Here is a 57,671-nt window from a genome sequence, read left to right on the forward strand (position 1 = left end):
ACTTGAATTTGATCGGCAAAATTACCCGAGTATACCAAGTTGAAGCCAAAGACTGAGCCGCTGGCGTCATCTGTATTAGGACGAGCCAACATCATAAATGGATTCTGCTGGTGACTGGAAGTCCCCCGCAGGCTACTGATGCTTTGAACGCCTGAACGCAGATGAGTTCTAATCATGTGTCGTTCCCGTGACCAAGCCCCAGAGAATTGAATGAAATCATAATCAGCATCCGGCAAATCCAGTTGAGCACTGGCGGCGGAATTCAAGGTTAATTTTTCATTGCCCTGGTTCTGGAACTCGGCACTGCGGATAATCACATCTTGATGTGGAAAAATCGTGTAGTTCAGATGAAGCACTAAACCCAACAATTTATCTCTGAGTGAGATGGTCAACGTCTGGGCATCATCATTATCATCATCGAACGTTGAAGGCAGTCCAGCTAGTCGCCGCTTGCCGTCAACCAATTCGTAACTTTCATACTTAAATTCAGTAATCCGGCTGCCGTTCGCTTGGGTTACTTGATAAGCAGGATAGCGGAAATCACCTTTCCCCAGGCTGGCATATTCCTGCTTAATGGTCTGCAGCTGAAAATCGTTTTGCTGAAGGCTTAATGCAACAGATGCGTTATGCCATTCTCTGGTCGTCAGGTTATCATATGACGACTTGGAATGAACTCGTTTGCCGTAATACACCTGGCCAAGTTCACCGTTTTCCATCACTTGAAAGATGTAGCTGGTATGGTCCGTCTGTAAATGAAACAGAAGATTTTGATCTTCAATTCTAATTGCCACGTTTATCAATCCCTTTTCAGTTTTTGTTAAGCGTTATTTCTGATCAGTATCATCTGATTTTTCTTCAGGCTTGGACAATGTCAGCAAGTCATCTCCATGGTTAACGTCGCCTGATTCAGTGACATACTTGAAGTCTTTAATATCTTTGTAGTTGTTAATAACCACCATGACAGTATCATCATGACCGGCCTTCTTGATAGCTGGATCCCAGAATTCGATCAATTGTTGACCTTGGGTAACGTGCTGCCCTTTATCAACGTATTGAACAAATCCAGTACCACGCATTTCAACAGTCCCAATTCCAATGTGAATCAACGTTAAAATACCGCTGTCTGAACGAAGACCAATTGCATGACGGGTTGGGAAGGTTGCTTCAACAGTTCCGTCAAATGGGGCATAAACCTTACCATCTGATGGCTTGATGGCAAATCCTTTACCCATAGTTCCTGAAGCAAAGTTCTTGTCAGAAACATCTGATAAAGCAATCATCGTTCCGCTGATAGGAGCAGTGTAGGTGGTATCTTTGGCAACATCTTTAACAATGTCAGCCATTGATTCTTCACCATTGGTTTCCAAATGCTCGTTCCAAGTCTTTTCAAGCTCATCAACGATCTTGGCATGTTCCTTTTCATCCAAGGTAACCTTCTTGAAGAAAATGAAGGTTCCACTCAAGATGAGTAATGCAGGAACACCAAACATGAATAATTTGAAAATCATTTGGCCATGCGGGGTAATGTCTCCAGCAGTTGCGCCGGCAGTCATTCCTGCAAGCACAGCAGCGATACCAACAACCCAGTTGGAAAGCGCCCCACCTAATTTATCAAGCAGTGGCCGAACAGCTAAGGTTAGTGATTCGTCACGGTGACCAAACTTCAACTGGCCGTATTCAACTGAATCACTCAAGATCATCAAAACAACTAAGAAGATCAGTGGTTGTGGAATATAGAAGAGAATTGCGGCAAGCAATACAAGTGGCAATGAGGTCCCTGCAAATGTGAACAGGATCAGTGAGATTGCCATGATCCCAACAGATAGGAAGAAAACGTTTCGACGACTGTATTTTTGAGCCAATGGTGGGAATAAAAGAACTGAAATGATTCCGATGACCATGTTCAATGAAGCCAATACGGAGAACTCGCCTGGCTTACCCATAATGTAAGTGAAGTAGTACAGTTCAAGTGAGTTAGTGATCGCAATTCCTGAAGTGTACAGACCATAAGTTAATGATAACCACATCAACTGGTCGTTTCTGCCCAACACCTTGAACACATCACGCATCCGGGTCTTCTCAGTGTTTTTCCGAAGTAATGAATCATTTTCTTTGGTTCCCATGGCAACCACCACAGCTGATAACCAGGAAATCAACCCAATGATGGCACCAAATGCAAACCAGCCACGCATGTCACCTTGGCCATGATTAGCATTGACTGAGAAGAAGACAACCAATGGCATCACGATAACACCAACAATGTTGGCACCAATGTTAGATCCAACCCGGGCAAAGGTAGCCGTCTTTTCACGTTCTGCCGAATCAAACGAAATGGCTGGGATCATTGACCAGAAACCAACATCCTTAAATGAATAGAAGATATCCATGGTGATATACAAAACACCAAAGATTAAGAGGTAAAGCAATGGGTTGGATTGGTTCAAACCACCCATGTTAGTGAATAAAATAGCTAACGTAATTGAACCGATAGTACCACCAGCAAGGATCCAAGGCTTAAAATGACCCCACTTGGTTTCAGTATTATCAATTGTGTTTCCAATAAATGGATCAATCGCTAATTCGACAAACCGTAAAAGCGAAATAATCGTAGTGATATAAAAGATCATCTTATCATTTTGTCCACCAGCACTCTTATCGAACAAATGCGAGGTGACAAACATAATAAAGTATGTGGATAATGTCGCATAGAACATGTCATGACCGAACGCACCAAAGGAGTACGACAGTCGTGAAGTAATTCTGCGACCAGTAGTAACACTGCTATTACTTGCCATAAATGTAAGCCTCCAAAAATTAATTTTAAAAAATAATTGCTATCTGTAATGTAAACGTTTACAGTTAAATTGTCAATTAGTTTTAATAAAACATCGTAGATATTTATTAAAACTTTTAATTGAGTTTAACGAGATTTAAATCGAATCAATTGAGGGGTGATAATGCATGGCTACAATTAAAGATATTTCCAAATTAGCACAAGTCTCTCCGGGAACGGTGTCGCGGGCATTGAGCCCAGATAAAAGTGAGTACGTTGCCAAGGAAACTCGTGATAAGGTCCGGCGAGTAGCTGACAAGCTCGGATACAAATACTCGCTGTTACCCAAGCCAGACAAGAATCAGTTGAATTTTGCGCTCATGACCACCTTAACCCTTGAGGAAGAAACTCGAGATGAGTACTGGCGTTTTCTCCGCCGAGGGGTTTATGAAGCGGCTGAATCCCAGAACATTAATATCAAACGCGTCATCAGAATGGATGGGGGCATTGAACCTAAAGATTTCTTGGACTATGACGCAATTTTAATTGTTGGCACCATTTCCAAAAAAGCCATCCACGAAATCATGAAATTCAATCAAAACGTGGTGGTGGTTGATGGTGGCAGCTATGATGATGACATTGTGGATGTCGTGGACACTAATCTGGTGGAAAACACTTATAAAGCCTTAACAAAGATGAATCAAAAATGTCACAAGATCGGCTTCATCGGCGGATCAAGACACGAAACCAATTTAGATGGCAGTATTGGTAACAACATTGAAGATGCCCGTACTTTAGGCTACCAGCAGTGGTGTACCATCAATCGTCACCAGCCAATTATGAAATTAACCAATTGGACTACTAAAGCGTCGATGGAAGCAACTGACGACCTATTGAATCAATATGGTAATCAGCTTGATGGTCTATTGGTTGCTTCTGATCCGCTTGCAATTGGGGTCATGAAGGGATTGGCCAAGCACAATGTCATCCCTGGAAAAGATCTGCAATTAGTCAGCTTTGATGATTTGGAGTTCGCATCGTATCTAACGCCTTCTCTGACCAGTATCTGGTTGCCAAAAGTAGAACTTGGTTACGCGGCAGTATTGCATGCCGAAACGTTGGTCAAATTCCCTCGGACTTGGCATGTGAGAACGATTCTCCCAGGAAAATTCCATTATCGAGAATCATTCAATCTGGATTGACTATTTCTTATCAATTCCCAATTTTTGTTGTTGAGGTACAATAATTCGTTTCCAAATACTCTTCAATATGATGTAACCAAAGATAACACCAACCAAGGCGCTCAAGAAGAAGCTGGGGATAAACAGATAAATCGCCCCTGTTGTTCCCATCATCCAGCTGGCAATTGGGTAAGCCACAATCGCACCAATGATCCCAGTTCCAATCAACTCACCGAATGCGGCGATAATCAGTTGGTTGGTTTTCTGAAATAACCACCCAACACAGAATGCCCCAATCATGCTCCCTGGAAAAGCTAGGACCGTTCCGGTGCCCAACAAATTCCGAATTAATGAAGTGATAAATGCTTGGGTAACTGCCCACCACGGGCCAACCAAGACACCGGAAACCAAATTAATCAAATGCTGCATTGGTGCAACTTTGGCGACACCAACCGTAAATTCAAACATACTGCCGCCAACCACGCCAATTGCGGATAGGATCGCAGTTAATACCATCTTATAAGTCATATTTCTCTGCATAAAAAGCCTCCTTTCGTCTGATAACAAAAGGAGGCTTTTCGCTTCGCTTAACACTTTCCTACGCTGGCGCTAACCAGATCAGGTTCTAAGGGTCCGTCAAAGTTCCGTCTCAGCCAAATGGCTCCCCTAATGTTATCTCGTATTTAATTCAAGCACTTCATTAAGTATAACCGAAAACAATTTGCTTGTCGGGAATTTGGCATGTCAACTTTGCTGTCGCTGCTGAACTGCTGTATGAACGGCTTCAATGACCGGCTGAACCGGCATCCGCTGACCTGTCCATTCCAAAAATGAACCGGCAGCTTGATTAACCAGCATCCCAATCCCGTTGTATGTATGACTGCCTTGTTGTTTGGCGGCACGGATGAATGGTGTCTCAAGTGGAAAGTAAATGGCGTCGGTGACAATGTGCTGGGGAGTCAGGTGAGAAATGACAGCTTTGCTGACTGGTGTCGATTGATCACCTGCCATGCCAACATTCGTGGAATTTGCGACAATTTGACTTTCATCAAAAGCTTGAGCAATCATCGACTCATCTTCATAAGGCAAGACTTCAACTACATCCGACCAACTCTCCAACTGCTCCTTGCGAGACTCAAAAATGTCATTGGTCCGCTTAAATACATAGACTTTCTGGGCACCGGCATCAACTGCAGCTGAAATGATTGCCCGACCCGCACCACCAGAACCCAGTACTGTCACAACCTTCTCATCAATAGTGATATCATCTTGCTTCAACGAATCTACCCAACCCTGACCATCTGTGCTGTCCCCAACCAGTCGGCCATCACGATTAATCACCGTATTAACGGCTTGCAAGCGCTCGGCTCGCGGCGTAATTTCATCAAGTAGTGGAATGACGTCGGTTTTCAAAGGCATCGACAAATTAAACCCGCCGATGTTCATGGCACGCATGGCTGCTAAACTGTCTGGAAGCCCATCAGATGTGACATCAAACGCCAAATAAACACCATTGATGCCGGTAACTTTAAAGCTGGTGTTGTGAATCAGCGGTGACAAGCTGTGTGCAGCCGGATGTGCCAGTAAACCGAATAATTTTGTATGTCCATCAATCATCTAAACCCCTCCACAACTACATTTTGATGAATAAATTCTTATTAATTGTCTCGACAACTTCTAATGGCGTCAGGTCATCTGTGGCAACTCGAAAATCACTGACCTGTTCATATCTTAAGTCACGTTGTCCTTTTAAATCAACCAGACCATCCAGTCCAAGTTGTTTGGCTAGAGGTCGATCCGTGTCGTTTTGAAGTCGGGAAATGATTGTTTCTGGCATGACATCCAATAGAACAACCGGCACGTCACTGGCCTTCAGCATTTCAAAGTTGGCCGCCTGAATTGGTGTGCCGCCACCAGTTCCCAAAATGCCATCATCGTCAAGAGCCGCTTCAAGCGCGTCATGCTCCATGTTTCTAAAGGCCAGCTCCCCATCATCCGCAAATATCTGCTTAATTGATTTCCCGGCTCGCTCAACGATCATGTCATCCAAGTCGTGATAAGGCATGTTCAATTTTTGAGCTAACAAGTGGCCAACGGTAGTTTTGCCGCTGCCCATAAATCCAACCAATATTGCTTTCATAGGCTTTCTCCTTAATCATCCAGCGACTGTCTGGTTTTCTGTGCTTTGGCAAAGGTCGCGTAGATCGCTGCTTCGTCTTGGCTTTTAATTGCTTGTTCCAGTTGACTGAGTTGCTGTTGGAACGCTGCCAGCTCCCTACTAACCACTTCAGAATTGCTCATCATGATTGCCGTCCACATCTGAGGATTCGATGCAGCAATCCTGGTGGTGCTCTTGAAGCCACCGGCTGCGGCTTTTAACCCGACCGGATCATCTGCCAAACCCTCAGCGATACTATTTACCAAGGCTGCAGCCACAGCATGTGGCACGTGGCTTAGTTCGCTAACCAGTTTGTCATGGGTTTGCGCCGATGTAGTTATCCAATCAACATTTGCCGATTTTAATAGTTTCTGAAAATCGCGAAGTTGCCGTTCAGTTTGTGAACCAGTTACCAGAAAATATTTGGCATTCTTGAATAGGTTCACTGTCCCGTTTTGACTCCCAGTCAAATGCGATCCAGCCATCGGGTGACCACCCATGAAGGCAACCCCCTTTTGAGTTAATCGCGTGGCTGCAGTCATAATGGCTTGCTTGGTGCTACCGACATCCGTCACCAGGACACCATCCTTTAGAGACAACCGGCTTAACTCACCAATTTGATCCAGAATCACTGAAACTGGGCCAGCCAAGATGATCACATCGGCGCTTTTCGCCCCATCTGTGAAAGCGACCCGCGAGTCGATCATCTGATGTTCCAGTAAAAAGTCGGCATTGTCATCATCTGGATCACTACCAAGAATTGTAACGGCAGCATCCCCATCCTTAATAATTCGGGCAATTGAACTGCCAATTAATCCAAGTCCGCTAATTAGAACTGTCGTCATCCGCACTCACCTCGATATCAACGTGGCCAAATCATCAAAGAATTCCGGATAGGAGATGTTAATACTATCAGCACCGGCTAAAGTCATTGGCTGTTTCACGAGAAGAGCGGCAACCGCCATGACCATGCCAATTCGATGATCCCCATGGCTATCCAGTTGAGAATCTTCAAGGTGCCAAGTTTGGCGCCCGTCAATGATAAAACCATCGTCCAGTTCTTCAATGGCAATTCCTAATTTATGGAATTCTTCGACGATTGCTGAAATCCGATCGGTTTCTTTCACCCGGAGTTCGCCGGCACCGGTAATTTTACTGATACCGTTTGCTTTGGCCGCTAATAAAGCAACCAACGGTAATTCGTCAATCACTGCTGGAATCTCGTCGGCACCAATTTCAATTGGCTGCAAGTCAGCAGATTCAATTGTCAAATCAGCAGTCGGTTCACCACTACTATCTTCATTAGAGAGACTAATCTTGCCACCCATTCGTTTCAGAATGGAGTATAAACCGGTCCTGGTATCATTCATCCCCACATTCCGTAAAGTTACCTTAGAGTTGGGAACCAAGCTGGCGGCGACCATAAAGAAGGCGGCTGAAGACATATCACCGGGCACATTCAATGTGATCCCGTGCATCTGTGGTTCTGGATGAACGGTGATGGTCACGTCGTCTGCTTCAGTCTCAATGTCCGCCCCAAACGCCCGCAGCATTTTTTCTGTATGGTTTCTGGTTGGCTGTTTTTCAACCAGGATTGAATCGCCCTCAGCTTGCAGTGCTGCTAAGATGAGCGCACTTTTGACTTGCGCACTGGCAACTTTTAAGTGATAGTCCACGCCATGCAGTTTTTCACCGTTGATGATTGCTGGCAGATGGCCATCAGTCACTTCAATATTGGCACCCATTTCTGCCAATGGTTCACTGACACGTTTCATTGGCCGTTGTGATAATGAAGCATCCCCCGTTAATTCGGTTGGGAAGTCCTGCCCAGCTAACAATCCCATGATCAGCCGAGTGGTGGTGCCGGAGTTACCCATATCGAGTGGTTGTTCCGGTTGCTGTAAACCGTGCAGCCCAACACCTTGAATGGTCACCACATCGCCGTCTCTGGTGATTGGAACCCCTAGCTGTTGAAATGCCTTCAGTGTGGATAAACAATCTTCGGCGGTCAAGAAGTGATGCAGGACAGTGGTCCCTTCACTAATGGCGCCGAACATAATTCCACGATGAGAAATGCTCTTGTCACCGGGAACGGCTAATGTGCCTTGGAGCCCAGTTTGGAGATTTCCTTGGAGCTGTTTAATTGATTTGGTTTCGCCTTTTTCCATAGGAACCTCCTAGAATTTTTTCAGTTCGTCACGATATTGGGCGAGCTGTTCTTGCAACCTTTGTAAATTATCACCGTCAAATTTGTCAGTTAATGCCTTGGCTAATTCAATGGCAACGACACTTTCAATCACAATTGATGCGGGCACAATCGCCGTGGTATCAGAACGCTCGACGTTGGCTTTTTTAACTTCTTTGGTCTGAATATCAACACTTTGAAGTGGCTTGTACAGGGTTGGAATCGGCTTCATAGCTGCTTTGACGATAATTGGCATCCCGTTAGTCATGCCGCCTTCAAAACCACCCAGATGATCCGTATTTCGGAAGAAGCCGTCTTGTTGGTTCCAGTCAATCTCATCCATCACTTGACTGCCAAAACTCGCGGCAGCCTTGAAGCCATCACCAATTTCAACACCCTTCATGGCGTTAACCCCCATGACTGCTGCGGCAAGCTTACCATCTAACTTGGTATCCCAGCTGATGTAACTGCCGAGACCGGCAGGAACGTTGGTCGCAACTACACGAATAATGCCACCCAAAGTATCACCGTCACGCTTGGTCTGGTCGATCAAATCGTGAATCGAATCTACTTTAGATTGGTCGATGATTCTAAGATCATTTTGTTCAATCTCATTTTCAATCTTGGTAACGTCCAATTCAGGATTTTCATCAGTAGAAATCTGGCCGATTTGTTCGACATACCCAACAATTTGAATGCCTAACTGCTCCAAGAATTGCTTGCAGACAGCGCCAATAGCAACTCGAATGGCTGTTTCTCGAGCAGACGAACGCTCCAAGACATTTCTCAAATCCTCGTGACGATACTTCATGCCACCCACCAAATCGGCATGGCCTGGACGTGGGCGTTCAACTTTTCTCAATGTGTTTTCAGGGGTTTCTGGGCTCACCGGATCCATGATCTCGTTCCAGTGGGCATGGTCCCGATTTTGAACGACCATCGCAATTGGTGAACCAAGGGTAATCCCATGACGAACACCGCCGGTAATGGTTACTTCATCGTGTTCAATTTTTTGGCGGTTACCGCGGCCGTATCCTCCCTGACGTTTCTTGAGTTGGGCATTGATGGCATCGACATCCAAATGCAACCCGGAAGGGATTCCTTCAATAATCCCTGTTAATTGTGGGCCATGAGATTCTCCAGCAGTTAAGTAATTCATCATTTGTTCTCCTTTTGCATTAATTCGTGTTGGTAGTCACGTGAGTTTTTTAAAATTTCTCGGAAAATGTTTTGTAGATACTGACGGGTCTCCACATCTGAATCGAGCTGTCCGACTGAGTCGAGAACTTGCTGCTCCCGATCGGCATCCAACACCGGCATTTGAGAATCTGCCTTGATCTGGCCAATCCGCGCGGAAGTTTTAAACCGTTCTTGCAGTAAATCAACCATTGAGTGATCGATATCGTTAATTGATTCTCGTGCAGCTTGAATTTCACGTTGACTATCGGTTGAATCCTGAATATTATTTGTCATTATCAACACCCCTTATTTCCATGAAAAAAACCAGCTAGATATGGTATCCAGCTGGTTTACTAAATTCGTAAAGAATGGTAACTCACCCAGCCAGACTATTACGTCTAGTGGGCTCAACAAAACATTGACTCTGCACCACTTGGACGCGAACGCTCAAATTTGCGTCCGCCCCGAAGCGGACACTACTTAAAGTAGGCATAGTCAAAATAATAGGCTGAAGTTTCAGTTATTTGCTTTGTCATGGTTATCAATTCCTCTCGTAAAAGTTGTATTAATTAAAACATATTAGAAATTATTCGTCAACCCTAATAATTTACTCATAGGATTTTAATTACTATTACTAGATTGCTGCGCTGACTTTACTTGGGGCTTCCTGATGCTCACTAACCTTGGCAGCTGCCTGTTCGTGAACTCTGGTTCCATTTTGATAAACATCTTTATCGTGTTGAATCACACTAATATCATTAATTGGATTTTCTTCCATTGAAATGAAATCGGCATAGTTACCTGCAACAATTTGCCCATATTCATTATCAACATGCATCGCTCTGGCACAATTAATAGTGGCTGAATCAATTGCCTGGGCAGGGGTCATTCCGGCCTTCTCAACGTATAATTCCATTTCGTAGGCACTCTCATTTCTAAATCCGTTGTAAGGTGTCCCGGCGTCAGTGCCCATCGCGATTGGAATCCCTGACTGGACTGCCTTGGTAATGCTGGCAAAATGCTTCTTAATATTGACGATCACTTTTTCTCTTGCCCAATCAGGTACGGTATCCTTGCCATATTTATAAATGGCATACATTGCGTTCATGGTTGGTACGACCACTGTACCGTGTTCCTTCATCATCGCGATGGTCTCATCATCGATATCAAAGGCGTGTTCCACCGTATCAAACCCGGCTTCAACGGCTTCTTTCACCCCGGCATTTCCCTGAGCATGAGCGGCCGCCGTTTTACCTTTATGATGGGCTTCAGTAACAGCAGTTCTGGCCTCTTCTGGTGTAAATTGTATATCATCAGGTGTTTCACCATTCTTGAGGACGCCGCCGGTGACCATCATCTTGATATTATCAACACCGTTCTTCATTGCTTGACGGACACCTTTTCTGACTTCATCGACCCCATCAACTTCGTAGCCGCCACCTGATCCATGACCACCAGTGATTGAAAATGCTTTGCCGGAAGTCATCACTTTGGGGCCTCTAATCCAGCCCTTCTCCTGCATTTTCTTAACTTCAATATCAATGTCGAAGGCAGCACCCACGTTTCGAATATAGGTAACGCCGTGGTCAATCGCATCTGCCATGTTTCTCACGGCAAACATCGTATTAAATTCACGTGAATCTGAGTGGCGTTGCTCCTTGCCATCATTCCACCAATAGGTCGGAATACTCGTAATATGCGTATGTGCGTTCATAATTCCCGGCATTACATATCTACCATGCATATCGGTTACTTCATCGACGACTTGGTTGGTGGAACTGCCGTTGCCAACTTCGACAATCTTACCGGTATCCGTGTCAACCACCATATGCTGGTTGGCTACAAAGTTTTGTTTCTCATGGTTGTAAATTGCGACATTCGTATAATTGATTTTTGTCATAATAAATCTTCCTTTCGATGTAAAATGCTTGGTTGCGGACTAACTGGGATGGAACATCATTTGGATTTGTTAACTGGTATGCCATGGCAACCACCTCCTTAAGTGTGGTTCGGTTCGGTTTGGTTTTCTTCTGTTACTTTGTCGAAACGTGTTCCGACGCAACTGACACTGCGATCTAAGATTCTCGGCTTCAAATCTAAAGTCGGGATTTCAACCCGAGAAGCCTTAGCTCTCCGAGTCAAAACGTTGCTCGTCACACTCTGCTATTTCCAATACGCATACTGCAGCTTCCCAGACTGACCGGACATTGCATCCCACTTCAGACCGCCAACTTTACTGCTGATCAAATGGGCCTGTGAGGCTTGGTAGGTTGGTGCAACCGCTGCGATTGACATCAATCGCTTATCTGCCTGCTTTTCAAATTCCCAACGCTGGTTGGCATCGTACTTGGTGGTGTCGTCAACCTTATTCATCAACTCATCATATTGGGCGTCCTTAAATTTGGAGAAATTGATCGTATTATTACTGCGCATGCCATCCAAGAAGTTTTGGGCATCCGGGTAATCCGGGCCCCATCCAACGGTACAAATATCAAAGTCCGTTGAGAAATCCCGAGTGACGTGGGTCGCATGAGGCACAGATTCAATGTTGATAGTCAGACCCTTCAAATTGTTGGAAACAGCGCCTTGAACATATTCTGCCAATTTCTTTTCGGTATCGGTATCATCGACCAGGAAATCAAGCGAGATCTTATCTTTACCAATCTCCTTTTGTGCCTTTGTCCAATAGGCTTTAGCTTTAGCGGTATCAGTTGGCGCCTGATCACCCATTTCAGAAGTGAAGTCTTCGCCAGTCTTAGGATCTTTAGCGTAGTTCTTTGGCACGATGTTATTTGCGCCAATTGAGCCATCCTGCAACACGTCTTTTGCGAGTTGATCCTGATCAATCACCATGCTGATAGCTTTTCTCAAATTCTCATTAGATGTGACCTTCTTCTTATCATTGAAGTAAATGTAATTGTTCCGGCCGGTTTCAGTAACGACCAAATTCTTGTTGTTCTTATTCTGCTTGACGTACTGGCCAGTCAGGCTGGTCAGATCGATCTGTCCGCCATTGAACATGTTTTGGGCGGTATTGTTATCTTTGACAACCGTCACGTCAATTTCAGGAATTTTGACATTTTCAGCATCCCAATAATTCTTGTTCTTTTCATATTTCCACGAATCGTTGGTACCGTTCCAACCTGTGATGACGTATGCCCCATTGGCAACGGTCTTATCTGAACTTGAACCATATTGACTGCCATATTTCTTAATCGCTGACGTTTGAATTGGATAGAAATTGGTAAATTCATAATTCATGAACGGTACCGGTTTGGTTAATTTAATTGTGAATGTCCGATCGTTCACTGCATGAATCCCGAGTTTGCTGGGATCTGCTTTGCCATCATTAACAGCAGCAAAATTTTCGATATATTGAATGGACGTTGTCTGCTGTGATTTGGTCTTGGGATCAGCTTGGCGATCAATTGAATTGACAAAATCTTCAGACTTGATTGCTGAACCATCTTGCCATTTGGCATCTTTTTTAATGTTAAACGTGTACTTAGTCCCGTTCTCGGTTGGTTTCACCACTTGGTCCACCACGCCCGCAGCAATTTTGTTATCAGCATCCCGGCGATAAATTCCTTCACTGACTTGATCGATGACCGCGCCACCATTAGTTTCAATCGATTTGGTTGGATCAATGGTTAATGGCTCACCTGGAATCGTTATTTTTAAGGCCTTCTCAGCGCTCCCCACGCCTCCGCCAACTGCTGTCGACGCACAGCCGCTTAATAAGACAGCCATAAATCCAATAACGACACTAATCATGGCTGTAAATCTGATATCCTTAAACATAGCAATTCCTCCAATAATTTTGTATTGATATCGATGAGGATACAGCCGTGTTGTGTCCATGAAACACAAAAAGCGCCCAATCAGAAGTTAAACTTCTAAAAGGACGCTTTAGCGCGGTACCACCTTCATTGTGGAATAAATTCCACCTCTCGCGTACAACCGGTCGACTCGGTATACGTTGGCGCTGTATTGGGCGCACCCTAGTGACTCTTTGCGAATCACCGTGCTCAAAATTGACTTTAAGTAATTAAGAAATTACGCCTTCACAGATCACGACGCTCTCTTTGAATTTCTTAATACCGACTTTTCAATTTCTCTAAGCACTTTCTCATCGATATCTAATGTCATGTACAATAACGAATCCTGGAAAGATTGTCAACACCACTTTGCAAAATTCGAGCCATTCTCGAGATTCATCTTCAAGTGACATCCCCATGTCATCAAGGATCCACAGCCTTTGAAAAATTTCAAAATAAGTTTGATTGACTTACTTCATTTGCAATGTGAAAATGACATTGAGATAAAATTTGAAAGTAATTTGGGGTGATCATCATGATCAACAAACATGTCTTTTTAACGTTAAGTGTCGCAGCAGTATCACTATTCACATTCAGTATTAGCAATCATTCATCACAAGCCCATGCCGCTGCCACTTTAACCTATGGCAAAATTACCAACAACAGTCTTCATCGACTGGGCACGATTCGCCAGTTGACACGGGCACAATTGGCCGAAGATCACAAACTGACCGGCAAACAGGTCCAAAATTTGGTATACCTGCCCTTGCCTAAACGACTGACCGCACACAACTTTACCTTGAGCAAAACTGACCTAACGATTCACCTGGTCAAGAACTCATACGGGGTGAAGAACGTCGCAATTCCTCTCAGTAAGCTCAGCGGTATTATTTTGAACCGATACATGCCGTCAAAGTACGATTTTGTCAAACCAAAGACACCCAAAAAGGTGGTTAGTTTGACTTTTGACGATGGTCCTGATCCGACGTTGACTCCGAAATTACTCAAGATTTTGAAACATTACAATGTTCATGCCACGTTCTTTGAAGTCGGCAGCAGTGTCATTCGTTATCCAAGCACCAGCCGTTTGGTTCTCAAATACGGCAACCAAATCGGCAACCACTCCTGGAATCATCCTGATTTGACAACCCTCTCTAGCGCAAAGGCAACTCACCAGATTGCATTGACTGACGCGGCTATATACAAGGCAACCGGAACCATTCCATCATACGTTCGGCCGCCATACGGAGCGGTTAACAGTCGGGTTGGTAACTTGTTTGATCGTCCGATCGTTCGTTGGAATGTTGACTCCCGGGACTGGGCATATCTGAACACGCCAAAGACGGTTCACCATGTTCTGGCAACTACTCATCCCGGATCAATTATTTTAATGCACGACATTCATCCAACCTCCGTTGCGGCAGTGCCACAGATTATCCGATCACTTAAGAAACGTGGCTACACATTTGTCACCCTACCGACTTTGATGCAAAAGCCACTCTTAGCCAACTTACAGTATTTCGGTAGAGGCGATTTTCGCGGATTTTAGACAATTCGAAGAGGCTGGGACAAGAGTGCAAACTTTTGCCGCAGCCTCATTCTTTAATAACTCCATTATTACTTAGCAAAAACGTGCTCAAATCGGCTGATCCCGGCCATTTAAGGGGATAAACCAACCATTCCAGAACCGGGAATAATTGATTTATTCCCTTAAATTCTGGGATCAAAACGCCTTTTTTCGCACTCTCTTTTGACGTTGCAGTCATCAGGCACGATTGGTAGAATTGGGACAAGAAATTCACCAGAGTGAAGGAAGGCTTTACAGGATGACTGGAAAAGTGACAGTTCGACAGACAACGTTTCAACCAGGAACAACCAAGATTGCAGTGCCAATAACCGGTCGGACCTCTGAAGAGATCATTATCCAAGCAAAAAACGCAATCGCGCACCATCCCGATGTGATTGAATGGCGGATTGATTACTATCAGGACGTCTTAAATACTGACGCGTATCAAACGACTTATAATCAGCTACGTGAAATTCTGGCCGATACTGTCCTCTTAACAACTTTTAGAACAACTGGTGAAGGCGGCGAGGCCGCACTTAGTGAAGCAGGCTACACGTCCCTATATGAGCGACTAATCGAGAATCAACTGACAGACATGCTGGACGTCGAACTCCACTTCAGCGACGCTGCTATCAGCAAGCTCATCTCCAGAGCCCATCAGTATGACCTCAAAGTTGTCTTGAGTGCCCACAATTTTCAGGCAACCCCAACGGAAGTGGAAATTGCTCATTTGCTGAACCGGATGGAGAATCAAAATGCAGACATCGCAAAAGTTGCGGCCATGCCCACCAAGTTCAAGGATGTCCTTACCATAATGCGGGCAACGGCAACTGAATCCGAAAAGATGACAATTCCAATCATTGCCATTTCCATGGGTGACCTTGGAAAAATCTCACGGATTACCGCGCCGTTGTTTGGGTCAGTCATGAGTTTTGCAACCGTTGGTGGTGCCTCAGCACCTGGGCAAATTGGAATTGACGACTTACGAAAAGAAATGAAAACCTTCGAAACAAAATAAAAGGAAACCACAAACGTGTGGTTTCCTTTTTTGTCGAGAATTAGTTATCTTTGGATTGTCCCTGACCAACTGGCGTAACACCCACGTGAAGCATTGACATCACGGAGTGTCCCGCGTGAACAAAGACATTTCCGGTACCGATTGCCAAAGCAGTTACGATTACCAGTACCGTGCCAACCAATCCAATCATAACGTCAAAATTCATGACGGATTGAATGCTGGTTTGCGATAAGATTCCAGTCAGAATTGGAATGGTAAAGGTCGCAATACTCCCGAAAGTGAAGTAAGTTCCGGTAATGACGCCCTTGTGAGTCGGGAACATTTTCAATAAGACGTTCAATGCGATTTGCATCACCCCACCCGCAGCGGTAAATCCAAAGACGAAGCAGGCAATCGAAGTCATAATGACGGTCGAAGCATGGGTAACCGTTAGGATGGCGATCAATGAAATTGTGTTGGTGACAACTAATAATTTGGTTTCTGTAAAGTTTAATTTTAATAGAATGAACATGACAATCACACCGCTAATCGAACCGATACTGTACAGTGACAGCAAGCCATGAGATACCAGGGAGCTGTATCCGAGATCATTGGTCGCAAACATACTAATCCACTGGGTGAAGAGAATCATAATGGCCATAGTAGTGTATCCGTACAAGGCAAGGGCAATTGTGGCAATGACTCTGCGAACTTTGGAGAGCGATTGATGGGCCTCACTGAAGGCCTCATCGGTATGATTCCGGTCGGGAAAATGAGCACCTCGGAGAACGAACAGGTTCACAATCAATACAAGTAAAGCGCCGATAAATGACCAGCCAAACCAGAGTGAACGGGCTTCGAGGGTGGCAATGAACAGTGGTAAAATAAATTCTCCCAAACTCATGAATGCTTTGATGAAGACGTTGGATGCGCTGGAATTGCCGCCCATTTCAACGAATGTGGGGTAAGTCCCCGAATCCAAAGCAGAATTGGCAACCCCGGCAATAATCGCAAATAGGTAGGCGACGGCAATGTTATGGGTAAATGGAATGCCGATGAAGAAGACCATGTAGCTCAAAGTGCCAGTCAGTACTAGTTTACGCCGACCAAATCGGTCGGATAAGTAGCCGAACAAGAAGTAGGCGATTAATTTCCCAATCCCGATTCCAGAAATCACGTAAGAAACCGTTGCGATCGGCACATGCCAGAAGCCACCAAGCGCCTGCATATTCTGAGTTAAAAATCAGTCCAATGCCATGAACCAGGTAGTTCAGGTATAAGGCCATTGATAGTCTGCGTTTATTTGATTTTGTCATCATAATCACTCTCCCAAGTATGTAAGTAAATAAAAAGCCAGCCGGATATTAGAATCCAGCTGGCTGCTTTCTTAAATACTCGCTTAAGAAATTATACCCATCCGGCTAGACTCTAGCGTCTAGCTGGCAACAACAAAGTTACGACTTTGACCAGGTTAGACGCGAACGCGTTGTGCGCCCGCATCTCACGAGCGCTACTTAAACCATGCATAGCCGTAATAATAGGCATTCAATTGTTGAAGTTGAGTATTCATAGATATAATCCCTTTCCTGAAATGTTGAATTCATTAAACCATATTAGAATTCATTCGTCAACTCTAATCTAATTTTAATCTTCAGATTCGGATCAAAAAAACAGCCAGAACCAAAGTCCTGACTGCTTGGTCGAAATCTATTTAACTGGTAACACAATATCTGATGGTTTAACTTCCTTACCGAAGTATGGTTTCAACTGAGTGTTGTAATCCTTGACGAAGAAGCTTTGCTTGGTTAACTTATCAATTTCTTTGTTAGTCCAGTTAAGAAGTGACTTGTTGCCCTTCTTAACAGCTGGCGCAATATAAGACTTAGGTCCAATGCTCTTGATTCCAACGGTGTAGCTAGGATTGTCTTTGGACCATGCATACAAGTAAGAGTTATCGTCAGCCAGGGCAACACCACGTCCATTCTTCAAAGCGTTAAATTGTTGAGTCTTAGAATCAAACTTCAGCAATTTCACGTTTGGCTGCTTGGAAGTGAAGTAGTTCTCAGCAGTGGTTCCCTTGGTGACAATCACGTTCTTACCCTGTAACTGGCTAGCCTTGGTAATTGCCTTATTCTTAGGTGAAACAACGCCAACAGAAACCTTCATGTATGGTTTGGCAAAATCAATCACCTGTTTCCGTTCTGGGGTGACCGTAAAGTTGGCAAGTACTAAGTCAACCTTGTTAGAGTTCAAAGCGTCCACCCGGTTATTGGCGTTCACTTGAACGAACTTCACTTTCACACCAAGATCTTTGGCAACTTGATGGGCAAGGGTCACATCATATCCAACCCGTTTGCCGTCTTTGTTCACCCAGCCATAAGGGGGTAAATCACCGAAAACTGCAACCCGGATGGTGCCGTTCTTTTTAATCTGCTGAACAGAACTTGGGTTATTACTTTCTGAACTCGACTTCTTGCTGTTACCGCACCCGGTCAATACCAGTAATAAAGCAGCGAAGACACTGACGACAGCAATAATGCGTGCGAATGATTTTTTCTTCATGAAATTTTCCTCCTCGATATTAGAAATCCATACTGTCTAAAAATTCTTGTGCGCGTTTGGTTTGTGGTGCACTGAAAAACTGCTTTGACGGTGTCTGTTCCAAAATGTGGCCATCTTCCAGGAAGATCACTCGGTCAGCAATCTGCTGAGCAAAGTTCATCTCGTGGGTGACAACAATCATCGTCATGTGATCGACATCGGCCAAATCCTGGATGATATTGAGAATGCCGCGGACCATTTCCGGGTCCAGAGAAGCCGTCACTTCATCAAACAACATGAAGTCTGGATGAAGGGCCAGTGCGCGAACAATTGCGACGCGTTGCTTTTGCCCGCCGGACAACTGACGTGGATATGCATTGGCATAGTCTTCCAGACCAACGCGGGTCAGTAAATCCAAGCCTTCCTTTTTGGCCGCAAATTTATCTTGTTTTTGGACCTTTGTGGGGCCAAGTAAGATATTATCCATCACCGTCAAATTTGGAAATAGGTCGTAACTCTGAAAGACCATCCCGATCTTTTGGCGAATCTGCTGCCAATTTTTCTCGGTCGGGTTAATCTGCTTCCCCTCGAAAGTGATCGTTCCCTGTTGGTATTCCTCCAAACCGTTTAAGCAGCGAATCAACGTACTTTTACCTGATCCGGATGGACCTAATAACGTCACCACTTCACCCTTATCAACGTGAAAATTAATGTCATGCAGCACATGTTTCTTTTGATAATACTTTTCTAAGTGTTCAACTTGTAAAATCTGCTCAACCATTTGCCCGCTCCAATCTCTTCTTCTCTAACCGCTTTGCCCACCAAGAAAGTGGATAATCAATTAAAAAATAGAATAGAAATATCAATCCATAAACCCAGAAAACGCCGGTTGGATGCGTGTGGTTATTCGCCTCAATGATTTGCTGGCCAATGTTAATCACATCCATCACCGAAATCAACATCAGCAAGGAAGTTGTCTTGATCACCCGAGTTGCCAAATTAATGGTGGCCGGGATTTCCAAACTGATGGCTTGTGGGATCAATACGTAACGGTACAACTGATAACGATTGAGGCCAATTGCTTTGCCGGATTCTCGTTGATGTTGCGGGACGGATATTAAGGCACCGCGGACAATATCACTCATTTCAGCGGCCACCCAAAGGGCAAACACCAAGGTTGCAAGTTGATCTCCAGGTAAATTGAAGTTCATCTCGCGAGGCAAAATGTAATAGAACAAAAATAGCAGGACAACTGTCGGCACAATTCGGAAGAATTCCAAGTACAACCGCAAAATAACGCGTAGTGGTCGATTTTTGAAAGTCCGTAAAACACCCAAAACAATTCCTAAGATTAAGCCGACAATTAAAGCCACCGCCGCAATTTTGACCGTTACCCAGAGTCCACCGAGCAACCGCTCAAAATTGGTTCCTTCGAATAAAACACTAATTCCCGAATGATCCATAGCGAACCCTCTTTTCTAGTAAAGTCAAAATGATTGATAACGGAATTAAAATGATCGCGTAGCCAACAACCAGTACAAATAGGTACTCGTTGGAGCGGTAATACATGCCGATCAGATCCAAAGCGGTATTGGTTAATTCCGGAATGGCAATGACCGTAAAGATCGACGTTTCCTTAATGAGGAAGATGATGTTAGCAGCCATTGCCGGAACACTAAGTGAAAAGCCTTGTGGAAACACAATGTACCTGGCGAGCTGCCAACGGCTTAACCCGATTGCCTTACCCGATTCCAGCTGACCTTTGGAGACGCCATTGAAACCACCGGTGAATCCTTCGGCCATATAACTACCACCAAGAAAGATCAATCCGATAATCCCACAGAGTTCAGCATTAAATTTAATGCCAATCACCGGAAACGCGTAATACAAGAAAAATAGCTGAATCAACAACGGCGTGTTCCTGGATACTTCAACATAGATCGATGCAAGTTGATGGAGGCCCGGCACATTGAAATATTGAAGCAGGCTAACGATTATGCCAACGATGATGGATCCAATAATACCGACGAACGATAGCCAAAGGGTCAATTCAAATCCTTTGCCAAACATCGGCAAACTTTGTTGGATAATAGTCCAGCTGCTCATCTTCAATCATCTCCTCACAAAATTTGTTCAGTCATTTGAACACAAAAACGTCCCTGACAACTAGCATAGCCAGCTGTCAGGGACGAATTACCGTGGTTCCACCCTTTTTCGTATTCTGTTAAAGACAAAATACCTCGTTTGGAATACATATTTAATTAAACATCACAACTCCGAGCGCACTTTCAGCTTATGTCTGCCCGCTCTTTCACTATCAGCGGTCGCTTTATGCAAGACAACAACTTACTCTTCTCTTCAACATCGTGAAATTCAAATGACTGTCAATCGATTACCTAATAAGATAATGTTTAATTCCTTAAAAGTCAACTATTTTTACTAATAATTGTTTAGTGAGTCATGAACCCTTGTGCTTGAATGATCGCAAACAGATCTGAACGTAAGTTATGATCCCTACTTAATTCGGAAACAATGTGGTGGCTGAAGGTTTCTGATCTGTCATTCGTGCTACGCGATTGATAATAAAGACTTATCAGATGATTATACTCAGCCAATTTCTGGCCAAAGTTTGCACCCAAATTGTATTGGTTTTCGAAATGCATCTCTGCTTTGGGAAGCCGTGGTTTTAGTTCCGGTTTGTCTTTTGGATAACCCAAAGCAATCCCCAACAACGGAAATGTCATCTCAGGTAAATTTAATAATTCAATCATTTTTTGCGGATTGTTCAAGATGCTTCCCATAATGGTCCCACCAAGCCCCATACTTTCGGCTGCCACCATGATGTTCTCAGTCGCAATCGCCACATCAAAAACGCTGGCAAGGAATTTGTCAGTTGAATGCAGGATATACGGGTCGGTATGATTTTGTTCAGCAATCTTGAGATTTCTGTATTGGTCGGCCACCATAACAAAATAGTGTCCTGCATTTAGCATCCAACTATGGCCGGTAATCTTACTAATCTGTTTTAAAATGTTGGCGTCCGTCACACTTATAATTGAGTATTGTTGAGAAAAAGTACTCGTTGACGCGTGCTGGGCAGCATCAATTAACTGTGTGACTTGGGATGGGTTCAACGCTTGATTCTCAAAATCACGAATACTTCTATGATGAGTTAGTTGTTCAAAAACTTCATTCGTCAAAGTACCTATCCTCCGTTATCAAATCCTAAGTTTAAACTAACTATTCGATAGCAATTCTAAATTAGCGCTTTCTTTTGATGGATAATCTTTTAAAATTCTAAAAGACGGTAATAGCAGTAATTTTAATTTACATTTCTGGTCTAAAGGGGTAGAATGAGTTTCGTTAGATGATAATGATTATAAACTACAAAGCAGGTGAAACAATGGCGAAAAAAAGATCGCTTTCTCAAAAAATAAATGTTTTACGAGCTTCAGTAATGGGTGCCAATGATGGCATCGTCTCTGTTGCCGGTATTGTTATCGGTGTTGCCGGGGCAACATCAAGTAATTTTGCCATTTTTATTTCTGGTATTTCAGGTATGTTAGCCGGCACTGTTTCAATGGCAATGGGTGAATTTGTTTCTGTTAATACGCAAAAGGATTCACAACGACATGCCATCAGTCTTCAAAAAGCTGCATTAAATTCAGCTTATGATAATGAATTCAACACCGTTCAGCATAAGCTCATGGGTGATGGTATCTCAACTGACCTGGCTCATCAGGCTACTAAAGAAATGATGACCAAAGATCCAGTTAAAACAACTGTCCGTCAAAAGTATGGCTTCAACGTTGGTGAATATACCAACCCACTCTCAGCCGCAATTGCTTCGATGGTTTCATTTCCAACAGGTTCAATTCTACCACTATTAGCAATTACAATGTTCCCAAAAGCCATCCGAATTCCAGCAACCTTCATTGCCGTGATTATCGCCTTAGCAATAACGGGATACACAGCTGCCCAACTTGGAAATGCAAATAAGACTCGTGGGATGATTCGAAACATCGTTTCTGGCGTTTTGACCATGTTGGTCACTTACACAATTGGAACGTTAATTGGTTCATAAATCATTAATAGATGGGAGGAACTGGCATGGACAGTGCTAAATCCAAAAATAATAAAGAATCACAAACCATGGAAGAAAAGCTGAACACGCTTCGAGCCGGTGTTTTAGGTTCAAACGACGGTATCTTAACCGTTGTTGGTGTGTTGTTCAGTGTGGCCGTGGCTACAACCAATCAATTTACAATTTTTATCGCCGGGCTAGCCGATTTGCTTGCCTGTGCGTTTTCGATGGCTTCAGGAGAATATGCATCGGTTAGTACCCAAAAGGATACTGAAAAATCAGTTGTTGCAAAAGAAGAACAACTCTTAAAGACCGATTATGACACTGATATCCAGGTTATTTCTGATTATTATGTTGATCAAGGAGTTTCAAAGGAAACTTCCAATAAAATCGCTAAAGATTTAATGAGTAAAAAGCCACTAGAAACCATTGTAAACGTCAAATATGATTTACAATTGGGGCATTATATGAACCCCTGGAACGCCGCATTTTCTTCTCTGTTTTCGGCTGCAGCTGGTGGTGTCTTTCCACTTGTTGCGATGACATTATCTCCAGTCTCCTTTCAATGGCCGGCAACCATCTTCGCGGTTTGTCTGTCAGTTGGAATAACCGGTTACTTAAGTGCCCGACTCGGAAACGGTTTGGTTAAAACAGCCATTATTCGAAACGTTATCGTTGGTATTATCACGATGATCATTCACTATTCGTTAGGTATTTTACTTGCCGCATAAAAATAAGGGGATTGAATCCAAATTGGATCCAATCCTTTTCTTATACCCTCATTTCGGCACCCCATCATACAACTGGGCCAAATGCTTCGCATCCACTTCCGGAATACTATACAAATAAGTCGGTGCCGCCTCCTGCATGATTGAATGAGGACTGTCACTATGTTCCAACCCCAAGTCATGACCCAGCTCATGCATTGCCACGCTGGCCTGTTCGTTGACCGAATCGTAGTGAGCTTGCTTCATCGAATCAATAATCAAATAGCTTTTATTTTGATCCACAAATAACGGCACGCCATCCACATGGCTAAAGGCTTCGCTGGTATAGCCGACAACGCCACCCGCGATATTTTCAACGGTACCGCCACCTTCGTGATAAGACTGTTTCACACTCAAAATGACGTCAGCTTGGCTGTACCTAGTCGCCGGAATCAGGTTCACAACATCGACCGCATTCCAAGCTTTCACCGCCTGCATCCAGGCAGCTCGATAATGTGCTGGTGTCTGCTTCGTAATATAGTAGGAGATTGTCTTGGTGGGCCAGTGAAAATTGGTTTTAGGACTATAGGCGGGTGTTGTTGTCGTGTCAACTTGCTCAGTTGGCGTATTCTTTTGATCAAGCAACGCTGGGGATAGTTTGCTGGCAAAACCGGCGAGTATGAATAGTAGGTAGATCAGAACGGTCCCGATACCTACCCAAATCGCTTTCCAAATGAACTTTTTATTGAAAATCGATCGATCATGATCATTCACCTAGCTTCATTCATTTACTCCTTCCGCATAGCACATCCCAATGATACCGCGCTTAAGGAGTGGCTTCTATCTGAACCACTCTCTTTTTTACGCATAAAAAACTGCTCACACTTGCAGTCGTAAGCAGTTAGGTAATTCCTTATATTTCAAATTTATTGTCACGCCGGTTACTGATCTATACCCTCAATACGAGCTTCCTTTTTTATTCTTTTGATCCCGTTACAAAAGTAAAGAAATTCTGATTCCCGATTGTGTATACGCTAGCTGAAGCATCATTATTTAAACGGTAAGGTGTGTGCTGATTAGCAATAGCTAATCGATATTGATAATGTCCCTTAGTGCGAACCTTGCTGTCAGAAACACCCTTAAGTTTATGTCCATAATATAAATACGTCACATTTCCTTTAACAACTGAACGATTTATCTTAGCATAACTGGTTGGAATAGTTTGCTTTTGGTAAGCACTTATAATATTTTCAGCAGCTCGCCGATTAGCATACTTATAATATTCAACATAACCATCCGAAGTCAGCTTAACAGCGTTACTATCATATGTTCCAAACTGTGAAAATCCAGTTAACCCGCCAGAATATAGTACATTATTGCCATATGGGAGCATGTATCCTGGACGCTTAATCCGCACAGTATTTGAAGAATAATTAATAGCAAAGGTTGGCCCGCCAACCAAACGATTTTTACCAAGTAGCTTATACTTTAAAGTATAACTAAGATCAACACCAGTCCCGTAAAGTACCTTTTTGCTAGTCTTTGAACCTGTAAATTGAGAATCAATAACTGTTCCCTTAGGCATGATGATATTTGCACGATGGGTTAATGCATCCCGAACGGCTCCTGGTTCGTTAACGTAATAGTATATAAATGCCTTGGTATTCTTAGTTAATCTGTAAAAACGATGCTTAATGCCATTCTTTTTAATATAGCTAGAACTCACCCGCTTCACGTTGCTGGCAGATGCAGATAGCGTTGTTAATCCCAATGCTCCTAATGAAACACTGGCAATGACTAGTAAATTAATCAATACTTTTTTCTTCATAAGTGTTCCTCCTGTCACTCAAAAGTTTATCTGATTCTTTACAAAATAGCTACTTTTTTGGTTGGCGATTACAATTTTTAGAGTGTTCAGTCTGCTGCATCTTAACATGGCTGCTTTTCTCATTAATGGTTCTTCGAGAGTGGCCGGCATTTGTCAACCAACTCAAGGATCTTTCAGTAATCCCGGGTTCTGACACCATAGTGAAGTTATGTAATTCATTGCGTTTGGCAACCTGGAAAGAAACTTTTAAATTCTTTTGAACATCCCTCATTATAACGTACCTAACCATGGCTGCTTCGAATAATTTTTTGTCTAAAGAAGCGACTTTTAGCACTCTCTACATTCGAGTGCTAAATGCTGGCATTCATTTCAAAACTGATTATTATAGAAGATGAAAGGTTAAGGAGGAACAAAAAAAGTGAAGTGTTGTTCCCCGTTACCTTGAATCATAATTTCGAAAATAAGGAGATAGATATTTATGGCAAATGAATTAATGAATCGTTTCGATTTGGATCCGTTCTTTGATCGTATGGCTCATCGTTTCTTCAGCCCTTCTGATTTCGATAAGGATTACGAGAACTTTGGCGACCTTAAGACCGATATTAACGAAACCGATAAAGACTATTCATTGAAGATTGATGTTCCTGGTGTTGATAAGAACAACATTCACTTGAATTATCAAGATGGCGTTCTTTCAATTAACATCAACCAAGAACATGCTACTGAACAAAAAGATGAAAACGGCAAGGTTATCGCTAGTGAACGCAGCCACGGTGTTATGTCACGCAGCTATCAATTACCTGGTGTCGACCGCGACAACATTTCAGCCCACATTGATAATGGTGTTCTTGATATCACATTACCAAAAGTTACTGAAAGCGAAGATACAACCGGAAACATTGACATTAACTAATTTTTAAATCAGATTTTGGAGTGGTTGGATAGGGATTTAGGCAATTAGCTTTTGAAACTTCAGTAAAGCTTCGTTTGGGGGAACGTGGTTCAAAGACCCCATTTCACCACCTTTGACGCTTATTAATTAATCTTATTAATAATCAACGAAGGAGATAGATATTATGGCAAATGAATTAATGAACCGTTTTGCAATGGATCCTTTCTTTGATACTTTGGCACGTCGTTTCTTCAGCCCAACTGATGCAGACAACGACTACATGGTTAATGGTGATCTGAAGACCGACATTACTGAAAACGACAAGGACTACATCATGAAAGTTGATGTCCCTGGCATTAATAAGAAGAACATCCACTTGGCATACCAACATGGCGATTTGGCATTGAGCATTGACCAAGAACGTGATTCTGAGAAGAAGGACGAGCAAGGCCGTGTCGTTGCCAGTGAACGTAGTCATGGCGTTATGTCAAGAACTTACGAATTGCCTGGTGTCGACCGCGACAACATCTCAGCTCAAGTAACTGATGGTGTATTGACCATTACGTTACCAAAGGCTGCAGAGAGTCATGAAGATAACGGACAAATCCAAATTGATTAATTATATGCTATAATAAAAAAATGCACTTCGGATTAATTTCCGAAGTGCATTTTTTTATCTAATCAAGGTGCGCCGAATTCTGCAACTGAATCATATCATAATAAAACCCATGCTTAGCCAACAACTGATCATTGGTGCCGCGTTCAACAATCCGTCCCGCTTCAAGGACCAGAATCAAATCAGCGTTTTGGATCGTTGACAATCGGTGGGCAATAGCGATTGTTGTTCGGCCTTCTTGAAGTTTTGCCAAACCAGTTTGAATGATTTGTTCGGTTTCCGTATCGATGTTGGCAGTCGCCTCATCGAGAATCAGAATTTTCGGATCAGTGACCAAAGTCCTGGCAAATGAAATCAACTGCCGCTGACCACTAGAGTAGCTGGCACCACGTTCAATCACCCGCGAGTCGTACTGATCAGGCAAGTCTTCAATAAATTGATCGGCTTGAACAAATCTAGCGGCTTCGTGAACTTCTTCGTCAGTAACTTCTTGATTGAACATTCGGATGTTAGAAGCAACTGTTCCATAGAACATGAAGGGCTCTTGGAGAACCAATCCCATTTTCTTACGAAGTTCTTGAATCGAATAATCGCGGATATCACGATCGTCAATCAGAATATCGCCTTCACCAAATTCGTAGAAACGCATCAAAATATTGATCATCGACGTTTTACCGCTCCCAGTTTCACCAACCAAGGCAATTGTCTGGCCGGGTTCGGCGACAAATGAAATATCATGTAAGACATCATTCTCACCATCATAGGAGAAGGTGACATGTCTAAATTCAATCTTACCCCGCGTGATCGTTGCGTTGGGATCGACGTGCTGCTGAGGTTCATAGGTTTGATCATCCATAATTCGCAATACTCGCGAACCGGCAACGACCCCATCTTGGAAATCGCTTAATCGATCCATCATTTCAGACATTGGGTTATAGAAGTTGGACAGGTAAGTGACGAACGCGTAAATAATTCCGGCTGCCACATAACCATGAAGGCCCTGAACACCGAACATCCCCAATACCAAGACAGTTCCTAAAGCATAGAACAAGTTAATAATTGGGTTGAGCAACAGCGAGTTAATGCGAATCATTGCTCGCCGCGTATTGTAATACTGGTCATTGGTATCGCTAAATTCATGGTTAATCCGTTTTTCTTGGCGGAACTGCTGAACAACACTGATCCCAGTAATTCCTTCTGCCAATTTTGCATTTAGTAAACTCAACCGTTCACGCATCCGCCGATAAACTCGGGTACTGTATCGCTGGTAGTACCAGACCGTCATAAACAGAAACGGCATAAAAACCAGTAGCCACATCGCAATCTTGGCATCCGCCAAGTACATCGCAATAAATGATGAGATCATCGCTGAAATGGTGACCACCAAACTACTGAACAGTGCCCAGAAGTTTGCGAACGCCATCGTATCATTGGTGAGTCGTGAGAGGATTGAGCCACTTGGGGTTTGGTCAAAGTACCGCATCCCTAAAGTGTGCAATTTCGCAAACAGTTTCCGTCTGGTGTTTTCGAGCATATACTCAGCACCCATTTCATACAGGTAAGTCTGAGCAAACTGCATCATCGCTTTGGCCAACATACCAAAGAAGTACAGCCCAGCGAAGAACCACATCATCTCAAAGTCTGGATGCCCTACTACCAAATGACTATCCATAAAGGTCTGGATAATCCGAGGCAGGAGAATGTTGACAACGGCAACCGCAATCGCAAACAAAACCGAGAAGTAGAAATACCATTTATAGGGAGCAGCATACTTGAACAGTCGCCCAATAATGTGCATCTGCTGCTTAACCGGAATTGATTTCGACCAAGCCGATTGATGCTTTGATGAATCAGCCATTAGCTGTTGCCTCCCTTCACTTTGGTTTCCAGTTCCTGACGCTCGAACATTTCGTGATACCAGCCGCCACGAGTCATCAATTGATCGTGAGTCCCGCGTTCAACGATTTGACCATCATCAATGACTAAAATTTCATCCGCATTCATAACCGAACTCAATCGATGGGCAGAAATAATTGTTGTCTTATCTGAACGCTCTGCGTGCAAGTTTTCAAGAATCTGGGTTTCCGTTTCGGCATCAACCGCTGACAAAGCATCATCCAAAATCAATAACTCTGGATTAATCAACAGCGCTCTGGCAATCGACAGCCGTTGTCGTTGACCACCAGACAGAGAAATACCTTCCTCACCCACGGCAGTATCATAACCGTCAGGCATTGCCTGAATTTGGTCATACAGGTCACTTTTTTTAGCGGCTTGCTCAACTTCTGCCTGAGTCGCATCTGGACGGGCAAATCGAATGTTTTCGCGAATACTTTGTGAGAACAGGAAAGTATCCTGTGGGACATAGCCGATCGCTGGAATTAAGGCATCCATTTTATATTTCTTAATATCAATTCCGCCAAATTTGATGGTGCCTTTATAATTGTCAAACTGACGCAGAATTAAGCGTAGAATCGTACTTTTACCAGAACCGACTTTACCAACCAAACCAACCGTTTTGCCAGCCGGCACTTTGAAATCAATGTTTTGCAGTGCTAACCGTTTATCCCCAGGGTATGAGAATCGTTTAACATCATAATCAATCTCACCCTTTGGTGTTGTGGTCACACCATTCGGATCATCAATCACTTTACTCTGCTGGTTAATCAAATCCATGACCCGGTCATAACTGGCGTTCCCACGTTCCAAGGTGTTGAACAACATCCCCACCGCAAACATCGGCCAGATCATCATTGCCAAGTATGAGACGAACGAAACCAGTGACCCAATCGTAATTGCGCCACTGGTGACCAAATAGCCACCGTAAACAATCGTGATCACATAAGAAAGCGCGATGATCATGGTTGTCATAGGATCAAAAAGTGAGTCCAACAAGTTAACCCGTCGATTGATCTTAATCGTTTTGGCAACCTGGTTGTCGAAGTCTTGCATATCTTCTTGTTGCTGGCCCAATCCTTTAATGACCTTAATGCCAGTAATACTTTCTTCACCCTTATTATTCAGTCGTGAAAAAGCAGCTTGAGAGTCTCTGAATGCAAAATGAATCTTAGTTCCAAGGTAGCGTGACATGACTGCTAACAATGGAAACGGCAGAATAGCAATCAAGGTTAGTCGCCAATCAATCAAGGTCACCATGGCGATCAACGTGGTACCACCAGTAATCATTGAATCGGCGAACTGCAAAATACCACCGCCGGCCACCCGTTGAATCGCGGATAAGTCGTTGGTGGCATGTGCCATCAAATCACCAGTTCGGTATCGCTGGAAGAACTCATGATCCATGCTGGTGTAGTGAAAGAACAACCGATTTCGCAGGACCTTTTCCAATTTTGCCGCTTCACCCCAGATCGCTGTCCGCCACATATAACGGGCACCATACTGAGCAAACGAGACAATCGTCAATACAATCAGCAAAAACATGAGATATTTAACTGTTAATTTACCATTATGGATTGAATCAACCAAGTTACCGATGATCCGTGGGGGAACAATTCCGACCAGTGCCGTCAGCAGCAGGCCAAATAAACCAACCAGGTAGATTCTCCATTCCCTTTTGAAATACCAACCCAGTTTGACAAAGATACTCATGATTCCACCTCTAAATTAGAAATTAATTAAATAAAATAATTTTAGCACAAATCTATGTTAGATAACACTATTAGCATTGCTTATGAGGCATTATAGTGTTAGTATTTTGTCATCAATTATCATCAAATTTTAATCAATCAGACTAGGAGGAATGCCATGTTCAGTGAAATTGGTCAGTTAATATTTGATAACGAAGCTGTTGCGAAGACCTCGGACTTTACCATGGGGATTGAAATTGAAATGCAGCGAGTCGACGAAAACGGTAATTTGAGTCAGGAGCCCTATCCAGCCGGTGCCGGTGACGAGCAGACCAACCCATGGATTACCAATGATTTTCTTGAAACGATGTCCGAAGTCGTTACCCCACCTGCAGCGCATGCCTTGGACGCGATGCACTACTTATTCAGCATTAACAATGCTTTGCGATCGGCTTTATCACCCGGTGAATTATTGTGGCCATTATCAATGCCACCGCGTTTGCCCAAGGACAAAAGTAAGATTCCCCTCGCTAAGATGGGACCCAAGAAGGAAGCTTACTTGAAAGAATGGTTGAAGCGTCACGGCTTTTCTCAAGGAACACCGTGTGGCGCGCATATCAACTTAAGTATCGATCCCCATGTGTTCGATTTGGTTTTGGATAACATGGGGGACCGCTTCAAGTCCAAGGTCGACTTACAGAATTATTTGTATGCCAAAATCGCTCAGGGCTTCTTACGTTATCGATGGGTCATTACATATCTGTTCGGTGCCAGTCCAGTCGCCGAAGCGAATTATTTCGAGCCTGGCAAAGGGCCAAAAGCCCCTATTCGGAGTATTCGTCAAAGTTCCCACGGATTCGGAAATCCATTTACTGGCGATTACACCAATGTCCAGCGCTATGTTAACCGGATTGAAAAAGGCGTCGCTGACGGCAAACTTATTTCAGATTATGAATTCCCTGGTGCGGTTCGATTCAAAGGTAATAGCCACTTACGCGAACTTCCCAAAACTGGTGTGAGTTATCTGGAATTAAGAATGCTTGACCTGGATCCCAGCAGTTCAGTTGGTATTCGGACCAATACATTAAGGTTTTTCCGGTTAATGGCCAGCTACTTCATTATGTCACCAGCTATGAATTCAGAAGAAGTCGAAAAGGTCATTGCCCGTTCTGACAAAATGAACGAAGAGGTTTCTGAAGAACATCCAAATGATATTTCCAAATACCAGGCCAATGCCCGGGCATTTTTACAAAGTTTGGAAATGTACGCTGATCGAATTCAACTGGGGCCTGAATATCAAGAGGAACTGCAAGATCTGCAGGATCGCGTTGAAAATCCGCGCACCACACCGAGTGCCAAACTCATCACCCATTTAAAAGATGGCTCTTTAGAGGAATATGCCATCAAACGTGCCAAGCGTTACCAACAATCTGCCCTTCAATCAATTCGTCCATTCAAGGGCTTTGAAGGCAAAGCCAAACTTTCCGCTACTGAATTGAAGCAAGAATTATTTAAAGGCAGTTGGGAGCCAGACAAGGCTAAGGACGATAAATAATTTAATTTTAGATTGACACCAATCAAAATATCACGTAAATTGAATAGTTTGGAGTACAATAACACAAATAGACTGAAAGCCAATTATTGAGGAGGGATTTTATTGCGCCCAAGAATCGCATTACCTGCAGACACGCTTGCCGAGGCAACCAATGTCATTAATGAACGAAACGCGGCCTTTGCACCGCGGCCAGCGATCGAAGCCATTGTTAAATCTGGCGGTGTTCCTGTTATTTTTCCAAGTGTCAATCCCGAAGACGTGCGCGATTATATGACACTGTTTGACGGCGTCTGTTTCCTAGGCGGCGCAGACGTCGACCCCACCTTCTATGGTGAAGAACCATTCCAGAAGCTGGGTATGACTTATCTGAAACGCGACTTATTTGAAATTGAACTTTTGAAGCAATCAGTGACTGCGGGCAAAGCCATCATGGGGATTTGCCGCGGAATGCAGCTGATTAACGTTGGTCTTGGTGGGACCCTCTACCAAGATCTGTCGCAAGATTTACACGCTACCTTGAAGCATTCACAAGAAGCCCCTGGCAACATGCCATCTCATCACGTCACAGTTGACCCTAACAGCCGTTTGAATGACATCATGGGTCAACGGCCATACGTCAACTCAAGACACCATCAGGCGGTTAAGGACGTGGCACCTTACCTGAAAGTCACTGCCAGAGCAGACGATCAAGTGATTGAAGCAATCGAGTCAGTTGATAATGACCAGATTTTGGCGGTCCAGTGGCATCCTGAAAATATCTATAAACATTTTGAAGATTCACGGAAGTTATTTAAAGACTTCATTGACCGCAGCCAAGTAGTTGCAGATAAGACTAGAAAATAACGGCTGATGGTACTGATCACAGGTACACAGTCGATAAAAAATCGCTCACTCATTCCGATTACTGGAATGGGCGGGCGATTTTTTGATTGAAATTTTTATGAGTAACTATCTACTTAGAGCTGCTCATATGCTTGTTGGTGATCAAGTGGAAATTCACTTGGCGCCTTTTTATTGAGTAACTCTTCTGATAAGGTCACTTTATAAATTGTTTGATTATCGTATGGCTGCATATAATACGTCAGATTCTGCATATCCATGTACCCTCGATACTGTGTGTAGTCCTCACTGCCGTCCTGCTTAATTTTCACACCCTTGGGGATCTCAACTGAATTCAAAATGTGACTCAATTCGTTGACCGTCTGTTCCGTGGAAACCTGGTCGGTATATTCTCTCATGAAGACCGTTCGAATGAACCGCGAGACCGAGGTATAATCACCCGGCATCCCCAACGCACCACTTCCAGGTCCAAATGAGGCAACCTCGTGTCCGTTGTATGATCGGACAGGGTGTGGCGTCGGCTTGAGTTCTGTATAGTTACTCAAGTTCTTTAAATGCCAGCCAAAGTCTGGACTATTGGTCATCACACCGACCGGATTCTTTTGATAATGAATACCGTCTGCCAACACTTCCAAGACGTAGCAGGCACCCGACCGATCAGAAATGATCCAATGGAGTGGGGTTGTCTTACCAAGCAACTTAATTGGGGCATCAACGATATTAAGATGAGACAGTTGTCTGCCAACATCTTCACAATCACTCGCATTTCCCAGCAACCAGTTCAGCACCTCGTGAGGCGCAATGTTAATTTGATTTAATTTGGGTCGTTTGGCATAGGTTGCTTCGCCGCTGAAGTACAACGCAGCAGCACTCAGGCCCTTCTCATTCACACCGTCAACTAAAATATAGCTGCCAAGGTTTCTCCCGGCGCCAACAAAGCCATAGACTGTATCATATCCCGACTCGGTCGCATCACTGGCAAAATGCTGCTTTCTGGGAATGACAACCGGACGGCCATCCAATTCAAACGCGAAATCCATCGTCCGGGCCAGAAAGTTGTCCCCTGTTTCAGATAGAAAAGTTACACTCGTACACATACCGCAATCACTCCTTTTAAAGCTAGTTTACTGGTTCAATCATCAAATATCCGTTTTGCCAGAAAATTAAATTGATATTTAAGTATTTTTTCTTGCTATGGAGTTCACTCCATGGTTTAAAGTATATTTGTAAGTGAAGAAACGGAGGTGCTTGTTAGTTGAACAGTAAGAAAGTTTCCGAATTGCTCGGTGTGTCGACCGATACGCTCAGGTATTATGAACGAATCGGAGTGATTCCTCCCGTGGAACGCGACCACAACGGCTATCGGGTATACAAAACTAATGATCTCAACTGGATATATCTTGCTAAGAGTCTGAGAGGCGCTGGCCTTTCGATTGAATCATTAATTGAATTTGCAACCTTGGCCAGAAAAGGCGGTGCTGTCCGGTCAGCACAGAAGGATATTCTTCACGAACAGCTGACCACCCTGAATGAAAAGCTAGCAGAAATGAAGGAAACCCAGGCCCTCCTTCAGTATAAGATCGACACGTTTGATGATCATCTCGCCAAATTTGATTCCGGTGAAATGAACAAAGACAACGCAGAGGAACTCTGGAAGAAACCATTTTTGAAACATGATAAAGGAGAAAAATAAAAGATGAATACACCAATATTTAAATTAAATAACGGCATTGAAATCCCAGCAACTGGCTTTGGGGTCTTTCAAATTGAAAACGGCGGTACCAAGCAAGCCGTTTTAGATGCCTTGTCCGCAGGTTACCGCTTAATTGATACCGCTCAGGCTTATGGAAATGAAGCCGAAGTCGGCGAAGCGATTCAAGAAGCCGGCATCCCCCGTGATCAACTTTTCATCACGACGAAGGTTTGGGTGAGTGACACCGGTTACGACGCCACCAAAAAGGAATTTGAACAAGCCTTAACCAAACTCAAGTTAGACTATCTGGATCTTTATTTGATTCACCAACCATATGGTGATGTCTATGGCTCATGGCGGGCAATGGAAGATTTGCAAAAAGAAGGCAAGATCCGGGCCATCGGGATTTCCAATTTTAACGCTGATCGGTTTGTTGACCTTGCCCAACACAATGATGTCATCCCTCAAGTCAACCAAGTTGAATTAAATCCTTGGTTCCAGCAGCCCGATGAACTTGAATGGATGAGTAAATTAGGCACTCAACCAGAAGCTTGGGCACCTTTCGCTGAAGGAAAGCACGGTTTGTTCACCAATGATGTGTTGAGTGGAATCGCCGGTAATCACAACAAGGGCGTCGGCCAAGTCGTCTTACGTTGGCTGTATCAACGTGGCGTTGTCACCTTGGCAAAATCAGTTCATAAGGAACGAATGGAACAAAATATCGACATTTTTGATTTTGAATTGACTGATGAAGAAATGAAATTGATTCAAAGCTTGGACATGAAGGAGTCCGCCTTCTTTGATCACCGTGATCCCAAGATGGTTGAGCGTCTGGGTGGCGGTGGCCGTTGGAAAGATGACGACAAATAAACAGCTATTCAAAAAGGATGAAACAAAAGTTTGCGCTTTTGCCTCATCCTTTTTTGCTGTGCCATATTACTTAGTTAAAACGCTCGTCTCACTTGAACCATGATTTAATTCGTACTGGAATTCCCTTCTTCAAGGTTGCCATAATTTCCTGCTGATCAGCTGCGCTCAATGCCTCAAACCCAATTGCTGGGTTATGAATCAGATCATCCTGGTAGCCTTTGGCGAATTTCAATAACTGCTCGAAGATGGGCTTCGGATCAGCTCCAAGCCAACTGACCAGCCGACCGCTGGGTGTCATCACTGGATCGTCAATCATTTCAGTTAATTTGAAACACAGGTGCTGCGCGTTGAAAGGAATCACAACTTGAGAACTGAATTTCTCCAAGCGCTCAATAAATTCCGCAGCTTCATCATGGTACTGACTAATACTTAATGGATTTTCCAAAGCAACTGCATCATTTTTCAGACCCGCCTTTTCAATATCTGCATCAGCCGTTTTCAGATCAAAGGGTCGTTCACTCACGAAATAAGCAAACATCAACCGAACCAAATCAACGGCATCTTCGGAAACGCCCAGTGGTGCGAATGGATCCAAATCATAAATTCTGAGTTCCAGATAGGCGATGCCTTTAGATATGAGATCACGGACATTATCACTGCGCTTCAGCCGAACTGTCCCGTAATATTCACGTTGAGCGATTAGTTGGTGATCATCGACTGCTTTTAAAATGCCGTTAACGTACTGCTGAATACTTTGATAGCTGGAAATAAACCCGTTGCCAAAGCCAAAATGCGAATTCCGCAGGGATCTAACCGGCGTTGTCGGCGCATTGGTATCTGGCGCAAAATAATTTTCAAAAGCCACTGGGGTTGCGCCAAATAAATACGTCAACAGCCAACGATAACGCATAAAACCAACTGCCGCCTGTAAATATAGTTCATCAATGTTCACGTCCGGGTCTTTGGCAATTAAGTCTTTAATTCCTTTTTTGGTCAGGCCGATATTAACATGAACTCCGGTTTCGGCTGTCCGCTCAATCTTGCGAATTTTAGCCACCTGCTGTCGATATTCGTAACTCTTTTTATCAGTCTGGGCAATCACAATATCAGAATGATCAGCTTTTAACTTGGGCGGCATGCTATATGGCCACAGGTATTCTTTGCCGGCCAGCTCACTTCGGAGCGCTTGATGATAAACGCCGAGGTATTTCAACCCCTTCAACGTCGTTTTCGTCGGCGGTGTGATCAGTTCAGACTGGGTTTCCAAAAAATCATTCTTGATAAAATGGTGTTTCCGCTCATTCAATAATCCCTTGGGATATGATTGATGGCTTAATTCACCATTTCGATTGATTCGGTGGGTTTCCACCTCCAACCCAACCGTTGAATTAATGAAATCAGAAACTTCTTTTGCTTGTTTCATATGCCCACCATCCTTTTCCAAAAAACGTCCCACAAGCGTTACTTGTAAGACGTTTCCAGCGGCTCGCCTTCACCTACATGTGGCGGAGGTAATCGTTTAAATTATCAAACATTTTAATAAGTTGAACAATGCTTGTCAACGAATCTAACCGTTTTTGTAGTTCTCAGGTTTCCCCATGACCCCAAACAAACGTTGTCTGAGTTCATTAGCGTTCATGTCTGGTTGTTCTTCAAAACCAGTAAACGGATTGGGATTTTCATGTGCCCGATTCTGATATCGATTGGCCATGGCAAGCGCATAGGACATCAAAGAGCCGTCAACTTCATGGTCACACAGTGTTGCGGCAGGTGTCAGATTGGGATTGTCCAACCGGTCCTGCATCGTATCCAAGACTTCTTGGTATTCTGGTCCCCATTGAATTTGAGCACCAAACAATTGCAATTGATCCAAGAAGTTTTGGGCCTCATGATGATAAATGGTTTGCTGGGTCGGACTTTCCAGGGCAACCACTTCATTCATGGCCCGACCCTGTTCAAGCTTCAAATTAATCTTGTCGTCACTGGCAAGCGTCGGCATCATCATGAAGTAACTCAGTAAAATTCTGAAGAAACGGATCGCAGAAGTTCGAACACCCAGCGCGGTTGTGGGATCAAGATCAAGCATCCGCAGTTCGATATATTCTGTCCCATCGGTCACCATTTTTGTCAGGTCACCGTGCATTGTCTTTAGCCGGACACTTGAGTGATATTCGGCTTCACTGAACAAGGCACCACTGGCAATGTTGGCTTCAATATTCTTAACGTATTCAGCCACACTCCGATAATTGTGGGTGACATCAGAAGTCAGTCCATAATTAGATGACCGAATGCTCCGAACTTCATGTTGCGGTTGATCCTCATCCGGTTTGAAGAAATTCTTCTCCGCAATTGGGCTGTTGCCGAATAAGTATGTGATCAGCCAGCGATAGTAATCAAATCCTTGGGCAATTTTGATATAAATATAGTTCACAAAATCTGCGTATGAATCGTAGTCGTCTTGGACGGCCTGCCAAACGGTTTTTAACACGTCATCGTTAATGCTGACATTTAAGTGGACACCGACGGGAATGCCTTGGGTATCGCTTCGGGTTTTGATCCACTTTTCGTAGTAAGCCTTCTGTTTTGGATCGACATCGGCAATCGGAATTGTACTTTTATCCCGCGGTAACACGGGTGGCATGCTCAATGGCCATAATAATTCGTTGGGCTCCAAAGCATTTCTTAACGTATCGTTAAGCGCCATCAAATAGTGCATCGCATCTAACGATTTCCGCGCAGTAGGCGTGATGATTTCACTCTGAATCTGGTAAACGTCTGTTTTGATGAAGTGGTTCTTTCGCTGATTCCCCAGTGCTTTGGGATATGGTTCCTTGGTCAGCCGTCCGGCAGAGTCAATCCGGATGGTTTCGACTTCAATGCCCATATTAAAATCGCTGGCGTTGGCAACAATTTCATTGTTAAAGATAATCTGGCCGATTTTATCAAACATAATCAGACCCCCTTATGTATAGATTTTTTCATTGAATATTAATGATACTCTAACGCAATTCACTTTATTTTACAAAGGGTTATTCTAAAACGGTTATCTTTGTAATATAATTGTTTCATTGTGTAAGGAGGTGAATCATGTGAAAAATGTTAAAATACGTGGAATCGGACTGGCAATGATGGGGCCATTGTTATGGGGAATTTCTGGAACCGTCGCTCAATTTTTATTTGAAGATATCCATGTTAGTTCAAATTGGTTGGTTTCAGTGAGAATGTTGGTCTCAGGAATTTTGCTTGTCATCTATGGTATGGTGGCCGATCGACAAGCAGAAATGAAGGTTTGGCACGATAAAAAAGATTCACTGAGTCTACTATTCTTTAGCTATATCGGAATGGCAGCATCACAATATACATATTTTATGGCAATCGAGGCCGGAAACGCAGCAACCGCAACTATTCTCCAGTTCCTATCGCCAGCAATCATTATCATCTATTTAGCATTATGGACCCGACGATTTCCACGTCGAATCGACGTCTTTTCGGTTATCATGGCCTTGGCCGGGACTGTCCTATTAGTTACCCATGGACGCCTCACCACGCTGACAATGCCTTTAGGGGGCTTCTTGTGGGGGCTAGGTGCTGCGGTCAGTGCGACTCTGTATACTTTGTTACCACGTAAGTTGCTTAGAAAATACGGCGCAATTCCAATCGTGGGCTGGTCCATGCTAATCGGTGGGATTTCTTTCAGTCTATATTATAGAATTTGGGATCACATGCCTGCCTTTACCTGGTCCACGTATGGCAGCGTTGGCTTCGTGGTCATCTTTGGAACGATGTTTGCCTACCTCTTCTATCTGCAAAGTTTGAAATACATTCAGCCGACCACTGCAAGTGTCCTGGGATCGTTTGAGCCACTGTCAGCAACGACTCTCTCGATTGTCTTTCTGGGCGTCAGTTTTGGCTTGCCGGAAACGATGGGTGCAGTCCTCATTCTGGGAACGGTGGCTGTCCAAGCCTGGGCAGCTTACACAACCAGTCCGACTGCCGAAGCTTAGCGATACAAAAAACGGAAACCATTTTATAATGGTTTCCGTTTTTTGCTGACTTTATTTATTTTTCTGAGCCAATTCAGCAAAGTAATCAAATATCTTCTGAAATTCTGGATGAACTTCCCGCATCATTTCTGGGTGAAACTCAACCCCAATAATCTGACCGTCACTTGATTCAATTCCTTCAACAATCTGATCATCGCTTTTGGCAACCACTTTTAAACCTTTTCCAGGTTCATGAATTCCCTGATGATGAAAGGAGTTCACCGCAAACCGGCCTCCAAGAATCTCGTGGAGCCAAGACTTCTCACTTGTCGTCACGTGGTGCGTCGGGATCTCCCAAGACGTTGGATACTGATTATGCTTTTCAGTCGCGCCAGCTTGTTTGTAAATATCTTGATAAAGATTCCCACCTAGTGCGACATTGATAACTTGCATTCCGCGGCAAATGCCTAACACCGGTTTGCCTGCTTTTTGGGCTGCTTTAATCAAGGCAATCTCAAACTGGTCACGATAAATGTCAGTTTCCGCCACCTCGGCCAGCGGTTCCTCACCATATAAGATGGGTGTGACGCCCTGACCACCGGAAAGCAGTAGCCCGTCCACGCCAGCAATATAATCTTCAGCTTCGTTGGGATCCCCAAGTGGTAAGACAACCGGCAGGGTGCCCGCTTTACGCAGGCCAGTCACGTAATCTCGTTGAATATAGTCAATAAAGTTCGTGCCAAATCGCTCGGTTGGATGAATCAAATGGTTACTGGCAATGCCAATTCTAACGTTCATAAATGAAAATCTCCTTCTCTACTTTTTCCAGCTGGCATACTCATACTTTTGGTAGCCAATCAGTGGGTAATCTAGTCCTTTAACATCCTTAGTTCTCAAGTGAACAGAGGCGTATTGATAAAGTGGTGTAACACCCTGCAGCTCATTTAGCAATGAGGCGGCCTGCTGCTGCAATTTCACCCGCTTTTCAGGTGTCTGATTGGTTGTATCGTTAATCTGATCAATCAGTTTTTGATACTTCGCGTTAGTCCACTTGGTAAAGTTAATTACCCCAGCCTTTGCGGCCAAGTTGAGATAATCAATTGGATCAGGGAAATCTGTTGACCAGCCTAATGTTCCCGCATCAAACTTATGATCGCTGAAATCTGAAATTTCTTGTTGCAATGGAATTGATCGAACGGTTAAATCAAACTCCGGCGAAACTTTTTTCGCCTGTGATTGAATATATTCAGCAACCGCCTTGTATGCGTCAGTATCGGCTGTCAGCAGCTGAACACTGATTTTCTGTTTACCCAATTCTTGTTGGGCCAACTTGAAGTAGTGACGGGCTTTGGTGAGATTATACGTCAATTTCGGCGTAACCCCAGCGTTAAAGTCTTTACCGCTGGCGTCCTTCACTTCACCTTGAGGCACAACGGATTGAGCAGGAATCGAACCATCTTTTAGAACATTTTTAGCCAATGATTCCCGATCAATCGCATAACTCAAAGCCCGACGTAAATTCAAATTCCGAGTCGTTTTTCGATAATTGTTCCAAGGAATAAAGGCTAATTGACCATATTTAGAAACCACAGTTTCACTCTTAAATTGCTTCTTAGCATCCGCAACCAGGCTTCCAGAAATCTGTGTTTCGTCAATATCTTTTGCTTGGAATAAACGCATACTGGTTTGCGGTGTTTTCACAACTTGGAAATGAATCTTTTTCAAGTCAACTTTGTTTGCATCGTAATAATCTTTATTCTTAACCAGGTACCAAGTATCTTTGGAAGAATTCCAATCCTTAATTTCGTAGGCACCATTAGAAGCGGCATGCTTAGAATCCTGCCCGTACTTATTTCCCCATTTAGCCAGTGCCCGCTGATTAATTGGATAAAGTTGGGTCGCAATGACGGAATTATAGTATGGGACTGGATGACTGAGCTTAATTTGGAGCTTATACTTGCTCAAGGCCTTGACGCCAAGTTTGGAAGGCGAAGCTTTACCCGTGTTGACAGCATTATAATTCAAAATGTCACTTAGATGACCAGCCCGTTGAGATTTAGTCTTGGGCTCAACTTGACGTCTAAATGAAGCCACAAAGTCACTGGCGGTGACTTGACTACCATCATTCCATTTAGCATCCCGGCGTAAATTAAATGTGTATGTCTTTCCATTGTCGGTGGGCCGAACAATTTTTTTCGCAATCGACGGCACAATCTTGCCCTGGTTATTTTGCTTGTACAGGCCCTCAACAACTTGAGAGATGGCCAAATAACTACCAACGTCAGTTGCCCGGTTTGGATCCACCGTGATCACGTTGGTCTGGGCTGTCGTCCGAAAGGTTCGATTGCCGCTATCTTTACTCGAACTACTTTTACCACATGCACTCAACACCAAAATGCTGACTAACCCCACCAATGAAACAACAATCTTTTTCATAAGCTTCCGCCTCCTCGAATTTTTCCAAAAATAAAACCGGTTTGCATTAACAAGCCGGTTAATTGTCAAAGTTGCATAGGGACGATTTAATCGTGGTACCACCCTATTTCAAAGCATGCATCAACACACTTCCTCTGTCAGTTTATAAACTGTGGACGATAATGGATCCAACATTGTAGCCTTGTAATGACTCAACTACATCAACTCACGAACCATATTCATCGGGATCATCAGACTGTCTTTCACCAACTCGACAGCTCGCTTTGCTGAATCCACCAATTACTCATTCGATCAAAGTAAAATATATTAACCATCATTCTAACCGATTATTTCTGAGAGTCAACTCATACTTTCATTTATTTCTAATAAAAAAGGAGTGTACCAATCGGCGTTTTGATCCCAGAATTTAAGTGAGCCCAAAATAAGGCTGGAATAAAAGCATTTGCACTTTTATCCCAGCCTCGTAGTTGATGTCTTTTTATTATTTTTCAAATACATAGGCTTCCCGGTCTACCAGCAAACCGACAAAAGTCATGACGATTGTGACAAACAGTAAGAATATCAAAACCGCAAACCAGTTTGTGGTTAATCCGTGCATCCAACCACAAATCATTGGACCAGTTGCTGCGAGGAGATAGCCAAATGATTGACCCATCCCAGACACAGAAGCTGTCTCGTTTGGCGTCCGAGTTTTCAACGAGAATAGCGTCATTGCTTCACTAAACGCCATGTTAGTCGATAATCCTAATAGCACACAAGCGGCTACCGCAAACCAGAAACTTGTTTCAGCCAGCATCAAAGACCCCAGACCAATAATGAACAGTCCAGAAATTGTCCAGATCATAGTGGATTGTTTGGCAACCGAACTGATAATCCTTGGTACCACAAATGAGATCGGTAAAGCCACCAATTGGAGCAGTCCCAACAAATATCCAGCGGTATTTTGATTGATTCCTGACGCCATTAAAATAGGTGGCAGCCATGTCAGAATCGAATAAAACAGTAACGACTGCAAACCCATGAAACCACCCAGCGCCCAGGCCAAGGGACGTTTCCAAACACTCACCGTGACTGCTGGATTGTATGATGACACCTGTTTTTTTGATGACACTTTCCGTTTGCCGGAACTTCTCAGCATCAATGCAACAACGATTGTAATCACTGGAATAATCGAGACGAACTGGATCATCACCTGCCAGGTAATCAAATGGCTAATAACCGCACTAAAGCCGGCTGAAATCGAACTGGATAATGAAAGTGCAAACACATACATGCCGGTATATGTTCCTATCTGCATTGGAAACAAATAAGAAACCAACGTGGGTGCAAGGACATTTAACATCGCAATCCCACAGCCAATTAAAATAGTTCCACAAAGCAAACTTGTAAATGAATACACCCGGATAAAGTTTCCGATTGTTAACAATCCTAAATCCACTATGGTGACTGAGAGAATGCCAAATCGTTTGATAAAGTATGTAACGGTTGGTGATAGTAGGCCAAAACAGATCAATGGAATCGTGGTTAAACTACCAAGAAACCATTCTGGCATACTGAAGGAATCCTGAATATTCGTCAAAATGGGTGGAACAATTGTGATCGCAGTCCGCATGTTGGCACCCACCAAAAATATGAGCAGTGCACCCAACATCACTTTTTGCCGCTTGGGTAATGTGGCTTGTTCTTTCATTGGTTCGTTCTCTCCTCAATCAAATTATAATTTCTTTACCAAAATCCTCATCTTTCTTCCTAATTGATCAACTGAGGTATCAATTTGCTCATACCCCACTTTTTCATACAAGCCAACATGTTTGGTGACAATGTAAGCTTTATGGAAGCCAATTTGTCTAATTTGGTTCTCTGCCAACTTAACCAACTGCTGGCTAAGATGCTGGCCGCGGTACTCTTCGCTGACAAACACAAATCCGATAAACGGTGAAAAACCGGTACCTTTAACGATGTCTTCCCGGACAACTGCACAGAACCCTGCTAAATTCTGTCCATCCATTAAGACGATGACCCGCTCCCAATCCGATACTTGGCCACCGAGCATCTCGTTGGCCAAGTACTTCCCAGCTGGCCAGGAAACATTGCCAATCAATTTAGCAAAATGCTGCCACATATCATCCGAATCATCCAAAATATAGGTTTCCATAGTGACCTCCTCATGTCGTTTTGTGAAATCGTAATTCAATTATAGTCCACGAAGGCAATTTTCAAAAACGATTTTCAGAAAAGCTGTTAAAATGATACTAGAACAGTCGACAAAAGGAGAAACGATATGAAAAGGATTGCGGTGTATTGCGGCGCAGCAACAGGAAATAGTGAAGTTTACATAAAAGCCACAAAAGATCTGGCCTCCTGGTTGGTCAAAAACAACATTGAACTCGTGTATGGTGGCGGTGGTGTTGGTTTAATGGGCATTCTCTCTGATACAGTGCTTGCTCAAGGTGGCAAAGTGCACGGTGTTACCACCAAGCAATTAGTTGCCAGAGGAGCTGAATCACCAAAGCTCAAAGAACTTTCAGATCTAACGGTTACCGATAATATGTCTGCCAGAAAGGCCGAAATGATGAACATTTCAAACGGCTGTATTGCGCTTCCTGGTGGCGTTGGAACTCTTGAAGAAATCACCCAGGCATTTTCTTGGGCCCGTTTGGGGGACAACCCAAATCCCTGCGTCTTTTATAACGTTAACGGTTATTATGATCTCTTGTCGCAAATGTTCGACAAAATGACCAGCGAAGGTTTCTTGTCCGCTGAGGATCGTCAAAAAGTTCTATTCTCGGATTCACTGGCTGAAATTCAAACATTTATGACCCATTATCTGCCACCCAAACCTCGTCAATATTAATCATTCAATCAAAAAATCGAGCCGGATCATCGGCTCGATTTTTTAATGCTATATTTCCTGTCTCGAAATGGTGAGTGTTCGATTGGTCAAGATTTTTACAAGTTCCACAACTCCGACAATCGTGGCAATGACGCCGGCAGCCACAAACAAGCTGTGATCTGTGCCACCAAAGTTGATTAGTTTACTAACGTAAGGGCAGAGGAAGTTTGCGGAATTAGTGCTCAGCATCAAAATGGTTGTCGCATCGTTTCCGTACTTCTTAGGGACAAATGAAAGTCCTTTCGAAAAGATGAATGGAATAAACAAACCAAAGCTAAAGCCAACTCCGAAAGCACCCACAAAGCAGGCAACTGACGAACCAGCTGCACTAATCACAAAAATGCTGGCAGCTTCAGTGGCAATTGCCAACAGCAAGGTGTATTCCTTAGCGACTGCATAAATGGATCCATAGATGAGACCGCCAATAATTGTCCCGATTGACAAGACAACGACCGCAGCTGAACCAGAAGCAACTGAACCAAAGTTATTGTTGATAATATATGAGGGAATTTTGACGTTCACTGTCATGTAAAATACCATGATAATGAATAAAACGATCCAATAATAGCTGAACTGCAACTTGGAAGACAGCGACACTTTTTCGTTAGTGGTCTGCTGATCCGAAGCATCTTCCTCATTAAATTGAACTTCTGGCACAAACAGCAGATACAACAGAAATAGTGGGATAGCAACCAGGTAGAAGCTAAAGGTCATCCGCCAGCTTGAATAAGCCAAAATCAGACCGACGACCAATGCACCACCGGCCGCGCCGAGCCCTTGAAAAGTGTTCTGAAACCCTAATAACCGTTCACGCTGCTGGCCACTGTATAGCCGGTCAATCAGGCTGACACACAGGGAATTAAATAAACCAATTCCGACGCCAATGATTGCTCGAGCAATCAATAATATCAAAACATTTGGTGCAAACATCGATAGTACTGCACCAAGTGTGGTAATTGCTGTTCCTGCAAGAACAATCCGTTTTGTACCAACTTTTTTAATCATAAAACTACTAATAACGATGAAAACTGCCATCGTAAACGATGGAATTGTTACCGTCAGTTCAGCTGTTTCAGCGGAAACCCCGGAGAATTGATGCATTAAAGATGGAATCGTCGACGCCGTCGCACCCGTTGACATTGGTAACAGAGACAACATTAATATTGAAATTGCCGTCATTGCTGATCTTTTTTTCATAATAACCCCCCACTGGAATCCGCTTATCTTAACTAACAGTTTGGCACCTATTTCTTTGCCACACGTATTATAGACTATTATGAAAATGAATAACAAGCATTTTCACCATATTTTCACGATTTTTGAAAATAAGACAATAAAAAATAGACTTCCCTAAATATTTCTATCTAGAGAAGTCTATCAGATCCCTTTTACGAATGGGGTTCGTTAGTGATGCCATGTCAGAAATAGCACCAGGATCTCGTAATACTATACCCCATTTCGTTCATGAATCAAAGCGATTTTACTTCATGACTGAAAACATTACTGGTTCAACCAAACTCTCATTTGCCCATTTTCACGGTTAGCCCAAGCATAGTATGGAATCATTGTCAGATCAGTGGCTTCTGATTCAACGGGCTTGCTTGAATCAACGTACAGTGGTGCATCGTCTGAATCAATCTTTTGCCGCTTGGCAGCAACTTTGACAACTCCAACACCATCCAACAGCTTCTCATCGAAGTGATAGTCAGTCTTGGCATCATTGGCAACTTCGTACAATGAAAGTGGTGCTTGATTGTCCGCCTGTTCAGCAGCGTAAACAATTGGTCCACGTTGAACGGCAACCTTGCCAAAGTCAGCACTGACTCTGTTGCTTGCACGCATAATCTTAACGTCCATATCCAATTTGAGATCAATGGTTAATGACTTGCCGTCCACATGAAGATAAATGAAACCATCTTCAACGGGCAGGTCTTTTTGTGAACCGTTGACTTCCAAGTCAAAGTTGGCTGACCAGCTAGGAATCCGGATACCCAACTTGAATGACTTCTCGTTAGGATCGGAAATTTCGTAATGAATATCACCGCTCCATGGGAAGTGGTTGGTTTGTGAAATTTTGAGGCCGTCATCAAATTCAGCATCGTTGGAAATGAATTGGTGTGACAAGATTGTGTCGCCGTTAACGGTATAAAGATACTCGTCAACAGAAGCAATCAAACGGGCCAAGTTGGCAGGGCAGCATGCACAGCCAAACCAATCTGCACGGTGAGTCAAAACATGGGACTTGCCAGGATTACCTTTAGAAGCAACTGGATCTGCTTCAAGTGGGTTAACGTAGAAGAAATGCTTACCGTCAAGTGCCATCCCGCTTAAGGCACCGTTGAATAATTCTTTTTCAAGAACATCGGCGTACTCGCCTTTAGCATGAATGTTCAGCATTTGACGAGCGAAGAATGACATACCAACAGAGGCACATGTTTCGCCATAATCAGTATCATTAGGTAAATCATAGTCATAGGTAAATGCTTCGCCAGTCGTGGTTTGACCAATATTGCCTGTGATGTACATTTGACGCTTAACAATGTCGTTCCAGAAACGATCACAAGCAGCTAAGAGATCCTTGTCGCCAGTGTATCGGGCAACGTAAGCCATCCCTGTGCAGAGGTAAACAACTCGAACAGCGTGACCGTGTGGGACTTTTTGGTCTTTAATTGGTTCTGCGGCCAAGTAATATTCACGCTTGAAGTCGCGCATCCCAGGAATCAAGTCGCGGTCAGTGCTATCACCATCCGCTTTGATTTGTTTTTCAAAGAATGCTGGATCTTGTCCACGTTGTTTTAAGAAGTAATGAGCTAAATCAAGGTAACGTTTCTCGCCAGTTTCTTCATATAAACGTGACAATGCCAATTCAATTTCAGGGTGACCATCGTAGCCAGGAATCTTGCCTTCTTCAAGGCCAAAGTTCCGGTCGATGCAGTCAGCCATCCGTTTAGCAATATCCAAAGCTTTTTCGTTGCCAGTTTCATGATGATAAGCAACGCCGGCTTCGATGTAGTGACCCATGGTGTAAAGTTCGTGCGACTGTTGAAGTCGTTTAAATTTACGCTCTGGGGCATCAATCTGGAAATAAGTTGACAGATAACCATCGTCGTCTTGAGCTTTAGCAATCAAATCAATCAGATTATCAGTAATTTTCTTCAAATCTGGATTTGGATGGTAACCAAATGAATAGGCAGCAGCTTCCAACCACTTGTAAACATCGGTGTCTTGAAATGGGAAACCATAGTGATGACCTTTCATTTCGCCAGCAGCAATCTTCAAGTTGGCAATGGCGTGGCTGTTCTTGTCTTGACCATTGTTTTGTGGGTCTTCTGAAATTGAGATATCTGCTTCGTCATTCATAACTTTCCATTGATATGGAAGAACTTCCTTAACAACGAGTTCGCGGTATCTCTTCCAGAAGTCGGAAGTAACCTTAACCTTATTTAATTTTGGAGTTGTATAAACTTGCATAGTACTATTTCCTCCTAAAGTATGAGTTTAATATTGAAAATTAAGCTTGAGCGGCTTCAGCTTCTTTTTCAGCTTTGGAATTACGGGCAGCAAGATCAGCCTTAACAACTGGTTCATGATGTTCCCATTTACGATACATAATCATCAAAACAACACTGACTGCGTAAATGATAATTGGAACCCAGACGAAGGTGAAGCTGATACCACTGAGACTTGATGCTGACTGAGTAGCGTTAGCAGCGTTAAAGCCAAATCCTTTGAGAAGCATTGAAGCGATAAATGAACCAAATCCTGATCCCATTTGGATACAGAATGACGCACCAATAGCAGTTAAAAATCCGTTAGCACGGATACCCGTCTTCCATTCACCAAAGTCAACGGTATCACCGACCATGGCGAAGAACATTGTGCAGGCACTACCAGAACCGATACATGCAACACACCACCCAATCAAAGCGGAGGTAATGTTTGAGCCGGCTAAGCCAACCCACGCTTGACCAACCATGGTCATCAGCAGAAAGAAGATAGTAGTTCCCCATTTGTGCATGAACTTAACGAAGAATGGAACAGAAGCCATTCCAATAACTTGGATAATTGTAAATCCGTTGAAGAATGAAATTAAGTCCTTGCTTCCCATGTTGTACTGGAAGTAGTAAGGCATTGAAGCGTTACGAACGATATATGCAGTCCAGTATGCCAAGTTGGCAACAACGATTAAGATCCAAGGCCAGTTCCCCTTAGTAGCTTTCAAACTTTCCTTGATAGTGATGACTTTTTCGTTTTCAATATTCTTTTCACGCATATCGAAGAAGGCGATAATCAAAAGAATGAAGGCAACGATTGAGTATACTCCAACAGCTAATGACCAACCTTTTTGATCATTACCGCCCCCGAGTAAGCCGGCAAATGGAATAATGAAGGTTACAGCGAAGAAGTTACCAACATTACCAAGTACCAAACGAATTGAGTTGGCCTGCATACGGCCATCAGTGCTTGAAGTTAAGTTAGGCAATACTGAAGTAATAGGTGTCGACATAGCAGTGTATGATAAGTCGGCCAAGATATACATTACACCGGCATAAACAACTTTTAGTGTGCCGCTTAATGCTGGAGTGGTGAACAGTAACCAAACAAAGATAGCGAATGGTAATGACATCCACAAGAACCAAGGACGACTCTTACCATATTTACTGTGCGTGTGGTCAACCAGGATACCCATGACAGGGGCACCAATGGCATCAAACACACGACCAATCAAAAGTAAAACTCCGGCGGTTCCGACTGATAGGCCAAAAACGTTGGTGAAGAAGTAAAGCATATAAGAACTGATGATACAGTACAGTAAATTACCAGACATATCGGTAAAACCGTATGTGATTTTTCTGTGCCAAGGCAACGTGTCGTTAAGTAATGCTTGAGCACTTGCTGTATTTGAATCTACGTTTGCATTTGAGCTCATGATAATTCCTCCAAATAAATGAATTTTAGTGAACCGCTTACAATATGCGGTAAAAAAATATTGCTGAAACTGTGGAAATGATCTGGCTAAAAAGTTGGTGAGCTTCTAAACCAATAATTGATTTGAACCATACGTCTCAACTTCCTTTCATAAAGGGTCAGTTGTTCAAAACATAACTTGTCTTTACAAGTGTTATAGTAAGCGTTTCCAAATAATATAAAAAGGTCTATAATGACAAAAGAAGTGATGATATCCGACCAATTTAAATAATTCAAGGTCATTGGCTGCTGTTACAAAGCCAATAGTATCAGGATTTTATACATTTGGTGTTCATATCCGACATATGTAAGTATTCGATTTATGTATGTTTGGTAACCATTTCCGACACTGATAGGAGGTTAGCTTAAAATGTTATTCTCAACGTTCACAATGGAAAAAACATTGCTCTATTATAAAGGTGGTGAATTTTTGGCCCACAAAGGATGGCATCACCGGCGAATGTATCATAAAGGTGATTACGAACTGATTCTCTGCATCAAGGGGCCTATCTATCTGCAAATTGGTGATATGCGCTACACTTTGAATGCCCATGAAGTCCTGATTATCCCGCCATTCACGACATTCTACGGCTACAATGATTCACCTGGAGATGTTGATTTCTACTGGGTACACTTTTTCTCACAACATAAAGAGGACACAATAGAAATAAATGAAGATGATTTAACGGATCGGGTCAAGTCAGATAAAAGCAACAACAAGAAGCGACAAATCTTCCTGCCACGCACTTTCAAACTAGCAGATTATGAAGAAGCGACGATTTTGATCCACCAAATTTTGTCAATTCATAATGAACTTTCCTTCATTGAAGAGCGGGATTATCTGGTGTCAGCACTACTCATTCAACTGTACAAGTCATATTTCAACCGGCCAGACTCAAATGAAGACAGTTCCCGCATCAGTAGTCTTAAGGAATGGATTCGCGCCAACATATCCAGCACCCTTACCGTTGCTGAAATCGCTGACAGAAGCCATTTGAATCCAGATTATCTGACCCGCTTATTCAAACACTGCACTGGCATGACAACCCTTCAGTATTTGAATCATGTAAAAATTGAAGTTGCAACATTACTGCTGATTCGCACAGATATGTCGATCAAACAAATTGCTGACAATTCCTACTTCAATGATCCCAAAGTATTCATGCGCCGTTTCAAGAGTGCCACCGGCCTATCACCAACGGAATACAGAAAGTCCTACAACTTGATCCATCTGAACAATCCGCACGTGGATCCACAGATCCCAATTCCAAAGCGGATTGCCGATTCAATTGATTACATCCCTGAAAATGGTGATATCCCAGAATAATAGGAGGAACTATCTAATGAAATTTTTTACCAAAAAGCTCGCTGGTCAATCCATCTTATCTTGGGTTTTCCAACTCGCACTCATTTACGTTGCTTGGCAGGTCAGCACCAACGCAATGCCCAACAACATTACAACCATTACAATTGCCGCCGTATTGTTACTAGCTATTTACTGGAGCTTTTCACTTGATCGACGAAGTGGAAACAATAAGTAAATTTGCTTTCGAACAGTTCTCATTCATGTTAGTATCAACGTGATATGTATCTCAATACATAGATGGGAGACGAAGAATTATGAGGAAAAGTTTTAAAAATGGAGTCGCAGTTCTTGGACTTCTTGCAGGGGGAATTCTTCTTGGTACATCAACGACAGCTCATGCTGCCCTGACACCATCAAGTTCTCAACCGACCGCCAACATGGTTGACGTCTCGAGCTGGCAGGGTAACCTGACTGCCGCAAATTATCAAACACTCGCACAAAATGGCGTTAAAGCCGTTACAATTAAAGCTTCAGAAGGAACCGGCTACACCAATCCTTACCTGTCACAACAGGTTCAATACGCGCAGCAAGCTGGATTAAGTGTGAACTTCTACCACTTTGTCCATTTCACCAGCACGGATCAGGCAACTCAAGAAGCCCAAAACTTCATCAATGCTGTCCAGTCGGTAACCAGTTCCAAAGATGTCGTGATGGTGGCTGATTTTGAGTCATCAGAATTAGGCGGCATCTCCAAAGCAAACAATGACGCTAATTTGGCAGCCTTTGATTCAGCGTTGAATCAAGCGGGTTATAACAAGACTGACCTGTACACCATGGCCAGCTGGCTTGGCGTCAAGATCGACACCAACGCTTCCAACCAAGGGTGGATTGCGGATTATCCGGCTACTCCAACCGGCTCCAAGTACCCTTCCGCCAACGCATGGCAGTGGGCGTCAGATTACCGGTTCCCGACGATTGACCAGAATTTGGATGTCAGTCAGTTAAACAACAGCTTCTATTTGAATTCAGGATCTGCTTCAGCTTCGACCAATACGAATACGAATCCAAATTCATCCAGTTCAAGTTCGTCCAGTGCCTCGAGTGCCAGTTCATCAAGCACACCAACGACACCGAAACCAAGTTCCAAGAATCCGGGCGAGATCGTCAAGATTCCTGGACCTTCAGGTAAACAGTATTCTGCATCACGCTCGGCTTCGGTTAAATTAATTTGGCGAGCAAATATGGGAAGTCATTATTACAAGACAACTAAGGGTGCCCGTTACTCCAAACATCTGGGTACTCGTTACGGCTACAACTCAGAACTGCCTAATGTGACTTGGGTGACCGATGCACATGAAAAGTTGTACAGTAAGAAAACCGGCCACTACTCAATTTACTATCACGTCAAGAGTACCGTGGGCAATCATGGCGGCTGGATTTGGCGAGGATATCTTAAATAGCATACCCTGAATGGCTTCTGAACACATTTCCATCAAATAACATCAAGCACACAAAAAGATCGAGACAATCAAAATTGCCTCGATCTTTTTGTATTAAATTTACTTCAAAATATCGATTAACTTGCTATACTGTGAATCCATCCAGCTTACATAATCCTTGTTAGCTGGTAAAGTTTCCGTCACTGGTAATACAGGAACATTGTTCTTCTTTGCTAATGCAACCAGGTTGTTGACGGTCTTGCTGTCAACTTGCTTGTTGAAGACAAAGAAGGCAATTTTATGATTCTTAATACCATTTTGCATTGTCCGAATGGTTTGTGGTGATGGATCAACACCCTTTTCCGTGTCGTTTTCGAACTGCGCATCGCCAACCTTAAAGCCGGTTGCTTCAAGTGCGTAGTCAAAGACTGGTTCACTCACATAAACTTCCTTGTTGCTCTTAGTTGAAGCGAGTTGCTTCAATTGAGCAATCTTGGTGTTAATTGGTTTCAATGAGGCAATGTATTTCTTGGCGTTCTTCTTGAAATAAGCCTTATTCTTTGGCTGAATCTTGCCTAACTTGGTAGCAATAGTGTTAGCCAATTTGGGCATTGTTGCCGGATTATACCAAAGATGCGGATTATCACCATTTTGCTTACCCATCAAATCTTCACCGACCTTGATGTAGTCAACCTTGTCGCTGTCTTTTACCAGCTTGCTCATCCAGCCATCGTAGCCAATTCCATTAGCAATCACGATTTTTGAACCAACAGTTTCTTTGGCAACCTTAGTTGAAGGTTGGTAATCGTGAGGATCCACGTTAGGGTTGGTAATAATCGAAGTAACGTCACCTTTGTTGCCGGCAACCGCCTTAGCAACCTCGCCGTAAAAATCAGTGGTGGCAGTAATCTTGATTTTGTTGTTACTTGCCGATTTGCTTGAACAACCTGCAAGACCAATCCCCAAGGTAACAACAAAGACTGCGATCAACACTGCCTTTAAACCTGAAAATTTATGTAACATGAAATATCTCTCCTCTACAAATAGTAATGGTTACTCTTTTGATAATAGCCCAAAAGTTCTGGGGTGTAAAGGGAAATTTTAAAATTACATTAGGTTAGAGATTACCATAATTGGTCAAAACCAGATGATAGAATTGATTCATCGTGTATGACTGATGAAAATATCTTTTACCACGATTCTTATAGTACCCAACTGGATCAGTGTGATCAGAGCCCCCAAGGTAGTGGGCGACTGCCTGGTGTGACCAAACCGTTCCTTTGCCATCGTAGCAAGCATCATTTGGCTTGAGATGATACTTCTTCAAAATGTAGGCAGCATAGTAGGCCGCATTCTCTACCTCGCCAGCGAAAGCTTTCTTACTGTGCATTTCAACTTGTTCAAACTGAACAAACCGGGCATTACCAGGATAGCCGACTCCCCAGCATAGGTACTTGGTGCTGGCAATATTGATGATATGATCGTCGTCCACAAAGGTGTGCACAAACGCATTTCGATAATTTTTCTTCATATAGGCAATTTCATTGTAAATCGTCGAACTTGGATTACCGGTTTCATGAATGACGACGCCTTCCGGTTTGCTTTTCCCGTGACGGTATTTGTAATGCGGGAATCCTTTCCAAACGCTTGATTTGATCGCATTATGCTTAATGTTGTGACTTGCTATGTAGTTGTTGACCTTTGAGGAGCTGGCCTGGGTATTGACTGATCCCATTAATAATATTGAAGCAAAAACTGTTAGAACTGCTAAAAAGACTTTTTTTACCATTTCATTTGTCGCCGCTTTGAAATTATTTATTACATTTTTCATCCACTTTCCATGTTAGTCTTCAATGTAAATTTTTCAACAATTGTATCGGCTCTGGGCCCTATTTTCATAAGGTGTAATTAGTGGTATCGGTTCACGGATGGTTGTATTATGTAAGCGAATTCTAGAGGATGTATGGATTTATTTATGAGGAGGAATTTATCTATGACAAGTTTTGACAAACGAGGCGCAGATGACCGTTTATTATCACCAGATAATGCGTTATTGACCATTATTGATTACCAACCTGTACAAATTGGTTCAATTGGCTCCATGCGCCATGCAGATTTACTTAAAAATGCCGAGATGGTGGTTGAGGCCGCTAAATTATTCAACTTACCAATCGTGCTTTCAACTGTGAATGCACATAACCAACGAAATTCAGATACGGTTAAGCCGCTCAAGGATCTGGTTGGCGACATCCCTTCCTATGACCGTTCATCAATCAACGCTTGGGAAGATAAAGATTATAACGAAGCCATCAAAGCAACTGGCCGCAAGAAGATTATCATCCTGGCTTTGTGGACTGAAGCTTGTTTGACCTTTCCGACCATCGATGCGATCGCTGAAGGCTTTGATGTCTACCCAGTGGTTGATGCTGTCGGCGGCACTTCCACAATTGCTCACGAAACCGCGCTCCGCCGGGTAGAACAAGCCGGTGCCCATTTGATTACTATTCCACAGCTGGTATGTGAATTACAGCGTGACTGGAACAGGAAAGATACCGTTCCTGGATTTGTGAAGTTGCTGCAGGAAAATTGAGCGTTTACCAACTTATCATAATGAACCAATTATTGGACTAACAATTAAAATTAATAAAAATGTGGATCTAGTTTTGAGAAAAGTGCTGAGACGCATTCATTTCAGAAACCTGGATCCACTTTTTTTACATAATGAGGCCAACTAAGCTCCACCGATATTAGCAGTGTGTTTGATTAATCAGTAAGTCCTCATTAGTGTATCGGAAATGACTGGATTGGGACAAAATAAAAGTATATTGCGCCAATAACCATCAGCACTAACAATAGTAATGAATACGTTTCGAATTGTATACTTTTTCAAAGCTGTCTGCTCCCTCCACTCTTTTTGTGAACATTTTATTAAGTTACTCACAAATCAGTTATGTCATACTGTTCAATTTAAGTTAAAAATTATAAATTATTTCCCCTCTTAAAGTCTTTTTATCTAAAATTGTGAATACTCACCATACACTTCTTAATAACTTATCGCTTTAGATGAAGCCATCAACTTTGTGGGCAACCTACTCAGTGTTCACATCTGTCTTAAAAACGCCTTGTGATTCAACAGCATAAACTGACAATATAGTCTTGTTCGATGAAGATCCACATCGGACAAGACTATTTCTATCAATAAACGAGTATTTGTTGTCTTGCTTTTGTTCCGAACTCTGTGGTGTCAATGTCTCCGAATCGTAGCTTGCCCGCCATGCATCCCGCCAATATCATTAAGTTAAGCACACACAAAGTTTACAAGGAGGTGTAAACATGAATGATAACTTTCTTAGTGGAATTAAGTTAAAGGAACTAACACAACGTGATCTCCTAGCAACTAATGGTGGAAAAAGAAGCACGAACATGAAGTCAGTTTTACGTCATTTTGAAAAGCAATATCTTAATGGCATCCTCTAGGATCTGTTAAATAAGTGAGCAAGCTTTGTCTTACTCCCTGGAACAGCATTAAAGAACAAACTAATTGTCAGACTGATAGTTATTATAAAAATTAGAGTGAACTCACGTGCAATCAATCCCAAATTCCCCACTGTGTCCCCCGGGGCAATTAAGTGTTGAAATCTAGTATTAAATGCTAAGCTAAACAAATTAAGCACAAGAAACACCAAAAACATTATTATGGTGCTCATGAGTTTAACCTTGCTCTTAAAACTCTTCCAATTTGAGTAGTGAGTCAAAAAAACAATGAGATTAATTAGCAAGAGTATCGGAATAATTCCAGAATGGAATCCATAGAAGTGAAACATATGGACATAACTTAGAATTAGAAAAATCACATTCAAGCAGTAACTAATTTTTTCGACCGCTAAATTTCGGTTTGCTTTCTTCCTCTCAACTACATATTGGTCCAACTGACGATCATCACGTAGCAAATCATCCGTTGAAAGTGAAAAGATATTGCAAAGTTCAATTAGACTATCTGTGTCTGGATAACTTCTTCCGGTTTCCCTGGATGTAAGCTAGTTCCTGAGACAACTTTTAAGAGAGGGTATAATAAGTCAATCGTCCCTTAGAAGAAAGGAATTTTTACATGCCAACTCATTACGACAAAGAATTCAAACAGAACATTATCAATCTCTATAAACAAGGTGAATCCCCCTGCTCAACTTGCCAGAAAATATGGCATTGAGTATTCCACTGTTCATAAGTGGATCTAGGCCCAAACTCAAAACAAGTCAGGTAAAGATTAAAGCAATGGAGAAACGCTTAGCTGCCTTATTCGACTTAAAAAAAGCCCTCGACTTCCTTGCGCAGAGATAACCGATATCTTTGATTATATCTAACAAGAAAGCCAAAATTACCAGGTACCTAAGATGCGTCGAGTCATCGGGGTTTCAAAAGCGCGTTACTCTCGCTATAGGGGTCAATGGAACATCCATACGATGTCGCCTCAACAGTCTTAATTTAATTGTTGGGTTGGCATTATTTCTTTATTAAGCTTACCCACCGAATTGTTTCAATTGGTGCACCTACCTGGTCCAATAACCAAGAGAGTTATCGATCCCCATCAAGCAAAAATTATTTGGCAAGCTGCATCATTGGTTATCGATTTCAGGCTAACTAAGCGAACCCGATAACTAAACTTCAGGCCCTAATTTTGGCTCTATAAGGATTTATAATAGCTACTGATTAGCTTCGCACTGGCTATTCCGAATCATCTTTTAGCCCTTGAAGGTGGCTGTTGCTTGCCAATCATTTGCTTATCAGTCATCAAATAACTTCGTAAATATTTCGGCAAGTGTTCATTAGATTGCCTAGATATAATTCTAAGACAGTCATTTGAGAACCCTCCATTTTGGATCAATATGTTCGTTTAAAAAGCCCAAATCAATAAAGTGAACCTCTTAACTGACTAATGTTAATTACAAATTTTTACGCCACCAAAGTTAATTGAACCGGATTCCTAATTTTGGGCCTGGATTCTGCGGCTATTTCGTTTAGCGACTCAACTAGTATATAACAAGTCTAATTCCCTAATCTAATTTTAAAGTTGTTAACCAAAAACACCTTACAAACTGTTTTTCATTTTAATATTAGCAAGATGGGAGTCAACTTCACTTCCACTTTACAAAAAGAAAAAAAGTGGTGAATTCAAATCCGTCGAATTTGAATTCACCACAAATCTCAGTCCGTTTCGTATGAATGTTCCATTGGCCCAAAGTGTAAAAAAGCCTCTGAAATTGTTTCCGAAACTTTTTTGCGTTAACTGAGGCTGATATCCCAGCCGGTTACTTAACTCTTGTTTTTAGTATTCTTAATAAGCAATCGTCTTATAAGCACATATACTGCGAGGAATACAACAATTGCAATCAGCGCAACTACTAGAAATCTTGGCCAAAAGGATAGCTGCAAGTTCTTAGCGATTAAGAAGGCAGAGAACGCACCAATAAGAGATGAAACAACAGACACTAACCTGTCCTGTTTAATCATTATTGATATCCCCAATCCGAGATAATCCATTCACCACCGTTATTCTTTACCTTGGCATGGAATCCTA

Annotated in this window: 52 protein-coding genes, 1 riboswitch and 1 other annotated feature (2 of these 54 running past the window's edge); of the genes, 18 read left to right on the plus strand and 34 right to left on the minus strand. The window is 43.0% G+C overall.

The features are described from left to right. Both FD05_RS05625 and FD05_RS05630 read right to left on the minus strand, forming a co-directional pair. Positions 1 to 791, minus strand: the start of a protein-coding gene (locus FD05_RS05625; protein ID WP_020280571.1) for an alpha-galactosidase. It extends 1,432 nt beyond the left edge of the window; only the first 791 of its 2,223 coding nucleotides appear in the window; the start codon lies at positions 789 to 791; the stop codon falls past the left edge of the window. A 33-nt stretch (positions 792 to 824) separates the two neighbouring features. Then, positions 825 to 2,795: a sugar MFS transporter gene (locus FD05_RS05630; protein ID WP_039932535.1), complete on the minus strand. Its 1,971-nt coding sequence runs from the start codon at positions 2,793 to 2,795 to the stop codon at positions 825 to 827. Positions 2,796 to 2,961: 166 nt separating this feature from the next. Between FD05_RS05630 and FD05_RS05635 the strand changes: the two genes are divergently transcribed. After that, positions 2,962 to 3,975 (plus strand): LacI family DNA-binding transcriptional regulator, encoded by a 1,014-nt coding sequence (locus tag FD05_RS05635; protein WP_020280569.1) that lies wholly within the window; start codon positions 2,962 to 2,964, stop codon positions 3,973 to 3,975. Here FD05_RS05635 and thiW read toward each other — a convergent pair whose 3' ends face one another. The 9 genes from thiW to FD05_RS05680 all read right to left on the minus strand — a co-directional run bounded on the left by thiW (position 3,976) and on the right by FD05_RS05680 (position 13,277). Beyond that, the gene (gene thiW / locus FD05_RS05640; protein ID WP_020280568.1) at positions 3,976 to 4,494 is read right to left on the minus strand and encodes an energy coupling factor transporter S component ThiW; all 519 of its coding nucleotides are present in this window, start codon (positions 4,492 to 4,494) and stop codon (positions 3,976 to 3,978) included. A gap of 38 nt (positions 4,495 to 4,532) precedes the next feature. Beyond that, a riboswitch (TPP riboswitch) is annotated at positions 4,533 to 4,632 on the minus strand. Positions 4,633 to 4,698: 66 nt separating this feature from the next. Continuing rightward, a complete protein-coding gene (gene aroE / locus FD05_RS05645) occupies positions 4,699 to 5,571 on the minus strand; it encodes a shikimate dehydrogenase (RefSeq protein ID WP_020280567.1) in 873 nt (290 codons plus the stop codon). A gap of 16 nt (positions 5,572 to 5,587) precedes the next feature. Then, complete coding sequence (locus FD05_RS05650; protein WP_020280566.1) at positions 5,588 to 6,094, minus strand: shikimate kinase; 507 nt, start codon at positions 6,092 to 6,094, stop codon at positions 5,588 to 5,590. A gap of 11 nt (positions 6,095 to 6,105) precedes the next feature. Beyond that, on the minus strand, positions 6,106 to 6,957 hold the full coding sequence (locus FD05_RS05655) for a prephenate dehydrogenase (RefSeq protein ID WP_020280565.1): 852 nt from the start codon (positions 6,955 to 6,957) through the stop codon (positions 6,106 to 6,108). A gap of 6 nt (positions 6,958 to 6,963) precedes the next feature. Further along, positions 6,964 to 8,280: a 3-phosphoshikimate 1-carboxyvinyltransferase gene (aroA, locus tag FD05_RS05660; RefSeq protein WP_020280564.1), complete on the minus strand. Its 1,317-nt coding sequence runs from the start codon at positions 8,278 to 8,280 to the stop codon at positions 6,964 to 6,966. A gap of 9 nt (positions 8,281 to 8,289) precedes the next feature. Further along, positions 8,290 to 9,459, minus strand: coding sequence for a chorismate synthase (gene aroC / locus FD05_RS05665; RefSeq protein WP_020280563.1), 1,170 nt, complete (start codon positions 9,457 to 9,459; stop codon positions 8,290 to 8,292). Beyond that, the gene (locus tag FD05_RS05670) at positions 9,456 to 9,770 is read right to left on the minus strand and encodes a chorismate mutase (protein ID WP_020280562.1); all 315 of its coding nucleotides are present in this window, start codon (positions 9,768 to 9,770) and stop codon (positions 9,456 to 9,458) included. Before FD05_RS05670 ends, aroC begins: the two co-directional genes overlap by 4 nt. Before the next feature lie 340 nt (positions 9,771 to 10,110). Next, positions 10,111 to 11,376, minus strand: coding sequence for a metal-dependent hydrolase family protein (locus FD05_RS05675; protein WP_020280561.1), 1,266 nt, complete (start codon positions 11,374 to 11,376; stop codon positions 10,111 to 10,113). A gap of 263 nt (positions 11,377 to 11,639) precedes the next feature. Continuing rightward, positions 11,640 to 13,277: a peptide ABC transporter substrate-binding protein gene (locus FD05_RS05680; protein WP_020280559.1), complete on the minus strand. Its 1,638-nt coding sequence runs from the start codon at positions 13,275 to 13,277 to the stop codon at positions 11,640 to 11,642. A 552-nt stretch (positions 13,278 to 13,829) separates the two neighbouring features. On the opposite strand from FD05_RS05680, the gene FD05_RS05685 reads away from it, so the two are divergent. Next, the gene (locus FD05_RS05685) at positions 13,830 to 14,843 is read left to right on the plus strand and encodes a polysaccharide deacetylase family protein (protein WP_039932533.1); all 1,014 of its coding nucleotides are present in this window, start codon (positions 13,830 to 13,832) and stop codon (positions 14,841 to 14,843) included. Positions 14,844 to 15,120: 277 nt separating this feature from the next. Continuing rightward, positions 15,121 to 15,879, plus strand: coding sequence for a type I 3-dehydroquinate dehydratase (gene aroD, locus FD05_RS05690; protein WP_020280556.1), 759 nt, complete (start codon positions 15,121 to 15,123; stop codon positions 15,877 to 15,879). A 40-nt stretch (positions 15,880 to 15,919) separates the two neighbouring features. Here aroD and FD05_RS05695 read toward each other — a convergent pair whose 3' ends face one another. The 6 genes from FD05_RS05695 to FD05_RS05720 all read right to left on the minus strand — a co-directional run bounded on the left by FD05_RS05695 (position 15,920) and on the right by FD05_RS05720 (position 21,599). Beyond that, positions 15,920 to 17,059: an MFS transporter gene (locus tag FD05_RS05695; protein WP_235714304.1), complete on the minus strand. Its 1,140-nt coding sequence runs from the start codon at positions 17,057 to 17,059 to the stop codon at positions 15,920 to 15,922. 506 nt (positions 17,060 to 17,565) lie between these two features. Then, positions 17,566 to 18,420, minus strand: a complete 855-nt coding sequence (locus FD05_RS05700; RefSeq protein WP_020280554.1) for a transporter substrate-binding domain-containing protein — start codon at positions 18,418 to 18,420, stop codon at positions 17,566 to 17,568. A 19-nt stretch (positions 18,421 to 18,439) separates the two neighbouring features. After that, the gene (locus tag FD05_RS05705; RefSeq protein ID WP_020280553.1) at positions 18,440 to 19,180 is read right to left on the minus strand and encodes an amino acid ABC transporter ATP-binding protein; all 741 of its coding nucleotides are present in this window, start codon (positions 19,178 to 19,180) and stop codon (positions 18,440 to 18,442) included. Beyond that, entirely contained in the window at positions 19,173 to 19,862 is a 690-nt protein-coding gene (locus FD05_RS05710; protein WP_020280552.1) for an amino acid ABC transporter permease, read from the minus strand. The genes FD05_RS05705 and FD05_RS05710 overlap by 8 nt, the downstream gene beginning before the upstream one ends. Continuing rightward, positions 19,843 to 20,505 carry an amino acid ABC transporter permease gene (locus FD05_RS05715; protein ID WP_020280551.1) on the minus strand — a complete coding sequence of 221 codons (663 nt, stop codon included), beginning with the start codon at positions 20,503 to 20,505 and terminating at the stop codon, positions 19,843 to 19,845. The genes FD05_RS05710 and FD05_RS05715 overlap by 20 nt, the downstream gene beginning before the upstream one ends. A gap of 344 nt (positions 20,506 to 20,849) precedes the next feature. Next, the gene (locus FD05_RS05720; RefSeq protein ID WP_020280550.1) at positions 20,850 to 21,599 is read right to left on the minus strand and encodes an NADPH-dependent oxidoreductase; all 750 of its coding nucleotides are present in this window, start codon (positions 21,597 to 21,599) and stop codon (positions 20,850 to 20,852) included. 203 nt (positions 21,600 to 21,802) lie between these two features. On the opposite strand from FD05_RS05720, the gene FD05_RS05725 reads away from it, so the two are divergent. Both FD05_RS05725 and FD05_RS05730 read left to right on the plus strand, forming a co-directional pair. Next, positions 21,803 to 22,483, plus strand: coding sequence for a VIT1/CCC1 transporter family protein (locus FD05_RS05725; protein WP_039932529.1), 681 nt, complete (start codon positions 21,803 to 21,805; stop codon positions 22,481 to 22,483). A 26-nt stretch (positions 22,484 to 22,509) separates the two neighbouring features. Then, positions 22,510 to 23,214: a VIT1/CCC1 transporter family protein gene (locus tag FD05_RS05730; RefSeq protein WP_039932527.1), complete on the plus strand. Its 705-nt coding sequence runs from the start codon at positions 22,510 to 22,512 to the stop codon at positions 23,212 to 23,214. A 48-nt stretch (positions 23,215 to 23,262) separates the two neighbouring features. On the opposite strand, the gene FD05_RS05735 is transcribed toward FD05_RS05730, so the two are convergent. Together FD05_RS05735 and FD05_RS05740 are read right to left on the minus strand one after the other, a co-directional pair. Further along, positions 23,263 to 23,964, minus strand: coding sequence for a matrixin family metalloprotease (locus FD05_RS05735; RefSeq protein ID WP_020280547.1), 702 nt, complete (start codon positions 23,962 to 23,964; stop codon positions 23,263 to 23,265). 202 nt (positions 23,965 to 24,166) lie between these two features. Continuing rightward, entirely contained in the window at positions 24,167 to 25,018 is an 852-nt protein-coding gene (locus FD05_RS05740; RefSeq protein WP_020280546.1) for a hypothetical protein, read from the minus strand. Positions 25,019 to 25,496: 478 nt separating this feature from the next. On the opposite strand from FD05_RS05740, the gene FD05_RS05745 reads away from it, so the two are divergent. Next, on the plus strand, positions 25,497 to 25,931 hold the full coding sequence (locus FD05_RS05745; RefSeq protein WP_020280544.1) for an Hsp20/alpha crystallin family protein: 435 nt from the start codon (positions 25,497 to 25,499) through the stop codon (positions 25,929 to 25,931). 163 nt (positions 25,932 to 26,094) lie between these two features. After that, positions 26,095 to 26,529 (plus strand): Hsp20/alpha crystallin family protein, encoded by a 435-nt coding sequence (locus FD05_RS05750; protein ID WP_020280543.1) that lies wholly within the window; start codon positions 26,095 to 26,097, stop codon positions 26,527 to 26,529. Between the two features lie 58 nt (positions 26,530 to 26,587). On the opposite strand, the gene FD05_RS05755 is transcribed toward FD05_RS05750, so the two are convergent. Both FD05_RS05755 and FD05_RS05760 read right to left on the minus strand, forming a co-directional pair. Continuing rightward, the gene (locus tag FD05_RS05755; protein WP_020282184.1) at positions 26,588 to 28,384 is read right to left on the minus strand and encodes an ABC transporter ATP-binding protein; all 1,797 of its coding nucleotides are present in this window, start codon (positions 28,382 to 28,384) and stop codon (positions 26,588 to 26,590) included. Next, a complete protein-coding gene (locus tag FD05_RS05760; RefSeq protein WP_020282183.1) occupies positions 28,384 to 30,135 on the minus strand; it encodes an ABC transporter ATP-binding protein in 1,752 nt (583 codons plus the stop codon). The genes FD05_RS05755 and FD05_RS05760 overlap by 1 nt, the downstream gene beginning before the upstream one ends. Before the next feature lie 156 nt (positions 30,136 to 30,291). Between FD05_RS05760 and FD05_RS05765 the strand changes: the two genes are divergently transcribed. Continuing rightward, positions 30,292 to 31,668 (plus strand): glutathione synthase, encoded by a 1,377-nt coding sequence (locus tag FD05_RS05765; protein ID WP_020282182.1) that lies wholly within the window; start codon positions 30,292 to 30,294, stop codon positions 31,666 to 31,668. Positions 31,669 to 31,770: 102 nt separating this feature from the next. After that, the gene (locus FD05_RS05770) at positions 31,771 to 32,511 is read left to right on the plus strand and encodes a gamma-glutamyl-gamma-aminobutyrate hydrolase family protein (RefSeq protein WP_020282181.1); all 741 of its coding nucleotides are present in this window, start codon (positions 31,771 to 31,773) and stop codon (positions 32,509 to 32,511) included. A gap of 113 nt (positions 32,512 to 32,624) precedes the next feature. On the opposite strand, the gene FD05_RS05775 is transcribed toward FD05_RS05770, so the two are convergent. Beyond that, positions 32,625 to 33,605 (minus strand): choloylglycine hydrolase family protein, encoded by a 981-nt coding sequence (locus FD05_RS05775; protein WP_039933480.1) that lies wholly within the window; start codon positions 33,603 to 33,605, stop codon positions 32,625 to 32,627. Between the two features lie 158 nt (positions 33,606 to 33,763). Here FD05_RS05775 and FD05_RS05780 point away from each other — a divergent pair, with 158 nt between their 5' ends. Continuing rightward, positions 33,764 to 34,201, plus strand: a complete 438-nt coding sequence (locus tag FD05_RS05780; protein WP_039933478.1) for a MerR family transcriptional regulator — start codon at positions 33,764 to 33,766, stop codon at positions 34,199 to 34,201. Positions 34,202 to 34,204: 3 nt separating this feature from the next. Next, the gene (locus FD05_RS05785) at positions 34,205 to 35,071 is read left to right on the plus strand and encodes an aldo/keto reductase (protein ID WP_020282178.1); all 867 of its coding nucleotides are present in this window, start codon (positions 34,205 to 34,207) and stop codon (positions 35,069 to 35,071) included. A gap of 88 nt (positions 35,072 to 35,159) precedes the next feature. On the opposite strand, the gene FD05_RS05790 is transcribed toward FD05_RS05785, so the two are convergent. Beyond that, the gene (locus tag FD05_RS05790; RefSeq protein ID WP_020282177.1) at positions 35,160 to 36,494 is read right to left on the minus strand and encodes a glutamate--cysteine ligase; all 1,335 of its coding nucleotides are present in this window, start codon (positions 36,492 to 36,494) and stop codon (positions 35,160 to 35,162) included. 144 nt (positions 36,495 to 36,638) lie between these two features. Next, positions 36,639 to 38,021: a glutamate--cysteine ligase gene (locus tag FD05_RS05795; RefSeq protein WP_020282176.1), complete on the minus strand. Its 1,383-nt coding sequence runs from the start codon at positions 38,019 to 38,021 to the stop codon at positions 36,639 to 36,641. Between the two features lie 139 nt (positions 38,022 to 38,160). On the opposite strand from FD05_RS05795, the gene FD05_RS05800 reads away from it, so the two are divergent. Beyond that, positions 38,161 to 39,075: a DMT family transporter gene (locus tag FD05_RS05800; protein ID WP_020282175.1), complete on the plus strand. Its 915-nt coding sequence runs from the start codon at positions 38,161 to 38,163 to the stop codon at positions 39,073 to 39,075. Between the two features lie 51 nt (positions 39,076 to 39,126). Here the strand turns inward: FD05_RS05800 and FD05_RS05805 are convergent, their stop codons facing one another. The 4 genes from FD05_RS05805 to FD05_RS05820 all read right to left on the minus strand — a co-directional run bounded on the left by FD05_RS05805 (position 39,127) and on the right by FD05_RS05820 (position 43,645). After that, positions 39,127 to 39,819 (minus strand): gamma-glutamyl-gamma-aminobutyrate hydrolase family protein, encoded by a 693-nt coding sequence (locus tag FD05_RS05805; RefSeq protein WP_394804972.1) that lies wholly within the window; start codon positions 39,817 to 39,819, stop codon positions 39,127 to 39,129. A 51-nt stretch (positions 39,820 to 39,870) separates the two neighbouring features. Beyond that, positions 39,871 to 41,490 (minus strand): peptide ABC transporter substrate-binding protein, encoded by a 1,620-nt coding sequence (locus FD05_RS05810; protein WP_020282156.1) that lies wholly within the window; start codon positions 41,488 to 41,490, stop codon positions 39,871 to 39,873. Positions 41,491 to 41,564: 74 nt separating this feature from the next. Next, positions 41,565 to 41,794 (minus strand) — a binding site (T-box leader). A 177-nt stretch (positions 41,795 to 41,971) separates the two neighbouring features. After that, positions 41,972 to 43,180: an MFS transporter gene (locus tag FD05_RS05815; RefSeq protein WP_020282157.1), complete on the minus strand. Its 1,209-nt coding sequence runs from the start codon at positions 43,178 to 43,180 to the stop codon at positions 41,972 to 41,974. 24 nt (positions 43,181 to 43,204) lie between these two features. After that, a complete protein-coding gene (locus FD05_RS05820) occupies positions 43,205 to 43,645 on the minus strand; it encodes a GNAT family N-acetyltransferase (protein WP_020282158.1) in 441 nt (146 codons plus the stop codon). 126 nt (positions 43,646 to 43,771) lie between these two features. On the opposite strand from FD05_RS05820, the gene FD05_RS05825 reads away from it, so the two are divergent. Further along, positions 43,772 to 44,344: an LOG family protein gene (locus FD05_RS05825; RefSeq protein WP_039933458.1), complete on the plus strand. Its 573-nt coding sequence runs from the start codon at positions 43,772 to 43,774 to the stop codon at positions 44,342 to 44,344. Positions 44,345 to 44,392: 48 nt separating this feature from the next. Here FD05_RS05825 and FD05_RS05830 read toward each other — a convergent pair whose 3' ends face one another. The 3 genes from FD05_RS05830 to FD05_RS05840 all read right to left on the minus strand — a co-directional run bounded on the left by FD05_RS05830 (position 44,393) and on the right by FD05_RS05840 (position 49,313). Then, entirely contained in the window at positions 44,393 to 45,580 is a 1,188-nt protein-coding gene (locus tag FD05_RS05830; protein ID WP_020282160.1) for an MFS transporter, read from the minus strand. 303 nt (positions 45,581 to 45,883) lie between these two features. Beyond that, positions 45,884 to 47,854: a glycoside hydrolase family 127 protein gene (locus FD05_RS05835; RefSeq protein ID WP_020282161.1), complete on the minus strand. Its 1,971-nt coding sequence runs from the start codon at positions 47,852 to 47,854 to the stop codon at positions 45,884 to 45,886. Positions 47,855 to 47,894: 40 nt separating this feature from the next. Continuing rightward, complete coding sequence (locus FD05_RS05840) at positions 47,895 to 49,313, minus strand: MFS transporter (protein WP_039933461.1); 1,419 nt, start codon at positions 49,311 to 49,313, stop codon at positions 47,895 to 47,897. A gap of 408 nt (positions 49,314 to 49,721) precedes the next feature. Between FD05_RS05840 and FD05_RS05845 the strand changes: the two genes are divergently transcribed. The 3 genes from FD05_RS05845 (at position 49,722) to FD05_RS05855 (ending at position 52,117) form a co-directional block, all read left to right on the plus strand. Further along, positions 49,722 to 50,678 carry an AraC family transcriptional regulator gene (locus FD05_RS05845; protein WP_020282163.1) on the plus strand — a complete coding sequence of 319 codons (957 nt, stop codon included), beginning with the start codon at positions 49,722 to 49,724 and terminating at the stop codon, positions 50,676 to 50,678. A gap of 16 nt (positions 50,679 to 50,694) precedes the next feature. After that, positions 50,695 to 50,892, plus strand: coding sequence for a hypothetical protein (locus FD05_RS05850; RefSeq protein WP_020282164.1), 198 nt, complete (start codon positions 50,695 to 50,697; stop codon positions 50,890 to 50,892). A gap of 79 nt (positions 50,893 to 50,971) precedes the next feature. Next, a complete protein-coding gene (locus FD05_RS05855; protein ID WP_020282165.1) occupies positions 50,972 to 52,117 on the plus strand; it encodes a GH25 family lysozyme in 1,146 nt (381 codons plus the stop codon). Between the two features lie 99 nt (positions 52,118 to 52,216). Here FD05_RS05855 and FD05_RS05860 read toward each other — a convergent pair whose 3' ends face one another. Then, entirely contained in the window at positions 52,217 to 53,119 is a 903-nt protein-coding gene (locus tag FD05_RS05860; RefSeq protein WP_020282166.1) for a metal ABC transporter solute-binding protein, read from the minus strand. Between the two features lie 94 nt (positions 53,120 to 53,213). Continuing rightward, complete coding sequence (locus tag FD05_RS05865) at positions 53,214 to 53,831, minus strand: peptidoglycan recognition protein family protein (RefSeq protein WP_020282167.1); 618 nt, start codon at positions 53,829 to 53,831, stop codon at positions 53,214 to 53,216. Positions 53,832 to 54,089: 258 nt separating this feature from the next. Between FD05_RS05865 and FD05_RS05870 the strand changes: the two genes are divergently transcribed. Then, a complete protein-coding gene (locus tag FD05_RS05870) occupies positions 54,090 to 54,686 on the plus strand; it encodes an isochorismatase family protein (RefSeq protein WP_020282169.1) in 597 nt (198 codons plus the stop codon). 743 nt (positions 54,687 to 55,429) lie between these two features. Further along, the gene (locus FD05_RS11670) at positions 55,430 to 55,573 is read left to right on the plus strand and encodes a hypothetical protein (RefSeq protein WP_156401569.1); all 144 of its coding nucleotides are present in this window, start codon (positions 55,430 to 55,432) and stop codon (positions 55,571 to 55,573) included. Positions 55,574 to 57,603: 2,030 nt separating this feature from the next. On the opposite strand, the gene FD05_RS05885 is transcribed toward FD05_RS11670, so the two are convergent. Further along, positions 57,604 to 57,671, minus strand: partial view of a hypothetical protein gene (locus tag FD05_RS05885; protein ID WP_020282170.1) — the 3' end only. Its footprint extends 556 nt past the window's final position; 68 of the gene's 624 nt are visible here — the last part of the coding sequence; its start codon lies beyond the right edge, outside the window; it ends in the stop codon at positions 57,604 to 57,606.

The organism is Lentilactobacillus otakiensis DSM 19908 = JCM 15040, from assembly GCF_001434145.1.
Taxonomy (GTDB): domain Bacteria; phylum Bacillota; class Bacilli; order Lactobacillales; family Lactobacillaceae; genus Lentilactobacillus; species Lentilactobacillus otakiensis.

Coding starts and splice junctions, on each gene's coding strand:
- FD05_RS05810 (WP_020282156.1), bottom strand. CDS start 41,490: ATGAAAAAGATTGTTGTTTCATTGGTGGGGTTAGTCAGCATTTTGGTG.
- FD05_RS05635 (WP_020280569.1), top strand. CDS start 2,962: ATGGCTACAATTAAAGATATTTCCAAATTAGCACAAGTCTCTCCGGGA.
- aroE (WP_020280567.1), bottom strand. CDS start 5,571: ATGATTGATGGACATACAAAATTATTCGGTTTACTGGCACATCCGGCT.
- FD05_RS05730 (WP_039932527.1), top strand. CDS start 22,510: ATGGACAGTGCTAAATCCAAAAATAATAAAGAATCACAAACCATGGAA.
- FD05_RS05855 (WP_020282165.1), top strand. CDS start 50,972: ATGAGGAAAAGTTTTAAAAATGGAGTCGCAGTTCTTGGACTTCTTGCA.
- FD05_RS05710 (WP_020280552.1), bottom strand. CDS start 19,862: ATGGATCATTCGGGAATTAGTGTTTTATTCGAAGGAACCAATTTTGAG.
- thiW (WP_020280568.1), bottom strand. CDS start 4,494: ATGCAGAGAAATATGACTTATAAGATGGTATTAACTGCGATCCTATCC.
- FD05_RS05815 (WP_020282157.1), bottom strand. CDS start 43,180: ATGAAAGAACAAGCCACATTACCCAAGCGGCAAAAAGTGATGTTGGGT.
- FD05_RS05795 (WP_020282176.1), bottom strand. CDS start 38,021: ATGTTTGATAAAATCGGCCAGATTATCTTTAACAATGAAATTGTTGCC.
- FD05_RS05740 (WP_020280546.1), bottom strand. CDS start 25,018: ATGAAGAAAAAAGTATTGATTAATTTACTAGTCATTGCCAGTGTTTCA.
- FD05_RS05650 (WP_020280566.1), bottom strand. CDS start 6,094: ATGAAAGCAATATTGGTTGGATTTATGGGCAGCGGCAAAACTACCGTT.
- FD05_RS05845 (WP_020282163.1), top strand. CDS start 49,722: ATGTTATTCTCAACGTTCACAATGGAAAAAACATTGCTCTATTATAAA.
- FD05_RS05850 (WP_020282164.1), top strand. CDS start 50,695: ATGAAATTTTTTACCAAAAAGCTCGCTGGTCAATCCATCTTATCTTGG.
- FD05_RS05820 (WP_020282158.1), bottom strand. CDS start 43,645: ATGGAAACCTATATTTTGGATGATTCGGATGATATGTGGCAGCATTTT.
- aroD (WP_020280556.1), top strand. CDS start 15,121: ATGACTGGAAAAGTGACAGTTCGACAGACAACGTTTCAACCAGGAACA.
- aroA (WP_020280564.1), bottom strand. CDS start 8,280: ATGGAAAAAGGCGAAACCAAATCAATTAAACAGCTCCAAGGAAATCTC.
- FD05_RS05715 (WP_020280551.1), bottom strand. CDS start 20,505: ATGAGCAGCTGGACTATTATCCAACAAAGTTTGCCGATGTTTGGCAAA.
- FD05_RS05825 (WP_039933458.1), top strand. CDS start 43,772: ATGAAAAGGATTGCGGTGTATTGCGGCGCAGCAACAGGAAATAGTGAA.
- FD05_RS05685 (WP_039932533.1), top strand. CDS start 13,830: ATGATCAACAAACATGTCTTTTTAACGTTAAGTGTCGCAGCAGTATCA.
- FD05_RS05865 (WP_020282167.1), bottom strand. CDS start 53,831: ATGGGATCAGTCAATACCCAGGCCAGCTCCTCAAAGGTCAACAACTAC.
- FD05_RS05725 (WP_039932529.1), top strand. CDS start 21,803: ATGGCGAAAAAAAGATCGCTTTCTCAAAAAATAAATGTTTTACGAGCT.
- FD05_RS05760 (WP_020282183.1), bottom strand. CDS start 30,135: ATGAGTATCTTTGTCAAACTGGGTTGGTATTTCAAAAGGGAATGGAGA.
- FD05_RS05870 (WP_020282169.1), top strand. CDS start 54,090: ATGACAAGTTTTGACAAACGAGGCGCAGATGACCGTTTATTATCACCA.
- FD05_RS05705 (WP_020280553.1), bottom strand. CDS start 19,180: ATGGTTGAGCAGATTTTACAAGTTGAACACTTAGAAAAGTATTATCAA.
- FD05_RS05670 (WP_020280562.1), bottom strand. CDS start 9,770: ATGACAAATAATATTCAGGATTCAACCGATAGTCAACGTGAAATTCAA.
- aroC (WP_020280563.1), bottom strand. CDS start 9,459: ATGATGAATTACTTAACTGCTGGAGAATCTCATGGCCCACAATTAACA.
- FD05_RS05700 (WP_020280554.1), bottom strand. CDS start 18,420: ATGAAGAAAAAATCATTCGCACGCATTATTGCTGTCGTCAGTGTCTTC.
- FD05_RS05835 (WP_020282161.1), bottom strand. CDS start 47,854: ATGCAAGTTTATACAACTCCAAAATTAAATAAGGTTAAGGTTACTTCC.
- FD05_RS05755 (WP_020282184.1), bottom strand. CDS start 28,384: ATGGCTGATTCATCAAAGCATCAATCGGCTTGGTCGAAATCAATTCCG.
- FD05_RS05675 (WP_020280561.1), bottom strand. CDS start 11,376: ATGACAAAAATCAATTATACGAATGTCGCAATTTACAACCATGAGAAA.
- FD05_RS05655 (WP_020280565.1), bottom strand. CDS start 6,957: ATGACGACAGTTCTAATTAGCGGACTTGGATTAATTGGCAGTTCAATT.
- FD05_RS05860 (WP_020282166.1), bottom strand. CDS start 53,119: ATGTTACATAAATTTTCAGGTTTAAAGGCAGTGTTGATCGCAGTCTTT.
- FD05_RS05830 (WP_020282160.1), bottom strand. CDS start 45,580: ATGAAAAAAAGATCAGCAATGACGGCAATTTCAATATTAATGTTGTCT.
- FD05_RS05840 (WP_039933461.1), bottom strand. CDS start 49,313: ATGAGCTCAAATGCAAACGTAGATTCAAATACAGCAAGTGCTCAAGCA.
- FD05_RS05785 (WP_020282178.1), top strand. CDS start 34,205: ATGAATACACCAATATTTAAATTAAATAACGGCATTGAAATCCCAGCA.
- FD05_RS05790 (WP_020282177.1), bottom strand. CDS start 36,494: ATGAAACAAGCAAAAGAAGTTTCTGATTTCATTAATTCAACGGTTGGG.
- FD05_RS05750 (WP_020280543.1), top strand. CDS start 26,095: ATGGCAAATGAATTAATGAACCGTTTTGCAATGGATCCTTTCTTTGAT.
- FD05_RS05680 (WP_020280559.1), bottom strand. CDS start 13,277: ATGTTTAAGGATATCAGATTTACAGCCATGATTAGTGTCGTTATTGGA.
- FD05_RS05630 (WP_039932535.1), bottom strand. CDS start 2,795: ATGGCAAGTAATAGCAGTGTTACTACTGGTCGCAGAATTACTTCACGA.
- FD05_RS05775 (WP_039933480.1), bottom strand. CDS start 33,605: ATGTGTACGAGTGTAACTTTTCTATCTGAAACAGGGGACAACTTTCTG.
- FD05_RS11670 (WP_156401569.1), top strand. CDS start 55,430: ATGAATGATAACTTTCTTAGTGGAATTAAGTTAAAGGAACTAACACAA.
- FD05_RS05745 (WP_020280544.1), top strand. CDS start 25,497: ATGGCAAATGAATTAATGAATCGTTTCGATTTGGATCCGTTCTTTGAT.
- FD05_RS05765 (WP_020282182.1), top strand. CDS start 30,292: ATGTTCAGTGAAATTGGTCAGTTAATATTTGATAACGAAGCTGTTGCG.